Below are 54,619 nucleotides of genomic sequence, written 5' to 3'. Positions count from 1 at the left end.
CCGCTTTGCCTATCGCGACGGCGACCTCGAGGCGTCCGGCAAGCCGGAGACCATCGTCGCAAAGATCCCCGCCAGCCATCACTGGACGCGCGACATCGCCTTCTCGCCCGACGGCAAGACGCTCTATCTGTCGGTTGGTTCGGGCTCCAACATCGCCGAGGACATGGGCGCCAAGCCGAAGGGCGGTGTCGAGGCGTGGGCGAGATCGCAGCCGCTGGGTGAGGCCTGGGGTCCTGAACAGGGCCGCGCCGACGTGCTGGCCTTCGATCCCGACGGCAACAACCGCAGGACCGTCGCCACCGGCCTGCGCAACTGCTCCGGCATGACCGTGCAACCGGCGACGGGCGCGCTCTGGTGCGTCGTCAACGAGAGCGACGAGCTTGGCGATAACATCCCCTTCGAATACGCGACCGCCGTGAAGGACGGTGCCTTCTACGGCTGGCCCTGGTATTACATCGGTGACAATGAGGACCCGCGCCACGAGGGCGCGCGCCCCGACCTCGCCGGCAAGGTCACGGTTCCGGATGTGCTGATGCAGGCGCATTCGGCGCCGCTCAACATCGCCTTCTACGACGGCGGCAATTTCCCGGCTGACTACAAGGGCGATGCCTTCGTCGCGCTGCACGGTTCGTGGAACCGCAATGTCCGCACCGGCTACAAGGTGGTGCGGCTGAGATTCAAGGACGGCAAGCCGACCGGCGAATACGAGGATTTCGCCACCGGCTTCGTCATTTCCGACGACGCGGTCTGGGGGCGGCCGGTCGGTGTCGCCGTGGCCAGGGACGGCGCGCTGATCCTCACCGAGGACGGCAACGGGACGATCTGGCGCATTACGCATGGCGGGTAGGTCCCCCAACCCCGTCATTCCAGGGTCTGCGCGCGTCGCTCCGCTCCTTGCTCCGCCCTGGAATGACGACAGGACTGATCGTTTCGGCCAATCTCCAAGGTATGCGGCGTCCCACAAAGGAACCAGCTCGCGGTCGAACTGGCGCAACGAATCCCATTGTGAGGGAATTACCGTCGAACTGGCATCCATGATAAAAGCCCGGCTCTCGACAGCGGTCCCCGCAGGACTATACGCCAGGCCAGAACCATGACACTCACCGGATTCCTCGCTTACAGCGCCGCCCTCGGCGTCGCCGCCGCCATTCCCGGCCCGGGCGTCACGGCGCTTGTCGCCCGCGCGCTCGGCTCCGGCTTCCGTTCGTCGCTCGCCATGTCGTTCGGCCTGATGCTCGGCGACCTCACCTATCTCACCGCCGTGGTGCTCGGGCTTGCTTTCGTCGCCCAGACCTTCGGCATGGTTTTCCTCGCCATCAAATGGGCCGGCGTCGCCTATCTCGCCTTCCTCGCCTGGCGCTTCTGGACCAGCGGCATCACGCCCGAGACCATCGAGGCGCGGAAGGCCAAGGGCGGTCTCGTGTCGAGCTTCATCGCCGGGCTGACCGTGACGCTCGGCAATCCCAAGACGATGATCTTCTATCTCGCCATCACGCCGACCATCGTTGACCTGAAGACGATCACGCTCGCCGACTACGCCATCCTTGCGATGCTCACCGTGGCGGTGCTGTTTGTGGTGCTGGTGCCCTACCTTGCGTTGGCCGCCAAGGCGCGCTGGTTCCTGAAATCGCCGCGCGCGCTGAAGGTTCTGAACCGCACCGCCGCCGGTTTCATGATGGGCGCGGCCGCGGCTATCGCGGCGAGGCAGTAGGCTCCAATCTCAACCCGTCCCGGATTCAGCCAAACCATTCCTGAAACCCGCCGCGGCGGAAAATGCTTTTCCGGTCGTGGGTGCTTTTGAGCAACCGCCCCACTCGGATATTTTCGGTCGCCGGCCTATCTTGCGCGTCTGAAAGCCCTATTCTGTTTTTGCCTATGCCATTGCCTTGGGAGCGAACCAATGAACAAGCCCGTCACCTCCGCGCGCGTGCCCGGCCGCGGCCGCGTCTTCAATTCGATCACGGAGACGATTGGCGACACGCCGCTGGTCAGGCTGGACAAGTTCGCCAGGGAGAGGGGCATCGTCGCCAATCTCATGGCCAAGCTCGAATTCTTCAACCCGATCGCTTCGGTCAAGGACCGCATCGGCGTCGCCATGATCGAGGCGCTGGAGGAGGCTGGCAAGATCGCGCCCGGCAAGACCACGCTGATCGAGCCGACCTCCGGCAACACCGGCATCGCGCTCGCCTTCGCCGCCGCCGCCAAGGGCTACAAGCTGATCCTGACCATGCCGGAGACCATGTCGGTCGAGCGCCGCAAGATGCTGGCGCTGCTCGGCGCGGAACTGGTGCTGACCGAAGGCCCGAAAGGCATGAAGGGCGCCATCGCCAAGGCCGACGAGCTCGCCGCCACGCTGCCCAACGCCATCATCCCGCAGCAATTCGAGAATCCGGCCAATCCCGAAATCCACCGCCGCACCACGGCCGAGGAAATCTGGAACGACACCAATGGCGAAGTCGACATTTTCGTTTCCGCCATCGGCACCGGCGGCACCATCACCGGTGTCGGCCAGGTGTTGAAGAAGCGCAAGCCTTCGCTGCAGGTCGTGGCTGTCGAGCCGGAAGCCTCGCCGGTGCTGTCGGGCGGCCAGCCCGGTCCGCACAAGATCCAGGGCATCGGCGCCGGCTTCGCTCCGAAAATCCTCGACACCTCGATCTATGACGAGGTCGTCAGGGTTTCGAACGAGGATTCGGTCGCCAATGCCCGTCTCGTCGCCCGCCTCGAGGGCGTGCCGGTCGGCATCTCGTCGGGCGCAGCACTCCAGGCGGCCATCGTCGTCGGCTCGCGCCCAGAGAACAAGGGTAAGAACCTCGTCGTCGTCATCCCCTCCTTCGCCGAGCGCTATCTCTCGACCATCCTGTTCGACGGGCTGGGGGCTTAGGGCGCGCAAAAGCCCCAGCGCCGAGATCCTTCGCGCCCCCCTCTGCCCTGCCGGGCATCTCCCCCACATGGGGGGAGATTAGCAGCTTCGGCGCCTGGTTCGATTTTACAACGTCGGAGATTGGCGAAAGCCGGCGTGGCGGCCAATCTCCCCCCTCGTGGGGGAGATGTCCGGCAGGACAGAGGGGGGCGCTGTCCCTCCGGCCTCAACAGATTGCCTAACCCCCGATAAGCTTCGCCTTCTCGCCCTGCAGGAAACGCCGCAGCGCCGGGTCGCGCTCGAGGCCGATCGCCCGGTCGTAGGACTGGGCCGCCTGCTTGATATTGCCGAGCCTGGCCAACAGCCCGGCGCGGGCGGCCCAATAGGGCTGGTAGTCCTGCAGCCGCTTGTCCTCGCCAAGCACGTAAAGCGCCGCCAATCCAGCCGTCGCGCCCTCGGTTTCGGCGATCGCCACCGCGCGGTTGATCGCCACCACCGGCGAGCCGGCCACGGCCTGCAGCGCTTCGTAAAGTTGGCGGATCGCCGTCCAGTCCGTGCCGCCGCCGCGCCGCCGCGCCGTATGGGCGGACTGCACGGCGGCCTCGAGCTGGTAGCGGCCGATGATGCTCCTTTGCGCGGCGCGCACCAGCAAGGCTTCCGCCTCGTCGATCAGGCCGTCGTCCCAGAGCGCGATATCCTGCTCGGCCAAAGGCACGAAATCGCCTTGCGGGCCGCGCCTCGCCGAGCGGCGCGCCTCGGCGAACAGCATCAGCGCCAGCAACCCGAGCGCTTCCGGCTCGTCCGGCATCAGCGAGGCGACCAGCCGACCGAGCCAGATGCCTTCGGTGGCGAGGTTGCGCCGCCGGCTATCGGTGCCGGTCGGGTCCGACCAGCCTTCGGCGAAAGTGGCGTAGATCGCCTCCAGCACGGCGCCCAGCCGCTCGCCCAGCTCCGCCTGCTCCGGCACGCGGAACGGAATCCCGGTTTCGCGGATGCGCGCCTTGGCCCGCACCAGCCGCTGTCCCATCGTCGCCGGCGAAACCAGGAAGGCCGAGGCGATCGTCGCGGCGTCGAAACCGAGGATCGCCTGCAGGATCAGCGGCGCGCGCACGCTTGATTCGATCGCCGGATGGGCGCAGGCAAACATCAGCCGCAGCCGGTCGTCGGGCAGCTCCTCGCCGCGCATGCGCGCCTCCATTTCCTCGGCCATCAGCTGCAGATGATCGCGGGCCGCCTCGCCGGTCAGCCGCCGCCGCACCGCGTCCACGTCGCGCCGGCGTGCCACCGCGAGCAGCCAGGCTTCCGGCTCCGCCGGGACGCCGGTTCGCGGCCAGCGTTCGAGCGCGGCCGCGAAGGCGTCGGCCAGCGCGTCCTCGGCGCCGGCGACGTCGCGCGTGCGGGCCGCGAGCCAGGCGACCAGCTTGCCGTAGCTGCGCCGGGCGGCCGCCTCGGCCGCCGCCCGCGCGATCTCCGAGCGATCATCCATCACAGGGTTCGCTATGCGGCGGCTATGTACTCGGCCATTTCCCAGATCGGCCGCACCTCGACCGTGCCGCTGCTGGACGCGGGGCAACGCGCGCCCCACTCGATGGCCGTGTCGATGTCGGCCGCCTCGATCATGTAGAAACCCGCCAACTGCTCCTTGGTGTCGGCATAGGGGCCGTCGAGCACGTTGGTCTTGCCGTTCGCCAGCCGCACCGCGGTGGCCGCCTGGGTCGGGCGCAGCCGCTCGCCGGCGATATAAGCGCCGGATTTCTTCAGCGCCTCGGTATAGGCGCCGTAGGCGGCGAGGGTCTGCTGGGTCTGCTCTTTTGGCGCATTCGCCATCGCGGCTTCGTCATTGTAGATCAAAAGCATGTATCGCATGGTCTTCTCCCGTTTTGTTGAAGGCCGCATCGTCGCGTGCCGACCTATGTCGTGCGGCCGCGGCCGATTTCGACAGGCGCCTCGAAAATCTTTTCGTCCCCAAAGCAAGCGAGCGCAAGCCGGCGCTTTTCGCCGCCACTCAACCGTTCGTCCAGACCATGATCCCGAAAAGTGGATTCCGGTTTTTGGAAAAGATCATGGTCAAGCAGAAAGGTCTGCAATTGCGGGTTGGCATTTGGCTCCTCCCGTTTAAACTCACGAGCTTCGCGCCGGGGAGGCGACGCGGCCGTTTCAGGAGGAGGAAACCATATGCTCGATTTCAGGACGAAATTTGTTGCCGCCGGCGCGCTGGCGCTGTCGCTTGGTCTCGGGGTCGCGACGGCCGGGGCGCAGGAATTCATCAATGTGCTCACCGGCGGAACGTCGGGCGTCTACTATCCGCTCGGGGTCGCGCTGTCGGAGATTTACGGCAAGGGCATAGAGGGCGCGCGCACCCAGGTTCAGGCGACAAAGGCATCGGTCGAGAATCTCAACCTGCTGCAGCAGGGCAAGGGCGAGATCGCCTTTGCGCTCGGCGATTCCGTCAAGATGGCCGCCGAGGGCAACACGGAGGCCGGCTTCCCGGGCAAGCTCGACAAGCTGCGCGGCATTGCCGCGATCTATCCCAATTACATCCAGATCGTCGCCAGCCAGGAATCCGGCATCAAGACGCTCGCCGACCTCAAGGGCAAAAGCCTGTCGGTCGGCGCGCCTGCCTCCGGCACCGAACTCAACGCGCGCGCCATCTTCGCCGCCGCCGGTCTCAAATACGAGGATCTCGGGCGGGTCGAATATCTGCCCTTCGCCGAGTCGGTCGAGCTGATCAAGAACCGCCAGCTCGACGCCACCTTGCAGTCGGCCGGCCTCGGCGTCGCCTCCATCCGCGATCTCGCGACCTCGCTTCCCATCAACGTCGTCGCCGTGCCGGCCGAGGACGTCGCCAAGATCGGGGCGCCCTATCTTTCCGTGGTTATCCCGAAAGGCACCTATGAGGGCCAGACGGAAGATGTCGCGACCGCCGCGGTCGGCAATTTCCTCATTACCCGCGCCGACGTCTCCGACGAGACCGCCTACCAGATGACCAAGCTGCTGTTCGAGCATCTCGACCAGCTGGCTGCCGCGCATGCCGCCGCCAAGGCGATCGATCCGGCCAAGGCGCTGGACGGTATGCCTGTGGCGCTGCATCCCGGCGCGGAGAAATATTACAGGGAAAAAGGATTGCTGAAGTAGGAGGAGTGGCGCGACTAGCTGAGATGTCTTCGCCAGGCACCCCCCTCTGGCCTACCGGCCATCTCCCCCGCAAGGGGGGAGATTGGCTGTCATCGCGGCTTTCGCCAATCGCCAACGTCGCAGGTGGAGCGCTGGCGCCGAAGCTGCCGATCTCCCCCCTTGCGGGGGAGATGCCCGGCAGGGCAGAGGGGGGTGCCTCGCGCTGCCATTTGTTCATCCTGGACTGCACCCAATGAGCGAAGCGAAGTCCGCAACAACAAGCGACGGCAACCCGCTCACTTTCCATCTTGCCGTCGCCGAGGAACAGGTCGAAGGCCTGCCGCCTGGCTTCGGCGAAGGCCTCGCCGGCAAGGCGGCTTTCGCCATCGCCGTCGCCTTTTCCGTCTTCCAGATCTACATCGCCGCCTATGGCAGCCTGCCCAGCCAGGTGGTGCGGGCCATGCATGTCGGCTTCCTGCTGCTGCTGGGTTTCGGCCTCATCGCCAACCTGCGCGCCAGCAGCGCCGCGGCGAAGGCGGGCTTCTGGGTGCTCGGCCTGCTCGGCTTCGGCACCGGCCTCTACAACTGGGTCTTCTACGCCGACCTCATCCGCCGCTCCGGCTTCCTCACCACGCCGGACCTGATCGTCGGCACGCTGCTGGTGGTGCTGGTCTTCGAAGCCGCCAGACGGCTGATGGGCCTGCCGCTCGCGGCCATCGCCTTCATCTTCCTCGCCTATTGCTTCGTCGGCAACCACCTGCCGCCACCCTTCATCCATCGCGGCTATGATTTCGCGCAGCTGGTCGACACCTTCGCCTATGGCACCGAAGGCATATACGGCACGCCGGTCTATGTCTCGGCCGCCTACATCTTCATCTTCGTCGTCTTTGCCGCCTTCCTCGAACGGGCCGGCATGATCGCGCTGTTCAACGACTTCGCGCTCGGCCTCGTCGGCTCGTGGCGTGGCGGCCCGGCCCAGGTCTGCGTGCTGTCCTCCGCGCTGATGGGCACCATCTCCGGTTCGGGCGTCGCCAATGTCGTCGCCAGCGGCCAGTTCACCATCCCGCTGATGAAGCGCTTCGGTTTCCGCTCCGCCTTTGCCGGCGCGGTCGAGGCGACCTCCTCGATGGGCGGCCAGATCATGCCGCCGGTGATGGGCGCCGTCGCCTTCATCATGGCCGAGACGCTGAACATCCCTTATGCCGAGGTGGTCAAGGCGGCGATCATCCCGGCGCTGCTCTATTTCGGCGCCTGCTTCTGGCAGGTGCATCTGGAGGCCGGCAAGGCCGGCCTGCACGGCATGGCCAAGGCGGAATTGCCCAATCCGTGGGAAGCGGTCAGGAAGCACTGGCCGCTGGTGCTGCCGCTCGCCGTGCTGGTCTATCTGCTGTTTGCCGGCTACACGCCGATCTTCGCCGGCACGATGGGCCTGGCGCTGACCATCGTGCTCATCCTCGGCACGCCGCTGGCTGCCTTGATCGGGCCGCTCGCCTTCCGCTTCGTCTTCTGGCTGGCGCTCGGGCTGGCCGCGGCGTCTTTCATGCGCTTCGGCGTCAATGTGCTGAGCCTCGTCATCGCGGCGCTCGTCATCGCCTGCTTCGCCTTCAGAGGCGGGCGCGAGACGCTGCGCATTTGCGTCGACTCGCTTGCCGAAGGAGCGAAGAACGCCCTGCCCGTCGGCATCGCCTGCGCCATCGTCGGCATCGTCATCGGCACGCTGACGCTCACCGGCATCGCTTCCACCTTCATCGGCTGGATCATCTCCATCGGCGAGAACAATCTGTTCCTGTCGCTGGTGTTGACCATGCTCACCTGCCTGGTTCTCGGCATGGGCATTCCGACCATCCCCAATTACATCATCACCTCCTCGCTCGCCGGCCCGGCGCTGCTGTCGCTCGGCGTGCCGCTGGTGGTCAGCCACATGTTCGTCTTCTATTTCGGCATCATGGCGGATCTCACCCCGCCGGTGGCGCTCGCCGCCTTTGCCGCAGCACCCATGGCCAAGGAAAGCGGCCTCAAGATCGGCATCCAGGCGTCCAAGCTCGCCATCGCCGGCTTCGTCGTGCCGTTCATGGCCGTCTACACGCCGGCGCTGATGCTGCAGGACGCGGGCCCGATCGCGGCTTCGTTCGGCTATCCCGTCGAGGTCGCCTACATCGTCGTCAAAGCCTGCATGGGCATCGTGCTCTGGGGCGCCGCCGCCGTCGGCTTCCTCGCCCGCCGCATGGCTTGGTGGGAGCGTCTCGTCGCGTTCTGCGCCGGCCTGCTCCTGGTGGCCGCATTGCCGCTCACCGACGAGATCGGCTGGGTGCTGGCGCTGGCCTGGATCGGCTGGCACTGCTGGCGCGCCCGCCGGCTGTCCGCCGCCGGCACCGCATGAGCCTGTGTGTCCTCGCCGCCGGCAAGACGGTGACGCTCGCCGTCGCCGCCTTCACGCTGTCCTGGACGCATTCGGTGGAACGGACGCGCTGGCAGGAGGATTGGACGGTGTCGCCGGCCGGGCTGCAGGTGGTGCAGGCGCAGGTCAAGGGCTCCGGCGCCGGCATGGAGCCGCCGGAGGGCTCGGTGCTGCGGAGCGGCTGGTGGGTCTATGCGCCGCGGATCGGACCCCAGCCGCGCCTGGTGCTCGCGGCGTCCGGCGCCACCGGGGAAGGCTGGACGCTGTGCACGGCCGCCGGCTGCCGGGAACTGGACGAGACGGCCGGCGAACCCACCGTGCTCGAACCGTGCGCCGGCTCGAGCCAGCCACGGTAGCGCACGATCAGCCCGACGACCGGGTGCGATATCCCGACATGGAAGCAGAAGCGGCCGTCCTCGACGGTTTCGTACGCGTTCGACCGTGGGCAAAGCCACATCGGCAATGGCAGGCCGAGAAAGCTCCAGCGGCGCAGCACGAGCGACAGGCGGTCCTCGCCGGCCACCAGCGCCATGGCGAAGGTGAGGGGGCCGAAGCGCTCGCAAAGCAGCCGCTCCGAGCGGCTACGTCCGGCAAATTGCCGGCTCGAAAAACCGTGAGTTCCGAAAGTCCGCGTCCAGGTCTCGCCTTGCCAGTCGATAACGAAACGCACCTTGACGGGGACATCGGCTGCAGCAGGTGGGAAGCCGGCCATGCGCGCGGCAAGCCGGCTAAGAATACCGCCGCCGCGCTCCACGCTCGCACTTCCTTCCGCCATAGTCGCTCCGTCATGCATGGCGCGGATTTCAGCTGGAAGGCTTTTCCACGCATCGCCGAGCAGGTCGGGATAGAGAGCCTTTCCCTTGTCGGTGTCGCCCCTGAAGCCGGTGTGGATCGACTTGCCGGCAAACAGCGCTTCATAGTCCGCGAGCTCGACGTCGCGCACCGCCGCCCGGGCGCCTGGTGCTGGCATGCGGCCGTCGAGCGCCTTGCGGACGATCGCCTCGACCGCCATGGACGGGATCAGCGGGCCGTCATCGCCCTCGGCCAACAGGTGCCAGGATCGTTTGCTTGGTCTGCCCTCTGCATCCACGCAGTCGACCTCGACGAACATGCCGCCGCGATGCTCGCCCCATGACAGCCGGTTGGTCGCCCAGTGCATCAGCGGCGCCAGCGGCGACAGCGATCGCGCCAGGCCGGCGCGGACCATCCAGGCCAGGCCGATCAGCGCGCGGTGCAGCACCTCGGGCACCGGCCCGGCGCCCATCCAGATCGTGCTCGCTTCCGGCCACAGCGCTTGCAGCGCGCGCAGGTCCGGCACGTCGACCAGCGAGAACAAGGTGTTCCTCACCGGCACGCGCCCGGGCGGCGCGATCGTGTACCGCATCTGCTCCGTGAGCGGGTAACCCTCGGCCGGCCTGCCGCCGCGCTGCAGCCGCACCGCCCGGCCGGCATAGCTCGCGATGGCGCGGATGACGTTCTCGCCGACGCCGGCGAAAGGCGATGGCGCGATGCCGCCACGGATGGTGTCGACGCGCGCCATGCCGGCCGAAAGATGCCGCACCACGGCGGCAGTCAGCACCGGGAAGCTCGACACCCCGGACAGCACGACGACGCCGGCCGCCCTGGCTGCCGCGTCGAAAGCGGATACCCCGGCGACGAAGTCCGAACCGTCGGCAAGGTCGAGATAGTGGATGCGCGCGGCGATACAGGCCTCGACCAGCCGGTAGCGCCCCTCGCCATAGGCCTGAAACGGACCGCTGGCATCGACGACGATGTCGGGCAGCATGCCGGCGAGTTGCGCGCCAAGGTCGCCGTCGCGGTCGAACGTCGCCGGCACCAGCCGAGCCTTGGTGTTGCCTCGATCCCTGCAATAGGCAGCTGCCTTGGCGAGCGACCGGCCGGCGATGATGAGCTCGAGGCGCGGCTCGTTCTCCAGCAATTGGACGATGCGTCCGCCGAAGGTGCCATAGCCGCCGACGATGAGAAGCTTCATGCCATGCCCCCAAGCCAATCGCCGTCAGCCGATCAACCGCTCCCGCAACTCGGCCGACGGAATGTCGCAACTGTCCTTGCGGCCGAACAGCGCGTAGCGGTTCTTGGCGACGCGGTCGTAGAGCCAGTCGCGCAGCGGCCGCGGCAGGATGAGCAGCGCCTTCGCAATGCGCCATGGCCAGCCGAGCGCGGCCATGACGGCGATGAAGCTGTCGAGGCGCGTGAAGGCCGCGCCGTCGATGATGGCGAGGTTGCTGTCGTAATCGTCGGTCGGCAGGCCGTGCTCACGAAACAGTGCCTCGCCGAGCGGCGACTGCGCCGTGGCGAAGCGGAAGCGTTTTTTCCGGTCGAGCTTGAGGATGAGCTGGACGAAGCCCGAGCAGAACACGCAGACGCCGTCGAAGACGATCAGCGGCTGGCTGGCGTCATAGGCCTGGCGCGGCAAGGTGGGACGTTCGGGCAGGTCGGTCATGGCGGCCCCGGCTGCTTGTGGCCCCCTTACGCTATGCCAAGGGGACGCTGAGCTGGGGAGACACTAAGCCAGCCGGCGGCGGCGTCAAAGCCGCGGCGTTGTCGCACGCCATGTGGCGGCGAGCGCAAGGCGTTCGGCGCGATAGGTGGTAGTCCGCTGGTCGGCGGCCGGCCGGCAGATGCGGCTGTGGTGGGCGCGTTCGCGGGTCATGATCAGTTCGCGCTGACGCCTAGCGAATTGCCGCGGCGCGCGCAGGCAGGGCCCGGGCCGCGCATGTAATAGCGCTCCGGCCGATAGGTCGGCGCGACGAATTCGCGAATGGCGGCGGCGTAGCCGGCGATGTGGTTCCAGAAGTTCATTTTACGTGGTCCCTGTCCCGCTTTCGGATGTCCGTCCGAATTGTTCGAGAGCATAGCGTCGAGGCGTGAATAGTCGGTGAACGTGATGTTAATTTCTGGTCCGAAACACGTTGCATCGTGGCTGGATTGCGGCTGATTCGCGGTCTTTCGGTGCTTTTCGTCGCCTTTCCAGGCCGTGTGACTTTTGCATCACATATGTTTCGTTCCGATGTCGCTTGCGCGCGCTTCTGTTTCACGCTCGGGTGGCGCCGGGAAATATCATTGCTTGCCGCAAGCGGCACCGGCCAGGTCCCTCTCGGAACCCGAGCAAGCCTCCGCCCGTTGCGGTAAAGTTGCATCGCAGGAGTTCGCCGCAGGAGTTCGCCATGGCGCCACGCCCGGCCTGGAAGGGCTATCTCAAACTGTCGCTGGTCACCTGCGCCATCGAGCTGACCAACGTCGTCACCCATGCCGAGAAAGTCTCGTTCCGCATCCTCAACCGCAAGACCGGCAACACCGTCAAACGCATCTATGTCGATGCCGGGACCGGCAAGCCGCTTGAAGAGGGCGACGAGATCAAGGGCTATGAGGTGAGCGACGGCGATTTCGTCCATATCGAGGAGGACGAGATCGAGGCGGTGCAGATCGAATCCTCGCACACGATGAGCCTCGACGGCTTCGTCGAGAAATCCTCGATCGAGCAGATCTACCTCGACACGCCCTATTATGTCTCACCGGCCGACAAGGTCTCGGAAGAAGCCTTTGCCGTCATCCGGGACGCCATGGCGGCCCGGAAGATGGCTGGCCTGGCGCGCATCGTGCTTTATCAGCGAGAGCGCCCGGTGGTGATCGAGCCGCTCGGCAAGGGCATGGTGCTGACCACCTTGCGCTATGACGACACGGTGCGCCGGCCGGCGACGGTGTTCGAGGACATCGCGGCGGCGAAGACCGACAAGGAGATGATCGACCTCGCCCAGCACATCATTGACGGCAAGAAGACGAAGTTCGATCCGTCGAAATTCGACGACCGCTACGAGGACGCGCTGCTCGAGCTGATCCGCGCCAAGAAGGCGGGCAAGAAGGCGCCCAAGGCCAAGGCGCCGCCGAAGCCGTCCAATGTGGTCAACCTGTTCGATGCGTTGAAGAAGAGCCTCAACGCGGAAGGCGGCGGCAAAGCGGGCAAGTCTTCAAAGACTTCGGCGCGGCGGCCGAAAGCCAAAGCGTCCGCGCCAAAACGCAAATCCGCATAGGAGGATGGCGGCATGGCCGGCCTCGAGCAGTATCACGCCAAGCGCGACTTCAGGAAGACCGCCGAGCCGGCCGGCAAGGTCGGCAGGCAAAAGCAAGGCGGCGGCATCTTCGTCGTCCAGAAGCATGCCGCGACGCGGCTCCACTATGATTTCCGGCTGGAGCATGACGGCGTGCTGTGGAGCTGGGCGGTGACGCGCGGCCCGAGCCTCGATCCGCATGAGAAGCGGCTGGCCGTGCATGTCGAGGATCATCCGATCGACTACGCGTCCTTCGAAGGCACCATTCCGAAGGGCCAATATGGCGGCGGCTCGGTCATCGTCTGGGACGAAGGCAAGTGGATGCCGGATGGCGATCCGGCCAAGGGCATGAAGAAGGGCCATATCGACTTCGAGCTCGAGGGCCACAAGCTCAACGGCCGCTGGCATCTGGTCAGGCTGCGGCCCCGCCCGGGCGAGAAGCGCGACAACTGGCTGCTGATCAAATCCGACGATGCCGCCGCCCGGCCCGGCGAGGATGTTCTCGAGGAAGAACCGAAATCGGTGAAGTCGGGCCTGACCATCGAGGAGGTCGGCGAAGGCAAGGCCGCCAGGGGCGAGAAGCCGAAAGTCTGGCAATCCAACAGGCCGGCTGCCGCCAAGACCAAGGCCGGGCCTGGCAAGCGTCTCGACTTCATCGAGCCGCAGCTGGCGACGCTGGAAAGGGATGCGCCCGCCGGCGAGGACTGGCTGCACGAGGTGAAATTCGACGGTTACCGCATGCAGGCGCAGATCGCCGGCAGCGAGGTCAGGCTGCTCACCCGCGCCGGCCTCGACTGGACGGAAAAATTCGACGGTCCTGTCACCGCCGCGCTCGCCAAGCTGAAATGCCGCGACGCCATCATCGACGGCGAGATCGTGGTGTTGGCCGACAGCGGCGTGTCGTCCTTCCCCTTGCTGCAGGCGGATTTGTCGGCCCGACGCGCCGACCGCTTCGTCTACTATGTCTTCGACCTGATGCGGCTCGACGGCAGGGATCTGCGCCGCGAACCCTTGGTCGAACGCAAGCAGGCGCTGGCGGAGCTGCTCGGCGAGCAGCCCGAACATTCGGGGCTGCGCTTCAGCGACCATTTCCACGAGCCCGGCAAGGTCATGCTGCAGCATGTCTGCCGCATGGGCCTGGAAGGCGTGGTGTCGAAACGCGCCGACGCGCCCTACCGCAGCGGACGGGGGCTCTCCTGGATCAAGTCCAAATGCACGCTGCGCCAGGAATTCGTCATCGGCGGCTATCTGCCCTCGGACAAGACCGGACGCGGCCTGCGCTCGCTGCTGGTCGGGTTCAACGAAGGCGGCAAGCTGCACTATGCCGGCCGTGTCGGCACCGGCTTTTCCGGCAAGGTGATGACCGATTTGAAGAAAAAGCTCGATGGCCTCAAGGCGAAGGGCTCGCCGTTCTCGGCCGCCGTGCCCAAGGGCAAGGGCCTCACCTTCGTCAAGCCGGAACTTGTCGGCGAGGTGGAGTTCCGCAGCTGGACATCCGACCGTATAATCCGCCACGCCTCGTTCCAGGGGCTTCGCGAGGACAAGCCGGCGGAGGAAGTCGTGCAGGAAAAGCCGAAAAAGGCCGAAACCGGAGCGAAGCCGGGTACAAAGACCGCGCCGAAAGCCTCGGCCGGAACGGTGAAGACCTCGATAAAGCTCTCGCATCCCGACAAGCTGCTATGGCCGGACGAGAAGGTGTCCAAGCGGGACCTGCTCGATCACTACGCGCTGGTCTGGCCGCGGATGGAGCAATTCGTCGTCAACCGGCCGCTGAGCCTGGTGCGCGCGCCGGACGGCATCGACGGCCAGCGCTTCTTCCAGAAGCACGCCTCGCCCGGCATGAGCGACAAGATCGCCAGGATGAAGGATCCGACTGACGGCGAGGAGATCCTGTTCATCAAGGATTTCGATGGGCTGGCCGCGCTTGTCCAATACGGCGTGGTCGAGGTCCATATCTGGGGCTGCACTCTCGACGCGCTGGAGAAACCGGACCAGATCATCTTCGATCTCGATCCGGACGAAGGCGTAGATGTCGGCAAAGTGCGCGAGGCGGCGCTCGACATCCACAAGCAGCTCGACGAATTGTCGCTGCCCAACCTGGTAAAGACTTCCGGCGGCAAGGGCTATCACGTCCTGGTGCCGCTGAAACCCTCGGCGGAGTGGGACGCGGTCAAGGATTTCGCCCATGATTTCGCCCGTGCGCTGGAGCAGGCCGCGCCGGATCGTTACACGGCGACGCTGTCGAAGAAGGCGCGCACCGGCAAGATCTTCGTCGACTATCTGCGCAACGGCAGGGGCTCGACCACGGTCGCGCCCTATTCCTCGCGTGCCAAGAAGGGCGCGACGATATCGATGCCGGTGACGTGGCCTGAGATCGAAAAGGGCTTGGCGCCGAATGCCTTCCCGCTGGGGGACGAGACGACGCTGAAGCAATTGAAGAAGGCGGATCCGTGGGCGGAGTTCTTCAAGCTGGGGAAGCCACTGAAGCGGGGGTGATCGCGGGCAAGACGCAAAGTAGCCTATGCCGAGATCCTTCGCCCCCCTCTCTGTCCTGCCGGACATCTCCCCCTCAAGGGGGGAGATTGGATGTCGTCTCGGCTTTCGCCAATCTCCAACGTTAAGAGAATGGCGGAGCGCCAGAACTGCCAATCTCCCCCCATGCGGGGGAGATGCCCGGCAGGGCAGAGGGGGGTGCTGTCCCGCCAGCATCGTGAGATTGTCCGCCTAGGAGAGAAACACCCTCTCGAATTCCTGCCTGCCCGTCGGCGAGAACACCACGGCGCGGCTGTCCTTTTCGCGCCGGGCCCATTTCTCGGCGATGATCTTGTCGAGGATGGCGGCGCCCAGCGTGCCGGCGAGATGCGAGCGCCGCACGCTCCAGTCGAGGCAGGCGCGGCACACCGGCCGCCGTGCCTTGGCATGGGTCTCGATGCCGAGCGCGGAAAAATGCGAGACGCCGGATGACGAGAGCCTGATCTCGTTGTCCTCGCGCAGCAAAAGTTTCCTGTCGAAGAGCCGGTCGAGCATCGCCACCGCCTGCTCGCCGGCGAGGTGATCGTAACAAACGCGCGCCACGCGCATGGCCGCGTCGCGCGGGCCGGGCCGCACACGCTTCGGGCCGACCGCCTCGGCGACGCCGCTGATCGCCTCGATCATGCCGGCCACCTGCGCGCTGGCCAGGCCGTAATAGCGGTGGCGCCCCTGGCTGGCCAAGGTCAGCAGCCCGCCTTCCATCAGCTTGGACAGATGCGAGGAAGCGGTGGGCAGCGATACGCCGGCCTCGAGCGCCAGTTCCGACGCCGTCAGCGCCGTGCCGCCCATCAACGCGTTCAGCATGTTGGCCCGGGCCGGATCGCCGACCAGGCTGGCGATGCGGGCGATGTCCGGTCCTTCACGCATGGTTCGATCCTTATCGAAGCATTCCCGTCAGGGAAGCACTATTGTCGGGTCAGCTCAAGCAGCCCGGCAAACTCTCCTGACAGGAAGATGCCTAGCACAATGACGCAAGCGATGTTTCGACCGGGATCGAACCGTCGTCGTCGAAAAACCAACCATACGAGGAGAACCGACATGGCCATCACCTGCTTCATCCGCTACGAGATCGATCCGTTCGGCAAGGCGGCGTTCGAGCAATATGCGCGCGCCTGGGGTCAGGCCATTCCGCGTTGCGGCGCCGACCTGATCGGCTACTACGCCCCGCACGAAGGCTCGGCCACCACGGCCTATGCCGCCTACAACATCGAGAGCCTCGCGGCCTATGAAGCCTATCGCGCGCGGCTTGCCGCCGACCCGGCCGGCAAGGCAAACTACGAATTCGCGCGGCGCGAGAAATTCATCCTCAAGGAGGACCGCGTCTTCCTGAAGCTGGTGTCCGGCCCGCATGGTCCGCGGCAGGTCTTTCGCACCGACGTGACGGTCAGGGAAGGGATGGAGGCATGATCGCAGTCATCTTCGAAGTGGAGCCGGCGGAAGGCAAGCGCGATGCCTATCTCGGCATCGCCGCGGAGCTTAAGCCCCTGCTCGACGGCATAGACGGTTTCATCTCGGTCGAGCGCTTCCAGAGCCTTGCCGATCCCAGGCGGGTGCTGTCGCTGTCCTTCTGGCGCGACGAGGAAGCGGTGAAAGCCTGGCGCAACACCGAGGAGCACCGGCAGGCGCAAAAGGCGGGGCGGGGCGGAATCTTTGCCGGCTACCGTCTGCGCATCGCCCATGTCGTGCGCGACTACGGGATGACCGAAAGGGCGGAAGCGCCAAGGGACAGCCGCGCGGTGAATGGGTGAACCGCGCCTTCCCTTATCCCCTTGCGGGAGAAGGGAAAAACCTAAGCGTTCCCGATCAGCACGCCCGCCCCGAACACCAGAGCGCCGCCCAGCACCACCTGAAAGGCGGCGCGCCAGAACGGGGTCTGCATGTAGCGGTTCTGGACGAAAGCGATCGCCCAGAGCTCGAAGAACACCACCACCGCCGCCACGGCGGTGGCCGTCCAGAAATGCGGGATCAGATAGGGCAGCGCGTGGCCGAGGCCGCCCAGCGAAGTCATCAGGCCGACCGTCAGCCCGCGCTTGATCGGCGAGCCGCGCCCCGACAGCTTGCCGTCGTCGGAGGCGACCTCGGTGAAACCCATCGAAATGCCGGCGCCGATCGAGGCGGCGAGGCCGACCAGAAGCGTCTGCCAGGTGTCGTGCGTGGCGAATGCCGCGGCGAAGATCGGCGCCAGCGTCGACACCGAGCCGTCCATCAGCCCGGCCAGCCCGGGCTGCACATAGGTGAGGATGAACTGGCGCTGCTCGGCGCTCGCCTCCTCGACCTTGACCGTGCCCGGCACATGCTCCTGCTCCAATTCATGCGCCGAGCTCTCATGGCCCTGCTCGGCCACGGCGAGATCGTCGAGCAGCTTTCGCGTCGAGGCGTCGGTGGTGCGCTTGGCCGCCTCTACATAGAAGCGATAGGCCTGCCGCTCCATTTCCTCGGCTTGCCGCCGCACATGCTCGATCCCGAGCGGCTTCACCAGCCAGTCGGGCTTGCGCTCGAAATAGCCTTTCACATGCTCGCGCCGGATCAGCGGGATGCGCTCGCCGAAGCGCTTGCGGTAAAGCTCGATGAGCGAATCGCGATGGCCGTCCTCTTCCTCGGCCATCGCCTCGAACACTTTTGCCGATTGCGGAAAGTCCTGTGCCAGGCCATCGGCATAAGCGCGGTAGATGCGTCCGTCATCCTCCTCGGAAGAGATCGCCAGCGCCAGGATTTCCTGCTCCGACAGCGAATCGAACGAACGGCGGCCGAAGCCGAAAACACGAGAAAGCATGATGGGATCACTCTAGTTTAGAATAATTCTAAACTAGGATCTTGCTTGCCGGACGTCAATTGCGAACGGCACGGGCCGCGACGCGAATGGGTGATCCAGCGGAACCCGGCCCAACTCTTCATTATTGCCGAATGTTCGCCTATATAGCGTGCAACTACCGAAATTGAAGGAATCCCCGGCATGACGAACAAAAAGCCCCCGCACGCATTCGATGCCAAACCGGTTCTCGATCTCATCGCCAGCATCGAGGCCGACCTGCAGCGCCTGAAGGGCCTCGTCGAGGAGCAGCTCGAAAAATTCGACCCCGCCAACCCGCACAACAAGACGCCGGATGGCAAGCTGACCGAGGAAGGCGCCGAGTGCTGCTATCGCATGTTCGACGAAGGCAAGTCGCGCTACACGGTTTCCCAGCAGATGAAGATATCCTTCGCCGCCGCCACCCACCGCTTCAACTCCTGGCGCAAGCTCGGCGGCAGCAAAAGGACAAAGACACTGCTGGGATGAGCGGTCGCCGACAGGGCGAAATGTCGGCGGGACAGCCTCCCTCTGGCTTGCCGGCCATCTGGCGAGGGGAAAGATTAGCTGTTTCGGCGCTCCGCCCATTCTTGCGACCTAGGAGATTGGCGAAAGCCGGCGTGCCGTCTGATCTCCCCCCTTGTGGAGGAGATGTCCGGCAGGCCAGAGGGGGCGCGCGAAGAAACGCCAACTTCCAAAACTGCCAAATCAACCTTGTCTCCGTCACATTTTTTCGTTGGCGCGCCGGGATGATTTCCGTGCACCATGGCGGGACTCATCCTGCGAGGCCCTCCATGACCACCCTCCCCGGCATCTCCGACATCCGCGCCGCCGCGGCGCGGCTTTCCGGCCTGACCGTCGAAACGCCGCTGATCGAGTCGCCCGAGCTCAACAAGCGCTATGGCGGCCGCATCCTGTTCAAGCCCGAGACGCTGCAGCGCACCGGCTCCTTCAAGATCCGCGGCGCCTACAACAAGCTGTCGAGCCTGAGCGAGGAGGAGCGCGGCCGTGGCGTCGTGGCCTTCTCTTCCGGCAACCATGCGCAAGGGGTGGCGGCCTCCGCCGCCATGTTCGGCGTCAAGGCGGTGATCGCCATGCCCGCCGACGCGCCGGCGCTCAAGATTGGCAATGTCCGCAAGATGGGCGCGGAGGTGGTGCCGTTCGACCGCTTCAAGGATGACCGCATGGCCGTTGTCCGCCCCTATATCGAGAAGGGCATGGTGCTGGTACCGCCCTTCGACGATCCGGCCATCATTGCCGGCCAGGGCACGATCGGCCTGGAGCTGATGAAGCAGGCGAAAGCGCTCGGCGCAGCGCTCGACGCCGTCGTCGTGCCTTGCGGCGGCGGCGGCCTGTCGAGCGGTATCTCGGTCGCCGTCAAGGACGCTTCACCGCGAACCGCCGTCTGGGCGGTCGAGCCCGAGCATTTCGACGACACGCGCCGCTCGCTGGCCAAGGGCGAGCGGGTCGCGAACGATCCCGGCCATAGCTCGATCTGCGATGCGCTGCTGACCGCCGAGCCCGGCGCCATCACCTTCGAGATCAACCGCCGGAATCTCGCCGGCGGCATTGCCGTCTCCGAAGACGCGGTCAGACAGGCGATGCGCGACGCCATGGCCCATCTCAAGCTGGTGGTCGAGCCCGGCGGCTGCGTCGCGTTTGCCGCGCTCTCCTCCGGCGAGATCGACCTCGCCGGCAAATGCGTTGCCGTCGTGCTCTCCGGCGGCAATGTCGATCTCGTCACCTATGCCGGGATCATGGCGGCTGCATAAAGCGCCGCGCCGCGATCATCCGCTCGCCAGCGCCTGTTCGAGATAGTCGCTGAAGGCGCGCGCCTTTTGCGAAGGGCGCCGTCCAGCCGGGAACACGACGTAAGCCGCTACAGGGTCGAGACGGTAGTCTGCCAGGAGCTCCACCAGTGCACCGGAGACAAGCTCCTCCGCGCACATCCATGTCGAGGCGATTGCGATGCCGAGGCCCGCGTTCGCGCAAGCGAGGACGCCTACGGTCGAACGGGTCCGCACGCGGGGATTGACGGGTTGGATCTCGGCGATGCCGTCCCGATGCGCGTTCCAGTTCTGCTCGTTCATGTCGCTAGGCCCGCTGATGAGATGGTGCCGGCTGAGCTCGGCGAGGGTCTTCGGAATACCGCGCCGGGCGAGGTAGGTGGGCGAGGCGACGAATAGCCGCCGGGCGGTGGCGAGCTTGCGCGCCACGAAGCTGGAATCCGGCTGTTCGCCAAGGCGAAGCGCCATGTCGGCGCCTTCCGCGATGAGGTTCTCGTAACGGTCGGACATCATGAGATCGATCTTCAGCAAGGGATGGTTGTCGAGGAAGGCAAGCAGCCGCGGCACTATCTGCCGCGCTCCGAAACCTTGCGACAGCGCCACGCGCAGTGTGCCGGACAGCCTGTCGGCGCTACGGGCGGCGTTTTCCGCCTCTTCGACCCCGGCAAGCGCTTCTCGGGCGCGAGACAACAGAGCCTCGCCCGCGTCGGTAAGCGAGAGTTGGCGAGTGGTCCGGGTAAGCAGCTTGACGCCCAGCCGGTCCTCAAGCGCGGCCACTGTCCGCGAGACGGAAGGTTGCGACAGCCCGAACTCCCTGGCCACCTTGGAAAAACTGCCCGTCTCGACGGTGCGGACAAAGATCGCCAGTTGCTGAAATCGGTCATTCATACGAGAGACGTATATATCATATGAACCCGGCGGCGCTACCGGTCGCACGACGCATGATTTACCTCCTCAGCAACACGCCGCGTGGCGGCGATGAGCGAAGGAGAAAGATCATGAACGAGCTGAAGGACAAGGTAGCGATCGTGACCGGCGCGTCAAAGGGCATCGGTGCGGCGATAGCGCGTCGGTTTGCCAAGGCGGGCGCCGCCGTGATGGTCAATTACGCTTCGAGCAAGGAGGATGCGGACCGGGTGGTCGCAGACATCCTGCGCGAAGGTGGCAAGGCCGTGGCGGTCCAGGCGGATGTCAGCAACAGCGCCGACGTGAAGCGACTCTTTGCCGAGACCAAGGCGACGTTCGGGACGCCCAGCATCCTCGTCAACAATGCCGGCGTGTACCGCTTCGGGCCGCTGGAGGACGTGACGGAAGCCGAGTTCCATCGTCAGTTCAACACCAATGTGCTGAGCACGATCCTGACGACACAGGAAGCGGCAAGGGCCTTTGACGGCCATGGCGGCAGCGTCATCAATCTCAGCACCATTTCGAGCACCAATCCGGTGCCGAACTCCGTCGTCTATTCGGCCTCCAAGAGCGCCGTGGACACGATCACCAGGGCGCTCGCCAACGAGTTGGCCACCCGCAGGATCCGCGTCAACGCGATCGCACCGGGCATGACGGAAACCGAAGGCCTCGCAGTCGTGGGCATCGATGACGAAACCGCCAAGAACATCGGAGCGACTTTGCCGATGGGCCGGGTGGGGCAGCCCGACGACATCGCCCGCGTCGCCGTCTTCCTGGCTTCCGACCAGTCAGCCTGGCTGACGGGTGAGCGCATCACTGCCTCCGGCGGCCAGCGTTAGCCGTTCGTCCGGAGTGAACTCGGCATCGATCTTGCAAAGTGTTGCGGCAATGGAATGGGCACGTCCGCCTGCCTCGACATCTTCATTGTTGTTCCGGAATGCAGCGAAGAACGCTCATCGCCGGCACCTCTTGCAGAAGGTCGGCATCCGAAGCCCTCACGACAGCGGACGTGCCCGTCCCGACGAACGATGCCGGCTTGTCAGCTGGAGCGGACATCCGCGGTCCTGAGACCATTCGAACTGCGCGGCGACCGTCCCGTCACCCGGCTGAACACGCGAGAGAAAGCGGCGCCGCTCTGGTAGCCGACCTGCAAGGCCACGCTCTTGACCGACTTACCCCTGGCAAGAAGCTGACGTGCGACCGTCATGCGCCAGACCGTCAGATAGTCGATAGGCGTCTGGCCGATCCGTGTCCGGAAATGCTCGGCGAACCGCGTGCGTGACATGCCGGCGATCCCGGCGAGATCTTCCAGGGTCCACGGCTTCCCGGGCGCATCGTGCATTGCCGTCAGCACCCTGGCAAGGCGCGGATCGCCGAGTCCGGCGAGCACGCCGGTCGCTACCCGGCCGCTGTCGGTGACGTGTCGCACGATCAGGATCAGGAGGTAGTCCAACAGCTGGTCGAGCGCCACCTGGCGGCCACTCAGTTCGGAGAATGCTTCGCCGATCAGCAGATCGCAGACCGGCGCCAGCGCGGGATGCGACGCGAGCGGCAGAACCACGAGTTCGGGCAGGCCCTGTCCGATCGGGTTGCCCTCGGCGCCGCCGAGCTCGACGGTCGCGCAAACGAGATCGGCGCCGCGGTCCGGATCAACCGTGAAACTGTGGACGCGGCCACGAGGAAAAAACAGGAGGGATGGCTCATCAAGCTGGAGGTCGACCTGGCCGGCCCGGGCGAGCGTGAGCACGCCTCCCTTGAGAAGGTGCAAGTGGCCTTCATCGGTGAAGTGCCTCGTCTCGCAAAGGTTACCGGTGAAGAAGGTCCGGGCTCTCGGCGTGACGTGGTCGAACAGGGCAGCGAAGGGATCCATTGGGACGATCGGCAACGTATTTGGCACCAACCATCACCTTTAATCCGACATATAGGGCAGTGCAAGCCCGCATGTTACAGAAAAGGACCCCTCACATGCCCCGTATCGCTCCCATCGAAACTGCCCATGCCGATCCCGGCGTCAAGGCCACGTTGTCGGCCGTCAAGACCAAGATCGGCATGGTGCCGAACCTGTTCTCGACTTTTGCGCGATCGCCCGCGGTGCTCAACGGCTATGTTGCCTTCTCCGATGCGCTCGGCAAAGGCGTGCTGACCGCCAAGCAGCGGGAGATCGTTGCGCTCGCCATTGGGCAGGCGAACGAGTGCGAGTACTGCCTCTCGGCGCACACGCTGATGGGCAAGGGCGCCGGCCTGTCGCCGGAAGGCATCCGCAGGGCCCGCGAGGGCAAGGCGGAAACCGCCATCGACGCCGTCATCGCATCGTTCGCGCGTCGCGTGCTTGAGAAGCGCGGGCAGGTCACGGACGCCGAAGTTGCCGCCGTGCGTTCGGCTGGTCTTGACGACGCCCGCATCATCGAGGTGATCGCGAACGTCGCGATCAACGTGCTGACCAACTACACCAACAACGTGGCGCTGACCGATATCGACTTTCCCAAGGTCGATGTCGCGCTGCGACCCGCCGCCTGATCCCGAAGGGCGTGGCGCTCGATCCTTGGGCGCCGCGCTCCCCGCAATCACACGGTCCACGGCCTGTGCAGGCCCTCCTCAATGGCAGCGTGTCATGAATATTCGTTTCGTCACCAACACCGCTCAGGCCTTGCTCGACTACCTCGTCGCGCTGAGCCTGATTGCCATGCCGTTTCTCGTTGGGCTCCGCCATCCGGAACGCCACGGGATTGCAATCTTCGTCCTGCCCTGTTGGCTGCAGGTTGTCGTCGACCGCCTCGTCAGCGGCGTATTCATCGTTGTTCCGTTCGTGCTCGGCTTCCAGGGTCTCGAAGTCTGGTACTACTGGGCGAAAGTGAGATCCGGTCCGCGCTTGAGCCAGCCTGGGGATTGTGCCGGCCGAGGATCAACGAATGGCGGCGCAGCTTGAATCGGTGGCGGCCGACGTCCCGCCCGCAATCGGTTGCTTCGGCCTGAGACAAAACAGCGGTGTATGGAGATGCGTCTCAAGGATGAAGTCGGTGTCCTGCGACAGGTGCCGCTGTTTGCCTGCATCGCACCGGCCAGGCTCAAATTGCTCGCCTTCACTTCGGATCGGCCACGTGGTGCAGTGGTTGCACACTCAAGATAAGGACCTCTCACATGACCCGTATCGCCCTCGTCCACACATCCCATGCCGACGCCGCCTCAAGCGGGCAGCACTAGCCGCTCGCCCAGGAGCGAGTTCGGCATCGAAGTGTTGCGGCAAGCAGGCGGCCAGATCCGTCGGCCCCGATATGTCTAGTGTCAATTTCCATAACTATAGCGGAGAACCCTCATGCCCCAACCAGAACATTTTGATTTTCTGATCCTCGGCAGCGGCCAGGGCGGCAAGGCGCTTGCCTGGCATCTGGGCCGATCCGGCCAGCGCGTCGCGGTCGTCGAGCGCCGCTGGGTCGGCGGCTCCTGTCCTGCGGTGGCCTGCATGCCCAGCAAGAATGAGGTGTGGAGCGCGCGGGTCGCCTACCTGTCCCGCAACGCCGGCCAGTTCGGCACGTCGACCGATCCCGTCTCGACCGACATGGCGAAGGTTCGCCGGCGCAAGCAGGAGATGGTCGATCGCGAGATCGCCTTCCACCTCGATGCCTATAAGACCAGCGGCGCGGAGCTGATCATGGGCAGCGGCCGCTTCGTTGGACAAAAGACGATCGAAGTTGCGCTGAACGACGGCGGCACGCGGGTGCTCACCGGCGACAAGGTCGTCATCAATGTCGGCACGCATGCGGCGATTCCCGGTATTCCCGGTCTCGAGCAAGCCCAGCCGCTCACCCATATCAGCGCCCTCGAGCTCGACATCCTGCCGCCGCATCTCATCGTGCTCGGCGGCGGCTATGTCGGCCTCGAATTGGCGCAGGCCTATCGCCGCTTCGGCAGCCGGGTGACGGTGATCGAAGCCGGGCCTCAGCTTATCGGCCGGGAGGACCGCGACGTCGCCGACGAGATGCGGAAACTTCTCGAGGACGAAGGCATCGAGTTCTTTGTCGGCACCGAGCCGCTTGGCGTGCATGGTCGCTCCGGCGAACAGGTCAGCGTGACCATACGCACGGCTTCGGGCAAGCGGACGATCGAGGGCAGCCATCTGCTCGCTGCCGTCGGGCGCGTGCCGAACACCGCCGGCATTGGCCTCGAAGAGGCCGGCGTGGCGCTGGACAGCCGTGGCTTCATCCGGGTCAACGAGCGGCTGGAGACCGTCACGCCCGATGTCTGGGCGCTCGGCGAATGCGCCGGCAGTCCGCAATTCACGCATGTCTCGGTCGACGATTTCCGCATCATCCGGGACAATCTGGCCGGCGGCCATCGCACGACACGCGACCGGCTGGTGCCCTACACCATGTTCACCGATCCGCCGCTCGCCCGCGTCGGCTTGAGCGAGGGCGAAGCGCAGCGCCAGGGCGTCATCGTGCGCGTCGCCAAGCTGCCGATGAGCGCCGTGCTGCGCACCGAAGCGACGGACGAAAAGCAGGGTTTTATGAAGGTGATCGTGGCCGGCGATGACGACAATATCCTCGGCTTCACGATGATCGGCTCCGAGGCAGGCGAGGTGCTGGCGGCGGTGCAGACGGCGATGCTGGCGAACCTGCCTTATCCGAAGCTGCGCGACGCCGTCATCACGCATTTGACGATCGCGGAGGGACTTGGGCCCCTGCTGGCGAACCTGCCGCCGAGATCCGGACAATAGGTTGGAAGCTTCATCCCGGGGAGCCACCGGAGAGACAAATAACCGAGGAGGAAATTATCATGAAGGCAATCGTGGTGACGGACCAGGCCGCGGGAACGGCCGGGATGACGCTGGTGGAGCGGCCCGAGCCGCAGGCAGCGATAAACGACGTCGTGGTTCAGGTTCATGCTTCGGGATTCGTCCCGACCGAGCTGGCGTGGCCCTCGACCTGGACCGATCGCCGCGACCGTGACCGAACACCGTCGATCCCCGGGCACGAGCTGGCCGGCGTGGTCACCGCCCTCGGCTATGGCACGACGGGGCTGTCGGTGGGACAGCGGGTGTTCGGCCTCGCCGACTGGTATCGCGACGGCACCCTGGCGCAGTATATCGCCATCGAGGCGCGCAACCTCGCGCCGCTGCCGGGCGACGTCGACTTCACGGTGGGCGCGAGCCTGCCGATCTCGGGCCTGACCGCGTGGCAGGGACTGTTCGAGCACGGCCGCCTTCGGGCCGGGCAGAGCGTTCTTGCGCATGGCGCGGCCGGCGCCGTCGGGTCGATGGTGACGCAACTCGCGCGAGAGGCCGGCGCCTACGTCATCGGCACCGGACGCGCCGCCGACCGCCAGACGGTGCTCGACTTCGGCGCGAAGGAGTTCATCGACCTCGACAACGACGCCCTGGAAGACGCCGGCGAAGTCGATCTGGTGTTCGACGTCATCGGCGGCGACATCGGCAAGCGGTCCGCAGGCATGATTCGGGCCGGAGGAACGCTGGTGTCCGTCGTCGGGCCGGTCGAGGCGCGGCCCGCCGACGGCCTTGCGGTCGACTTCGTTGTCGAGTCCGATCGTGCCCAGTTGAGCGAGATCGTCCAGCGGGTGCGGGACGGACGTCTGCGGACGAACATCGGCAACGTCTCGACCCTCGACGATGCCGTCGCCGCCTTCAACCCGACCGAGCGACGCAAGGGCAAGACGATCATCCGCGTTCGTCCGTGAGGACTTGCGGACTGCGAACGATTTCTGCCTCCTCGTGGATAGAACATGCCGTTCATCGATGTCCGGTTCTGACCACAACAAAGGACCGTCTCGACCCACTCCCGCTCGCCCCGCGTTGTCCTCCGCCCCTAATCCAGCGTCCGCCTGAACCGCACCAGGGCCACGCCGGCAAACAGCGCCACGAACACCACCAGCCAGCCGATCTCGGTCGCCACCGCCGGCAGTTGGGCGCCCTTCAGCATGACCGCGCGGGTGATGCGCAGAAAATGCGTCAGCGGGAAGATCTCGCCAAAAGTCTGCGCCCAGCCCGGCATGCCGCGATAGGGGAACATGAAGCCCGACAGCATGATCGAGGGCAGGAAGAAGAAGAAGGTGAGCTGCAGCGCCTGCATCTGCGTGCGGGCGATGGTGGAGATCGAATAGCCGAGCAGCACCAGCGACAGCACGAACACCAGCACCGCTGACAACAACAGAGAAAGCGAGCCGGTGAAGGGGATGGCAAACAGAAGCTTCGCCGCGGCCAGCACCACCACCACTTGCACCGCGCCCACCACCAGATAGGGCAGCACCTTGCCGAGCATGATCTCCAGCGGGCTCGACGGCATGGCCAGAAGGTTTTCCATCGTGCCGCGCTCGGTCTCGCGCGTCAGCGCGATCGAGGTCATCATCACCATCGTCATCTGCAGGATGACGCCGAGCAGGCCGGGCACGATGTTGTATTGCGAGATGCCCTCGGGATTGTAGCGCCGGTGCACGACGACATCGAGCTGGCCGCGCGCCGCCTCCTTGGCCGTCTCCTGCGTGCCCTGCGCCCTGAGCAGCCCCTGGCCGGCCACGGTGCTCAGCGTCGAGATCGCGCCGCTGGCCACCGCCGGATCGGTGGCGTCGGCCTCGATCAGGATCTGCGGATTGTCGCCGCGCTCCACCCGTCGGGCGAAATCGGCGGGAATGGTGACGACGAAGGAGACATCGCCGCGCGACATCAGGAATTCGGCCTCGTCCGCGCTTTGCGCGACATGGTCGAAGCGGTAGTAGTCCGTCGTCTGCAGCGCCGAGACCATGGCGCGCGTATAGGGATCGCTGCTGGTCGCCACAAGAGCTGCCGGCAGGCTCTTCGGGTCGTTGTTGATCGCATAGCCGAACAGCACCAGCTGGATCAGCGGCACGCCCAGCATCATGGCGAAGGTGATGCGGTCGCGCCGCATCTGGATGAATTCCTTGATCAGCAGCGCGCCGAGCCTGGCGAAGGAGAAGACCGCGTTCATGCCATGTTGTCCTTCGAGCCGGCCATGAACTGGATGAACACATCCTCGAGGCTTGTCTCGCCGGGCTTCACCGTGACGCCCTTATGCTCCTTCTCGACATCGGCGAGCGCCTTTTCCAGCGCCGCCTTGTCGGAACCGACGACATGCAGCGTCGCGCCGAACGGCGCCACCTGGTCGACGCCGGGACGGCCCTGCAGCGCCTCGGCCACCTGGTCGAGCCGCGGCCCCTGCAGCACGAAGGTGGTCAGCCCGGCATTCTTCACCACCTCGTCCACCGTGCCGGTGGCGAGCATCTTGCCGTAGGAGATGTAGCTGATGCGGTGGCAGCGCTCGGCCTCGTCCATATAGTGGGTGGAAACGAGCACGGTCAGCCCGCCGCCGGCCAGCCGATGGATCTCGTCCCAGAACTCGCGCCGCGCCTTCGGGTCGACGCCCGCCGTCGGCTCGTCGAGCAGGAGCAGCTTCGGCTTGTGCATGATGCAGGCGGCCAAGGCCAGCCGTTGCTTCCAACCGCCGGAAAGCGTGCCGGCCAGCTGGTCGCGACGGCTCGCCAGGCCGAGCTCCTGAAGCGTGCGCGCGACATATTCCTCCACCGGCCTCAGCCGGTAGAGCCGCGCAACGAATTCGAGGTTCTCGCCGATCGTCAAATCCTCGTAGAACGAGAACTTCTGCGTCATGTAGCCGACTTCGCGCTTGATCTTGAGCGCGTCGGTGCGGATGTCGAAGCCCAGCACCGTGCCGTCGCCTTCGTCCGGCGTGAGCAGCCCGCACATGATGCGGATGGTCGTCGTCTTGCCCGAGCCGTTCGGCCCCAGGAAGCCGACGATCTCGCCCTCGGCCACCGTCATCGTCACATGGTCGACGACGGTCTTGTCGCCGAAGCGCTTGACCAGGCCGCGAACGTCGATTGCGTTCATTGCCCGAGATCCGCGAGATCGACATCGACGATCTGGCCGGGCTGCAAGGGCCCGGCATTGCCGTCCGGCCGCGCTTCGACCAGATAGACCAGCTTCTGCCGGTTCTCGAGCGAATAGATCACCGGCGGCGTGAACTCCGGATCGGGCGAGACATAGCTGACACGTGCCTTCAGCCCCGTCCCGCAGCCGTCGCAATGGACGTTGAGCTCGGTGCCGACCTTGACCGACGAAAAAGCGCTTTCCGGCACATAGACGCTGAGCTTCACGGCACCGTCCGGCAGCACCGAGATCACCGGAGCGGTCGGCCCTGCGGTGTCGCCGGGATTGCGGATGACGTCGTTGACGTGCCCGGGCGAGGGTGCCGTCAGCACCCGCTTCGACAGCCGCCACTCGGCCTGCTCCAGGGTCGACTGCGCCTGCTTGACCTGGTTGTCGGCGGCCTTGATGGTCTCGGCCCGCGCCGGCAGGTTGCCGACGGCGAGATTGGCTTCCGCCTGGCCGACCTGGGCCGTGGCGGTCTCCAGCGAAGCCGAGGCGGTGTCGTAGTCGGCCTGGGTGCCGGTGCCGCGCTTGTAGAGGTCGCTCGCCCGGTCGTATTTGCGCTTGGCGTCGGCGGCCTGGGCTTTTGCCATGTCGACCTCGGCCTTGAGCACCGCGATTTCCTCGGGGCGCTTGCCGACCTGCAGGTCGGCAAGCTGGGCCTGCGCCTGCGCCAACGCCGCCTGCGCTTGCGCGACCTCGATCTTGGCGTCGGCGTCCTCGAGCGTCGCCACCGGCGTGCCGCTCTCGACGCGGTCGCCGCGCCTGACCGTCACCGTCGCCACCTGGGCCACTTCGATCGGCGCCATCAGCACATATTCGCCTTCGACATAGCCGACGGCCAGGGGCGCCGCCGGCGCGCAGGCGCCGAACAATTGGGCCGCGAGCGGCAGCGAACAGAGAAAGCTCATGATTTGCCCTTCTTGCCGGCGCGCGCATCGCGTGCCGCCAGCATCGCCCTGAGGTTGTCGGTTGCGACCGCCACCACCTTGGCGGCCTCTTCATTGCCGATCCCGCGCCAGCCCATCCGGCGCATCACCGCCTCGCGGCCGATGCGGAAATAGATGACCTGGCCGATCATGGTGAAGACGGTGAGCTTGGTCGTCTCGCTCTCGGCCGGTTCGCCGGTCGCCTGCTCCCAGATCTGGCACAGCCGCCGGTGCGTCGGCTCGAACACGCCGGCATAGATGCGGTCGAGCGCGGCGGTCGGATGCGAGAGCTCGCGAAGTACGAATTGTACGATCTCGCCGGCCTGCGGACTGGCCACGACGAAGCCCACCATCCGCTCGAGCGCTGCGAAAAGCTGGGCACGGGCGGCTTCCGGTTCCGGCGGCGCGGCGGCCTGATCGCCGCCCAGCGCCTGGCCGGCGATCCCCTGGATGGTGTCGACGATAAAATCGGCGGCGGCGGCGCGCAGGCCTTCCTTGCCGCCGAAATGATAGGCGATCGAGCCGATATTGGCCTTGGCCTCGGCCGCGATCTCGCGCGTCGAGGTGCCGTCGAAACCTTGCCGCCCGAACAGCTTGAGCGCCGCGTGCACCAGCGCAGTGCGCGTCTGCTCGGCGGTGGTGGCCTCGCGCGGCTGCCTTTTTATGCTTGGCTGCTTGTTCATATTCAGACTTTAATCATTCGATTGATTAAAGTCAAGTTTGACTCCGACTCGGCTTGCCTTCTCGACCCTCACAGGCTTTAGTGCCCGGCCATGGGCAAGGAAGTCGAGCGCAAATTCCTGGTCTCCGGTCCGGCTTGGCGCGACAGGGTCGAGGCGGAAATCCGCATTCGCCAGTTCTATGTCGCCGCCCAGCCCGGCCGCACGGTGCGCGTGCGCATCTCAGACGGGCGCTCCGCCAGGCTGACGCTGAAGTTCGGCGACAGGGCGCGCGAGCGCGACGAGTTCGAATATTCGATCCCGCTTGCCGAGGCCGAGGAACTGATGGCGTTTGCGCTGGGGCGTGTCATCGAGAAGACACGCCACCATGTTAGACACTGCGGCTATCTCTATGAAGTCGATGTTTTCGGCGGAAAGCTCGCGGGGTTGGTGATCGCGGAGCTGGAGACGCCGGAGGACGTATCTGACGAAATGCTGCCCGACTGGCTCGGTCGCGAGGTCACCGGCGAGTCGAGATTCTACAACGCGTCGCTGGCCCTCGGGGGGATTCCGGAGATCGCCGCATGAGCTTCCGCATCGATCCGCGCTTGCCGCTGACCGGCGAGGTCAGGCGCATATTGGCCGACGAGATCGGCAAGGCAATCGCCCATCTCGAGATGGCGCGCGAGAAGCCGGAGCAGGGTCTGCACAAATGCCGCAAGCGGCTGAAGAGCGTGCGCGCCTTGCTGCGCCTGGTTCGTTCCGGGGACGAACCGTTCTGCCAGACCGAGAACGAATGCTATAAGCAGGTATCGGCGCTGCTGGCCGGGCCGCGCGAGGCAACCGCCTTGATCGAAACCGTCGATCGCCTGGCCGATGCCTTTCCGGAACAATCCGCCGGCGGCGGTCTCGATCCCGTGCGCGAGCGGCTGGTGCTGCGCCAGCATGAGCTCCATGCCGGTCCCGGCCTCGACGCCGCCATCAATGCGGCGATAGCCGCTTGCCGGGAGGGCCTGGAGCGCATCGACAGGCTGGCCCTGCCCGACCAGCCGGAACAGGCCGCCGACATCCTCGCCGACGGCGCCCGCGCCACCTTGCGGCGGGCGAAGAAGGCGCTGGACAAGGCGGAGTCGCGCGGCGAGGACGAGGACTTTCACGACCTGCGCAAGGCGGTCAAGACGCATTCCATGCATCTGTCGCTGCTCGGCCGCCTGTGGCCGACGCCGATCAAGGCGCGCCGCAAGGCGGTCGACAGGTTCGGCGAGCAACTCGGCGAATTGCACGACGTCTTCGTCATGCGCGCCCTGCTCGCCGCCGAAGGCGAGCCGCTCGGCTCCGCCGACGACACGAAGCTGCTGCGCAAGCTGCTGAAGCGCTCCGAAAAGAGCCTGACCAAGGCCTGCCTCGCCGATGCCGCCGACCTGTTCGGCGACAGCCCGAAACGCTCGGCCAAAAAACTCGCCCGCAAGGCGCGCGACGATCTCGCCGGACCCCAGGAAGAAGCGAAAGCGGCGTGACGCCCTTTCCTTCTCCCACAAGGGGTCCCAAAAGGGAGAAGGGGCAGAGCTACGCCGGCAGCGCCCGTTTCTCCTTCTCCGCCCGCGCGCCCGCATCCCTCGGATGCGGGCCGATCGGCATGATCGCGGGAAACGGCGTCGCGCCGAAAGCAAAGGTCCATTTGTAGCCGGTGAGCTGGTCCTCCGGCGTGGTGTGCTGGTCGTGATGGGCAAGCAGCTTGGCGCGCTCGGCGAGCTCCTCGGCCTCGCGCCGCAGCATCTCCGCCGTTTGCGGCCGCATGCGCCTGGAAAAGCTGATGAAGGTCGCGCCCTGCTCCATATGGCCGAGCGCCCAGCCGACAAAATTCTTGTTGGTCATCTCGAAATGCGGCTTCAGCGGTCCCTCGAAATCCCACTGGATCGGCGTGTCGAGGAGCAGCCTTGCCGACAGGCCGCGCCCCAGCGCCACCAGCCCGAGCTCCTCGAGATCGCGCAGGTAGAGGAACATCGAAGCTTCGCTCAGGCCCTGCGAGCGCATGATGCCTTCGGCCGTGAATTTCTCCGACAGCATGATGAAGACGAAGAGCAGCGCCGGCCGCGCCGCCAGGCGGCGCTCGATCTCCGGCCCGACGCGGTTGGCCGGGCCCGGTCCCCGGTTCATCGCGCCGAGCACGTTCTCCAGCTCGACATCGGCCGCGGCGCAGATCTCCATCAGCCGGTCGAGCTTGCAGTTCCGCTCATGGAAGATGCGCTTCACCGTCGGCTCGGAAACGCCCATGCGTTCGGCCAACGTCCGGTAGGTCAGGCCCTTGGCCCTCAGCGTCCGTTTCAGCGCCTCGAAGATCGGACCGTTCATGGAATGCGCCTCGTTCATTCGATTTGGTATCGAAGAACGATACTAGTCTTGTTCCGGCTTCCAGGAAAGTATCGAAAATACTAGCTCTCCGCCGTCATTGCAGGAGAGCACCCATGAAACGTCTCATCGCCTCAACCGTCGTCGCAACGGTCGCCGTGTCTGTCGCGCAGGCCGGCGAACTCTGGCGCGCCACCGGCTTCGAGCAGCCGGAATCCGCGCTTGTCGATGCCGCCCACAACCGTATCGTCGTCTCCAACATCGCCGGCAATCCCGGCGACGCGGACGGCAATGGCTACTTGTCGCTTCTGTCGATGGACGGCAAGGTCATCGCCCGCCACTGGGTGGACGGCATGGACGCGCCCAAGGGCATGGCGATCGCCGGTGGCAGGCTCTACGCCGCCGACATCACCAAGGTGCGCGTCGTCGACCTCGCCAGCGGCAAACTGGTCGAGACCATCGATGTGCCGGGCGCCGTGTTCCTCAACGACATGACGCAGGACAGCGCCGGCAAGGTCTATGTCAGCGACATGTTGGCCGACACGGTCTATCGCATCGACGGCGACAGGCCGGAGTTGTTCGTCAAGGATGCGCTGCTCGCCTCGCCCAATGGCGTGTTCGCCGATGGCGGCAGGCTGATCGTCGCGTCCTGGGGCAAGGGCATCAACAAGACCGATTTCAGCACGGCCGAGCCGGGTGGCTTGCTGTCGGTCGACCTCGCCACGAAGGAGATCACGCCGCTGCCGGGCGCGCAAAAATTCGCCGACCTCGACGGTGTCATCGCCATGGGCGACACCATCTACGCCACCGCCTACATGACCGGCACGCTTTACAGCTACGAAACAGGCGGCGCGCCGGAAGCGGTGGCGCACTTCAAGCCCGGCAGCGCCGACATCGGCACCGACGGCAAAAAGATCTTCGTGCCGCTGATGGGCGAAGGCGAGGTCGTGGCGCTGTCACTGGATTGAGCACGTCGCGGCGGAGAAGCATTGCAACGCCGGCGGGACAGCGTTTCGCATCTCGGCACTGCAGCGGCGAGGCGAGTTTTTCGCCTCGCCGATCGGGATTGGACCGTCATATCGACGGCGCTGCCATCTGGTTTGGCCGCTTGCTCCGTACTATCCGGCTCCCATCCGTCACATGAGCGAAGCCGTGAAGACATCCAGCCTGACCGGCGCCGTTTCGCCGATGATCCCCGTGCTCATATGCGCGCTGGCGATCTTCCTGCTCTCCGGCATGGATGCGGCAATGAAGTCCCTGGCCCTCGCGGTCGGCGTCTATAACACGCTGCTGTGGCGCAGCCTGGTTGCCACGTTGGTCGCGGGCGCCGCCTGGTCGGCGGGGTCGCGCTCGAAGCCGAGCCTTCCGGTGCTGGGCCTGCATGCGCTGCGCGCCGCGATTGTCGGCATCGTCCTGGTCTTGTTCTTCTGGGGTCTGGCGAGGCTGCCGCTCGCCGAGGCGATCGGGCTCAGCTTCGTCGCGCCGCTGTTTGCGCTTTTGCTTGCGGCATTGTTGCTGGGCGAACGCATAAGGCGGCAGGCGGTCTGGGCATCGCTGGCCGGCATGGCGGGCGTCGTGATCATGCTGGCCGGCAAATTCGGGGCGGCGAGCCATTCGCAAGATGCCCTGCTTGGCACGGCCGCGGTGCTCGCATCGACGGTGTTCTACGCCTACAATCTGATCCTCTCGAGGCAACAGGCGCTGCTGGCCAGGCCGGTCGAGATCATGCTGTTCCAGAACCTCTTCGTCGCGATCATCCTCGGTCTCGCGGCACCCTGGCTCGCGGTTGCGCTGCCGAGCGATCTCTGGCTTCCCTTGGGCGCGGTGGCGCTGCTGTCGCTCGCCGGGCAATTTTTGATGAGCTGGTCCTACGCCCGTGCCGAGGCGCAATATCTGATTCCGACCGAATACTCGGCCTTCATCTGGGCGATCGCGCTTGGCTGGTTCTTCTTCGGCGAGACGGTGGCCTGGACCACGCTGACAGGAGCATGCCTCATCGTGGGCGGCTGCCTGATCGCCGCGCGCGCCAATCCGAAGCTTGCCGAGCCGATCGAAGCGGCGATGTGAGAGAGTGCGGCATTGGTCGGTAAATCCGGCCGCAACGGCGCCGATTCTTCCGCACCGCCGCGGTGGCGGCTCAGCCCTGCGGGTTCTGCGCCGCGGTAGTCTTGAGGCGCACGCCCCTGCCGCCGCGCTCGCTGGGCTGGTTCTCGCCGATCAGCTCCACGCCGACCTCGTCGAGCGCCTGGATGACCTTCATCAGCGTGTCGACCACGCCCCGGACGACGCCGTCGCTCGCTTCCATGCGCTGGATCGTCGGCAGCGAGACGCCGGCGCGCTCGGCGAGCGTCTTCTGGTCAATGCCGGTCAACGCCCGCGCGGCGCGCATCTGTGCGGCAGTGATCATCGGCCGGAACCCGTCTTTTGAAGCTGTAGGAGATGTATATTGTAAATATTACAATGTTTCAAGCATCATTTTATATGCTTCAGCCATCGGTCAGTCACTGTCGGCCACTACTTTGCGTCGCTGCAGCAGGCGCGCCGCAAGCCAGCACAGCATGGCCCATGCGAAGCCCGCGCACCAGCCGGCAAGCACGTCGGACGGCCAGTGCACGCCAAGATAGACGCGGCTGGCGCCGATCAGCACCGTGGTGAGCACGGCAAGGCCGAGCACGAAGACTTTCGTCCTGCGGTCCGGCAGGAAGCGGGCCGCCAGCGAGCCGAGGGTCAGATAGGTCACCGCCGACAGCATCGCGTGGCCGCTGGGGAACGAGAGCGAAGTCTCGGTGACGAGATGCGAGACGAGATCGGGGCGCGGCCGGTCGACCTCGAATTTGAGCAGGCTGGAAAGCACTTGCCCGCCCGCCACGGCCGCGAACATGAACAGAGCGGTCAAGGGTCTGCGGAGCAAGAGCAGATAGACGATCGTCGCCGTCGTGATCAGCGCCAGCACGGCGGTGCTGCCCAGCGCCGTGACGTCGCGCACCGCGCCTTCGAGCCAGGGTGGACCGATCGGACTGTCCGGCTGCCCGGCATGGCGGAAGGCAAGCAGGATTTCCGTATCGAAGGCATGTGGCGAGGTGGCGCGCGCCACCTCGATGAGCTCCACCAGGCCCCATAGACCGCCGGCGATCGCCAGCCCGGCCAGCAGCACCGGGAATTCCAACTTGTTGAGCAGCGCGTTGGCGGTCGATTTCATTCGGGCCCTTGGGTCCAGCTACAGCCGTTGCATATAGGGCCCGAGCGTGATCAGCGCGACGGCGGCGACCGCCAGCACCATGCCGGTCGCTTGCAAGGCGTTTAGCCGTTCGCCGAAGAAGGCGAGCGCCACGGCGTTGACCGAAACGAGCTGGATGACCGCCGACAGGCTGAACGACACCGACATGCCGAACTCGCGCACCAGCCGCAGCATGATCAGATTGCCGGCCGTGTAGAGCGCCAGGGTCAAAAGGAGCTTGGCCAGGCTCGGCGCCATCCCCCAATGCTTGGCCGCCATCGCCGCCAGCAGGAACATCACCGTCGAAATGCCGAGCTGCGCCAGTCCCCAGAAACTCACCTTGTCGTCCCCTTCTTGAAGCGCCGTCGCCACGTCGGCCGCAGCCTTTGTTTCCGAAGCGGGCGAAACCGTCAAGCTGGGTGGTGGAGGATAGGGCGAAGGCCGCGGCAAGCCCCTTCTCACCGTCACTATACGGGGTGAAAGGGGCCGACATCGACGACTTCGCCAATCACCGGGGGGTATGTCGAAGCCGTGTCACGAAAATGTGATCGGCGCGCTTTAGGGGTCGAAAGGTCAAAATGCCAGCCACCTCAAGAAGCCAGAGGAATCCCATGACCGTGACCCCTGAGACCCGCTTCCGCACCAGCCTGCTCGAGGAAAATGACGGCCCGCCCGTCAATCCGACCGACAACCGCACCATGGGCGAGATCATCGCCGCGCGTTTCTCGCGCCGCGGCTTTCTTATGGGCTCGCTGGCCGTCTCGGCCATTGCCGCCACCGTCAGCCCGCTGGCGCTGATCGCCGCCGACGAGGCGCGCGCCGCAGAGGCTTCGGCTTTCAAGTTCGACGAGCTCGAGGCCGGCATCGACGACAAGCACCATGTCGCGCCGGGCTATGACGCCGACGTGCTGTTGCGCTGGGGCGATCCGCTGTTCGCCGACTCGCCGGCGTTCGATCCGGCAAAACAGTCGGCCGAAGCCCAGGCCAGGCAGTTCGGCTACAACAACGACTATGTCGGCTATATCCCGATCGACGGCTCCGCCGAGCACGGCTTGCTGGTGGTCAATCACGAATACACCAACCCGCATCTGATGTTCCCCGGCATCGTCTCGATCGTCGAGAAGGACGGCAAGAAGGCCGCCGAGGTGGCGCCGCTCTCGAAGGAGCAGGTCGATGTCGAGATGGCCGCGCATGGCGGAACGATCGTCGAAATCCGCAAGCAGGGCGGCAAGTGGCAGGTCGTGCGCGACGGCAAGCTCAACCGCCGCATCATGTCCACCACCGAGATGGCGCTGTCCGGCCCGGTCGCCGGCCATGATCGCGTCAAGACCAATGCCGATCCGTCCGGCGCCAAGGTCATCGGCACCGTCAACAACTGCGCCGGCGGCGTCACGCCCTGGGGCACCTATGTGATGGCCGAGGAGAACATCCACGGCTATTTCTCGGGCGAATTGCCGGAAGGCCACGGGGAGGCCGCCAACTACAAGCGCCTCGGCATTCCGGAAGGCGCCTATGAGTGGGGCGCGCATTACGACCGCTTCAACCTCGCCAAGGAGCCGAACGAGCCCAACCGGTTCGGCTGGATCGTCGAGGTCGATGTCAACGATCCGGCCTCGGTGCCGAGGAAGCGCACCGCCATGGGCCGTTTCAAGCATGAGGGCGCCGAATCGATCGTCGCCAGGGATGGCCGCGTCGTCTTCTATCTCGGCGACGACGAACGCTTCGACTACGTCTACAAATTCGTCACCGCCGGCAAGTTCAATCCCGATGACCGCGCGGCCAACATGAACCTGCTCGACGACGGCACGCTGCATGTGGCGAAGTTCGCCGAGGACGGCTCGGTCGAATGGATGCCGATCGTGTTCGGGCAGGGCCCGCTGACTGCCGAGAACGGTTTTGCGTCCCAGGCCGACGTGCTCATCGAGACGCGGCGCGCCGCCGACCTGCTCGGCGCCACCAAGATGGACCGGCCGGAGGACATCCAGCCGAATGCCGGCAACGGCAAGGTCTATGTCATGCTGACCAACAACACCAAGCGCAAGGCCGAGCAAGTCGACGCCGCCAATCCGCGCGCCGGCAACGCCTTCGGCCACATCATCGAGATCGTCGAGGACGGCGGCGACTTCGCCGCCACCAAGGGCAAATGGGAAGTGCTGCTGAAATGCGGCGATCCGTCGGTGGCCGATGTCGGCGCCACCTTCTCCACCGCGACCACCGCCCATGGTTGGTTCGGCATGCCGGACAATTGCGCCGTCGATTCGGCCGGGCGCCTGTGGGTCGCCACCGACGGCCAGGGCCCGAAGGCCACCGGCCGCACCGATGGCCTGTGGGCGGTCGACACCGAAGGCCCGGCGCGGGCGACGTCGAAACTGTTCTTCCGCGTGCCGATCGGCGCCGAAATGTGCGGCCCGCTCTTCGCGCCGGACGACCAGACCGCTTTCGTCGCCGTCCAGCATCCGGGCGACGGCGGCGAGGACTGGGAAGGCTTTGGCCGCCCGTCCTATTACGAGGACCCGTCGACCCGCTGGCCGGACTTCAAGCCGGACATGCCGGTGCGGCCGTCCGTCGTTGCGATTACGAAGCAGGGCGGCGGCAAGATCGCGGTGTGATGCGCTGAGGGTAGCACAAACGTTGGGGATTGGCGGAAGCCTCCCCAACGTCGTCATTCTAGGGCGAAGCAGGAGCGAAGCTACGTCGCGGAAACCCTGGAATCCATGCCGTGACCGCGATCACAGGGCGCAGCGGAGCAGAATTCTGCACCGTTGCAACGCTCGCATGTCACGGAATGGATCCGCGGGTCTACGCTGCGTCGCTGCGCTCCTCGCTCCGCACGTGGATGACGAAGCCGAGCAGTCACTTCGCGCGTTGAAGCATCGCCATGTTCATCCTGTTCCTCAGGCGGAAGCCGATCGACTCGTAAAGCCCGATCGCCGCGGCATTGCTGTCATAGGCGTGGAGGTACGCGACCTCGCCGCGTGCCGCGATCCTGCCCGCCATGAACACCGACAGCAGGCGGCCGCCGCTGCGGAAATCCGGATGCCTGCACGCCGCTGAATTCCGAGCAACCGGGCTGCTTCATGCGCTCGCCGGCCATCGCCGCCAGCCTGCCGTCGACCCTGATGCCCCAGAAATCGCCGAGGCTCGGCGCCTCCGGCGTGAAGGGGCCGGCTTGGTGAGAGACGCGAGCAAGCAGCGCCACGCTGCGCCTCACGCCCGGTTGCGCGACGCCGAGGGATTGCGCCAAAGCCGACGCGCGCATGGCGCGTTTCGCGCGGCCGATGGACGATACTGGACGCTTTCGGACGTTTGCCCTTCATTCGTCGCCAATTGCATCCTATATCGCGCTGGCGCGACGTGGCCGGCAGCGGTCGCCAGCGATTCGCGACCTGAGGGCGGCAGGTCATCCATTCTTGGCACGCGGAGCTCATGGCGCCCCTGCGCATCTATTTCGACAGGCTTCTCGACGCCGTGGCGCCCAAGGTCCCGCGGCGCGAGTTGACGGATGCCGAACGCCTGGCGCTGGTGCGCCGCCACGGCGATTTCTCGCTCGCCTATTCCACGGCCGTGCAGCAGAAACTGTCCTATTTCAGCGATGGCGACGGCTATATCGCCTTTGGCACCAAGATGAGCCGTCATTTCGCGCTGGGCGATCCGGTCGCCGACCCGGCCGACCGCCCGGCCTATATCAAGCGCTTCGTCGAGGCCGCCGGCGGCCCGTGGTTCGTCCAGGTCGGCGCCGACACCGCCAAGGTGCTGGCCGGCCTCGGCTACCAGGTCAATCGCCTCGGCATCGACACCAGGCTGCTTTTGCCGGCGCATGATTTTTCCGGCAAGCGCAACGAGACCGTGCGCTATTCCGAACGCTGGCTGATGAAGAAGGGTTTTATCCTCGCCGAGGACAGGGGCGACGGGCTGCAGGAGGAGATCATTCAGCTTTCCGCCGACTGGCGCAAGGAGCGCATCATCAAGCGCTGGGAGATGGGTTTCCTCAACCGCCGCTTCTCCGAAGAGCTCGGCGCTGACATGCGCCGCTTCCTTCTGCACGGCCCCGAAGGCCGGCTTCTCGCCATTCTCGATTTCGACCCGCTGTTCCGCGACGGCAAGGTCATCGGCTACACCACCTCCTTCAAGCGCAAGCAGGTCGACGCGACGCCGCATGCCGAAATCGGCTTGACCAAATTCGCCGTCGATCGCTTTCGCGAGGAAGGCATCTCTGAGGTGACGCTCGGCCTCTCGCCGCTGCTCGACATCGAGCCGAGCGGCTTCGCCGAATCGAGCTTCTGGCGCGGCGCCTTCCAGCGCGCCTACAACTCGCCCTGGGTCAACCGCTCACGCTTCAACCTGCAGGGCCAGGCCGCGTTCAAACGCCGTTTCCATGGCGTCGAGGAGCCGACCTACATCGCCTTCCGCAAAGGGACTTTCGTGGAAATGCTGGGGCTGCTGCGCCTGCTGAAGGCGATTTGAAGGAGGCTCTGTTTTCCTCTCCCCACTTCGTGGGGCGAGGAACTGAAAGTCCGTCAGTTCCTCAACCGGTAGCCCGTCTTGAAGATCCACGCCACGATCGCGATGCAGATGGCCAGGAACATCAGCGTCATGCCGAGGCTGACGCCGACCGAGACATCAGCCTTGCCGTAGAAACTCCAGCGGAACCCGCTGATCAGGTAGACGACCGGATTGAACAGGGTGATCGTCTTCCAGATGCCCGGCAGCATATGGATCGAATAGAAGCTGCCGCCGAGGAAGGTGAGCGGCGTGACGATAAGCAGCGGCACCAGCTGCAGCTGCTCGAAGGTCTTTGCCCAGATGCCGATGATGAAGCCGAACAGGCTGAAGGTCACCGCCGTCAGCACCAGGAAGGCGATCATCCAGAACGGATGCTCGATCCTGAGCGGCACGAACAGTGCCGCGGTGGCCAGGATGATCAGGCCGAGGATGATCGACTTGGTCGCGGCGCCCCCGACATAGGCGATGATGATCTCCAGATAGGACACCGGGGCCGACAAAAGCTCGTAGATCGAGCCGACGAATTTCGGGAAATAGATGGCGAAGGAGGCGTTGGAGATCGACTGCGTCAACAGCGACAGCATCATCAGGCCCGGCACGATGAAGGCGCCGTAGGCGATGCCGTCGATCTCGTTGATGCGCGAGCCGATGGCCGAGCCGAAGACGACGAAATAGAGCGATGTCGAGATGACCGGCGAGATGATGCTCTGCAGCACCGTGCGGAAGGCGCGCGCCATCTCGACCCGGTAGATCGCCCATACCGCACGCAGGTTCATGGCTCTTGCCTCAGAAGATTGACGAAGATCTCTTCGAGCGAGCTGTTCTTGGTGTCGAGGTCGCGGAACTGGATGCCGGCCGCCTCGAGGTCGCGGATCAGCGAGGCGACGCCCGGACGGTCGCTCTGGTTGTCATAGGTGTAGGTGAGCTGGTTGCCGTCGTCCGACAGCTCCAATGAATAGTGGGAAAGCCCGTCCGGAACGGCGGCAAGTGGCGCGCGCAGCTCCAGTTTCATCTGCTTGCGACCGAGCTTGCGCATCAGCTCGGCCTTGCCTTCGACCAGGATGATCTCGCCCTTGTTGATGACGCCGACCCGGTCGGCCATCGCCTCGGCCTCTTCGATGTAATGCGTGGTGAGGATGATGGTGACGCCGTCTTCGCGCAGGCGCCTGACCATCGCCCACATGTCCTGGCGCAGTTCGACGTCGACGCCGGCGGTCGGCTCGTCGAGGAACAGCACGCGCGGCTCGTGCGACAGCGCCTTGGCGATCATCAGCCGGCGCTTCATGCCGCCGGACAGCGTGATCGCTTTCGAATCCTTCTTGTCCCACAGCGAGAGGTCGCGCAGCACTTTCTCGACGAAGGCCGCGTTGGGCGCCTTGCCGAACAGGCCGCGGCTGTAGTTCACCGTCGCCCAGACCGTCTCGAAGGCGTCGATGGTCAGTTCCTGCGGCACCAGCCCGATCAGGCTGCGCGCCGCGCGATAATCCTTGCCGATATCGTGGCCGTCGACGCTGACGCTGCCCGACGAGCGGTTGACGATGCCGCAGACGATCGAGATCAGCGTCGTCTTGCCGGCGCCGTTCGGCCCGAGCAGCGCGAAGATCTCGCCGCGCTCGATGTCGAGATTGATTTCCTTCAGCGCCTTGAAGCCGGTGGCATAGGTTTTCGTGACACCGGAGATCGAGATGATGGATGACATGCTGAAATACGGCCGGCTGGAAAAGGTGACCTGATATAGGTCGGATGCCGCCCGGTGCAACCGTGAATCGACGCCGTTCCTGACAGTTCTGGACAGGGAGCGCCCAACTGGCCGCCCTTGCCAGACCAGGTATACCGGCCGCGGCGACGGGAGCGCCGGCGCTCACGACAGCTTCTTTCTACCCGGTTACGCTACGGCATGCACAATTTCCAAGCGGCTGGTCTTTGGCGATAGCGTGCATGGCAGCTTGGCGCATGCATTGCCTTATGTAGCGCTGGTCGACCCCCACTCCGTCTCGGCTTCGCCGAGACACCTCTCCCCCGATCGACGGGGTAGAGGAAAAGCGTCAAGCTTTTTGCCGTCAACGCCCGTCCAGCAACGCTCCCTTCCTTTCCCTCCGGAGGGGGGAAAGGTGGCGCTGCGAAGCAGCGACGGATTGGGGGAACCACCTGGCAATCAAGCCTCAGGTCGATCAGTCACGCCAGGAAGAAATGCCCGGCAGGGCAATGAGGGGCGGCGCTGACCTTGTCAGGCAAAGCGATGGGGCGCCAAATTCCTACGCCGGCGCTGCCCCTCATCCGCCCTTCGGGCACCTTCTCCCCGTGAAACGGGGAGAAGGGACTAACCCTGCGTCCAGAACGCGATTTCCTGCGCCTTGGTCCTGAGCTCGGTCTTCAGCCATTGATCGTCGTCGTCGAGGTAGCTCCACGGCGTCCTGCCCTGCGCCCGCATCTCGCGGATGTAGGAGCGGTAGCGGTAGTGGCTGTAGACGGACATTGCGTATGTGGCATAGGCGGCGGCAAGCTTCCCGTGGCCGCGCACGATCACCAGGTTCTCGTCGTTCTTCTGGCTCGCCGGCGCCGAGAAATTGTGACTGCCGGTCACCACCACGCAGTCGTCTGAATGCGGGTCGGTCACCAGGATCTTCGAATGCACGATGGCGTGGCCGATCTGCGACAGGAAGCTGCGCCGGTTGACCTCGGCGATCCATGGCCCGAGCGGCGCGTCGAGGCCTTGCGGCTGCGCCACCGCGTAGCGGTCGGGCGTGAATTTCCGGTCGCTGCTGACCAGATCGATGTCGAGGAAATTCTGTTCGGTGCCGCCCTCGTCCGCGCTCAGCGTCGAGACCACGCCGCGCACATACATGCCCTTTTCCTTGGCGCGCTGGCCAGCCAGCGTGTGCAGCCCCTGCTTGCCCGGCGTGAACATCAGGAACAGCACGGCCTGCCTGGCCGATGTGATCACATCGCGCAGCGCCGCCATGTCGGCCCCGTCGGAGGTGCGGGTGAACCAGACGGTCGCCTTGGCGGTACCCACCGTGAAGGTCTTCGGCGCGTTGTTGTCCGCCATCAGCGCCGGCGTGAAATTGGCCGGGTCGGTCTTCGGCGGCGAGGCATCCTTGAGCAGGTCCCAATGCTTGCGGAAATGCTCCGCCACCGCCCCGTCCTCGATCAGCAGGCCGTTGTTGACCTGCGTGCACAGGCCGGTCGTGCTCCAGTTGGTGCTGCCCGTCCACACCTTCTTCGGCTCGCCGTCTTGCGACACGACGACGAATTTGTTGTGGCCGAGGCCTTTCGATTTCAGCATCCGGTCGATGGTCGCGATGCCGTGGTCGTTGAGGTTTTTGCGCGCGTCCTTGTTGCCGTCGCCGCTTTTGTCGGAGCCGTTGGCGAGGATGAGATTGAGCCGCGGCCCCAGCCCGATCAGCGCCGTCTCCAGCGTCGCGTCGCCGAGCTCGTAGAGTGCCGCATGCAGTTCGTCGCCGGCGCCTTGCGTCAGCCCGACCATGCGCAGCCCGAGATCGCCTTCCAGGAAAGCGCGGAACTTTGCGTCGCCATTGGTCTGCAGGCTCTTCTTGAAGGCCGCCGGCGAGAGCTTGTTCTTGGCCATGTAGCGGGCGACGAATTGCGACAGCACCAGGCCGCGGTTGAAGTAGCAGGAAAAGCCGCCACCGGCGTCGGTGGCGAGCGTATGCCAGTCCGTCCAGTCGCTCGACACGCCCTTGGTCAGCGGCTTGCCAGGGCCGGCGCTCATCATCGCGGTCACCCGGTAGCGCACCACATTGCCGACATCGGCCGCGTGGTCGGTCCAGTTGAAGCGCTGGAACGGCCACACGTCCGACGGCCGGTGGTCGCCCGATTTCGGCTTGTCCTTGGTGAAGCCGACACGGTTCTCCACCGGCTCGATTCTCTCGCTCGCGCCGGCCTTGCGGCCGCGCTCGAGCAGAAAACCCCGGCACCCCGCGATGAAACCGCTGGGCGCCCAGGCGACGAAGGCGTCGTCGCCATTGGTGTAGACGGAGACTTTTATGTCGATGGCCATCTGTCGTTCCTCCCCATCCGTCGTTGTTCCCGAAGCGCGGCCGGCATGTCCGGCCCATCAAGCAGCCAACAAGAATCCGCCCCGGAAGCACGGCCCCGGATCAGCTGAAACAGAGTTTTCGAAAGAGTGACGGCGATGATTATGTGGCGGCAGAAGATCGGATGTCAATGTTTTGCAGCGTCAAGTATAATTCTATGAACTGCTTCACATTGTGTTCTGTTTGCCAGCAAAACAAAGGGCGGATGGTTTTGTTACCATCCGCCCAGACCGGCTTGGGGTAGTTCCAGGAAAAGCGCGAGCGGCCAGGTTGCCGTTTGTCGGCGCGCAGGATTTTCACCGTTCCTTTCCGTGAAATCGACGCAAACGCTGGGGATTGGCGGAAGCCTCCCAGCCTCGTCATTCCAGAGCGGAGCAGAATTCTGCACCGTAGCAGCGCTCGGACGTCACGGAATGGATCCTCGGGTCTGCGCGCGTCGCTTCGCTCCTTGCTCCGCCCGTGGATGACGATCGCGATGGGCGTTTCGGCCAATCGCCAAGGCATGTCACCTGCCGACGCAGGCATACCTGACGGTCGAGATTCCCCTGTGTCAGGAAACCGGCCGGCCGTCCTCAGCTCTTGCTGGAGGCCAACACCAGCACCGGCTTCTCGCTGTAGAGCTGCGGGAACAGCGCCTTCAGATTCTCGATCTTGGGCAGGTCGTTGTAGACGATATAGGGATAGGTCGGGTTCAGCGTCAGGAAGTCCTGATGGTAATCCTCGGCCGGGTAGAAGGTCTTGCCGGTTTCCAGCGTGGTGACGATCGGCTTGCCGAACACCTTGGCCTTGTCGAGCTGGGCGATGTAGCTCTCGGCGACCTTCTTCTGCTCGTCATTCTCGGCGAAGATCGTCGAACGGTACTGCGTGCCTGAATCCGGCCCCTGGTAGTTCAACTGCGTCGGATTGTGCGCGACCGAGAAATACACCTGCAGCAGCTGGCCGTAGGTGACCTTCGCCGGGTCGTAGGTGATCTCGACGGATTCGGCGTGGCCCGTGCGGCCGGTGCCGACCACTTCATAGATGGCGTTTTCGGCGCTGCCGCCGGTATAGCCGGATACTGCCTTGCTCACGCCCTTGACGTGCTGGAACACGCCCTGCACGCCCCAGAAGCAGCCGCCGGCGAAGATCGCCTTCTCGGTGCCGCTCGCCGCTTTTTCGTCCATCGCCGGCGGCGGGATCACCACCGCGTCCTCGGCCGAGCGGGCCGGGCTTTGCCAGAAGGTCGCGGCAGCCGCCGTCAGGATGATCGCCGCGAACGCGCTCTTGACGAAGTTCGCCGGTCGGCTCCCGGCCGTTTTCCGAATGTCGGTCATGTCAAATCTCCCATGCCTGTTGGTACGACTATACGATATATGGTGCCGCCGGCGGCGCACATTGCCGTGCGCCGGTCAAATCCAATCATCCGACATGCCGGGCGGCAGCCTCGATGAGGTTGGCGATCTCATGCGGATGAGAAATCAGCGACAAATGGCTAGCCTTCACTTCTATGGTCTTTGCGTTCATGCGCTTGGCCATGAAGCGCTCGAGATCCGGGTTGATCGTGCGATCCTCGGTCGAGACGGCGTACCAGCTCGGCTTCGAGCGCCAGGCCGCTTGCGTCGTCTTTCCGGAGAATAGCTTGTCCGAGATCGGTGCCTGCACGGCATAAAGGATGCGCGCCTTCTCGCTAGGAAGATCGCCGGCGAAATCTCGCAGGAAAGCCTCTTCTCCGAGCTTGCCATAGCCTCCGGACCAGACAAGGCCGGCGGAGGCGGGCGGTGCCGCAAAAGTCTTGGCGAGCGCCGTATAGTCTTCGCCGGCATCCGGCGCACGCGCCGCGACATAGACCAGCGACGTAACCTTCGAATCCACGCCTGCCTCGGTGATGATCATGCCGGCAAAGGAGTGCGCGACAAGGACGGTCGGTCCATCCTGGAGCGCGATGGCGCGGCGCGTTGCCTCGACGCCCGCCTCCAGGGTGGTCAGCGGGTGTTGGACGGCGGTTGCGTTGAAGCCGGCCTTCTGAAGAACTCCGATCACCTCCGACCAGCACGAGCCATCTGCATAGGCGCCGTGGACCAGGATGACATTGCGAACCTTGGAGCCCGTTTGCGCTCGCGCCTTGTCGGCGCCGGCCAACAGCGTCGTTGCCATTCCAGCGGCGAGTGCGGCGGAGAAAGTACGTCTGTTCAACATGATAGTGGGCTCCTTGCGAGGGTCGCAAACTCGGCATTCCAGAAAAGCGTGCAGCGGCTTTCCGTCCGGAATTGTGTACAAAACAACTGGCTCTCGCGCCGCGAGAGACCAACCTTGGCGCGCCCTCGTCTGCCGACGCGCCGAGGCTGCAAAGACCGGACCTATTGAGCCGGAGCCATGGCGTCCGCCGGCTTCATCGCATCCGCCGGCTTCATGGCATCCGTGGCCGGCTTCATCGCGTCGGTGGTAGCCGGCTTCGTCGCCTCGGTGCTCATCGCGTCGGGCTTCATGGCGTCGGCGGGCTTCATGGCGTCAGCCGGCTTCATCGCGTCCGTCGCCGGCTTCATGGCGTCGGTCGCCATCGCATTGGCGGGCTTCATCGCATTGGTCGTGTCGTCGGCGCGGGCGCCGGCGACGAAGACGGCAGCGGAAAGCGCGAGGGCCAGCGCCGGCAGCGTCAGGTATTTGGTCATGATAGTCTCCTTGGTTTTGGCGCGCGGAAGCGGGCCCTGGTGAAGCGTTGCCGCTGTCATGCGGCCCCGCGCGAGGGGAAAAAGATCAGTTGGAGGCCGCGGCCAGGATCGGGCCGCCGCCTGGCGCCTGCACCAGCACCGCGGTGTTCAAGCCCCCGGCGGCTGCCGGCAGCGGCAGCGTCGTCGCCGCGCCGTTCCAGCTGCCGAGTTTCGTCAGCGCATGCACGACATTGGCGTGCGGCAGGGTGCGTCCGGTGTTCTCGCCGCGCGCCACCGGCACCTCGACGACGCCTCTTGTGTAGCGCACCAGCCAGATGTCGGCGCCGCCGTCCGGCGCCTTGCCGGCGCCGATGCTGACCTTGCCCTGCCCAAGCGAAAGCTCCGGCCCCTGGGTGCGGCCGCCTTTGGCGATCAGGCTCTGGATCTCGCCCGGCGCCGCGCCCACGCCGTCGCGTCTGCCGTTCACCACCACTTGCGGCGTGAACGGTCCGTCCCGGCCGAGCGACGGCTCGTAGGTCACCTGGCGATCGGTGAATTCCTTGCGGCCGAACGTGTCCTTCCAGCCGAGATAGTCCCAGTAGGTGACGTTGAACGACAGCGCCAGCACGCCCGGCTGGTCCTTGACCTTGATCAGGTTGGCGTTGGCCGGCGGGCAGGACGAGCAGCCCTGGCTGGTGAACAGCTCGACCACGGTCAGCGGCTGCGCGGTCGCGGCGCCCATCGTGGCCGCGACCATCGCGCCGGCGAGCAGGGCCATCCTTGTTGTCGATCCGGTCATGGGAAGCAGTCTCCGTTGCGGGGTCATGCTTCAATTCGTCGTGGTGGAGAGGTTCGTTACAGCTTCACCGGTTTGTGATGTGGAGCATTTCCCTTCTCCCCTTGTGGGAGAAGGTGGATCGGCGCGCAGCGCCGAGACGGATGAGGGGTGCTCCAGCGGAGTGAGACCTCCACCCGCTCACCGCCAGGGCTGCAGGCTAGTGTCCTTCACATAGGCGATGATCGTATCGCAGACGCCGTCCAGATCCTTCAGCACATCATCATTCCAAAAGCGCAAGATCCGAAATCCTCTCGCCTTCAATTCAGCTCCGCGGGCCAAATCCGATTCCGAGTCCGCGTGCTGGCTACCATCCAGCTCGACGATGAGCCGCGCCTCGAGACAAGCGAAATCGGCGACGTATTTTCCAATGGGCACCTGCCGGCGAAACTTGATCCGATCGAGCCTGCGGTCGCGCAATTCCTGCCACAGCTTGTGCTCAGCCTCCGTCATCTCACGGCGGAGCGTTCGGGCAAAACTGCGCTTGGCTTGGGTGACAGGCTGGTGCGGCATTTGCGCCACATTAGCTGGCCGCTGAGTTCCGTCCAACACCCCTCATCCGTCTCGGCGCTGCGCGCCGATCCACCTTCTCCCGCAAGGGGAGAAGGGAAAAAGGCGTTCCGCTTGCCCCTCAACCCCGCCCCTGCTAAAGCCCGCCGCATGACGACGCCCCTCGACCACATCCGCAATTTCTCCATCGTCGCCCATATCGACCATGGCAAATCCACGCTTGCCGACCGGCTGATCCAGCTGACCGGCACGCTGGAGGAGCGCGACATGAAGGAGCAGGTGCTGGACTCGATGGATATCGAGCGCGAGCGCGGCATCACCATCAAGGCCCAGACCGTTCGGCTGAACTACCGCGCCAAGAACGGCGAGGATTATGTGCTGAACCTCATCGACACCCCCGGCCATGTCGACTTCGCCTATGAGGTATCGCGCTCCTTGGCCGCCTGCGAGGGCTCGCTGCTGGTGGTGGACGCCTCCCAGGGCGTTGAGGCGCAGACCTTGGCCAATGTCTACCAGGCGATCGACAACAACCACGAGATCGTCGTGGTGCTGAACAAGGTCGACCTGCCGGCGGCCGAGCCCGAGCGCATCCGCGAGCAGGTGGAGGAAGTGATCGGTCTCGACGCCTCCAATGCGGTGCTGATCTCGGCCAAGACCGGGCTTGGCGTGCCCGACGTGCTGGAGGCGATCGTCCACCAGCTGCCGCCGCCGCGCGAGGGCGACATCTCGGCCCCCCTGAAGGCGATGCTGGTCGACAGCTGGTACGACGCCTATCTCGGCGTCATCGTTCTGGTGCGCATCATCGACGGCGTCATGAAGAAGGGCCAGACCATCCGCATGATGGGCACCGGCGCCAAATATCTCGTCGAGCGCACCGGCGTGTTCAAGCCGGCCCGCGTCAATGTCGACGAGCTCGGCCCGGGCGAGTTCGGCTTCTTCACCGGCTCGATCAAGGAAGTGGCCGACACCCGCGTCGGCGACACCATCACCGAGGACCGCCGCCCGACGCAAAAGGCCCTGCCCGGTTTCAAGCCGGCGCAGCCGGTGGTTTTCTGCGGCCTGTTCCCGGTCGACGCCGCCGATTTCGAGGATTTGCGCGCCGCCGTCGGCAAATTGCGCCTTAACGACGCAAGCTTCTCATACGAGATGGAAACCAGCGCCGCGCTCGGCTTCGGCTATCGCTGCGGCTTCCTTGGCCTGCTGCATCTGGAGATCATCCAGGAGCGGCTGGAGCGTGAGTTCAACCTCGACCTCATCGCCACGGCGCCGAGCGTCGTTTATCGCCTGAACCTCAATGACGGCTCGGTGAAGGAACTGCACAATCCGGCCGATATGCCCGACGTGGTCAAGATCGCCTCGATCGAGGAGCCGTGGATCCGCGCCACCATCCTGACGCCCGACGACTATCTCGGCGGCATCCTGAAACTCTGCCAGGACAGACGCGGCATCCAGGCCGATCTTTCCTATGTCGGCAAACGCGCCATGCTCACCTACGACCTGCCGCTCAACGAGGTGGTGTTTGATTTCTACGACCGGCTGAAGTCGATCTCCAAGGGCTACGCCTCCTTCGACTATCACCTGACCGACTATCGCGAGGGCGACCTGGTGAAGATGTCGATCCTGGTCAATGAGGAGCCGGTCGACGCGCTGTCCATGCTGGTGCACCGCACGGCGGCGGAAAAGCGCGGCCGCGCCATGTGCGAGAAGCTGAAGGAGCTGATCCCGCACCATCTGTTCAAGATCCCGATCCAGGCCGCGATCGGCGGCAAGGTCATCGCCCGCGAAACCATCTCGGCGCTGCGCAAGGACGTCACCGCCAAATGCTACGGCGGCGACGTGACCCGCAAGCGCAAGCTGCTCGACAAGCAGAAAGAGGGCAAGAAGCGGATGCGCCAGTTCGGCAAGGTGGATATTCCCCAGGAGGCGTTTATCCAGGCGCTGAAGATGGGGGATTAAGCCTGTTGTAGATCGGGAGCTGCGATCCGAAATCGCTGTCGATCTGGAACCGCCAAATCATCATGGTACTGAATCGCGGCAGGCAGGATCGCGGAAAAGGCTGTCAAGAACTCAGGGTAGAAGTTTTCAACGACAAAATGCATGAATTCTGCCACGCCCAATCTTGAGGTAACCGGAATTCGGCAATTTGGTGCGTTTATGTGTACATGCGACGCCGGATGGAGGTCAGCTGCCTCTTCGGGGGCATACTCAAAACGCAATGAGGCTCGACGAGGGGTTGAAATATATGTATCCGGTGGAGGTAAGTCTCCGGGGCCTTCCCCCGCACCGACATCAAGTTTTACGACAGCAGGCATGTACCCAAATCGATGCCATGCTATCTGGGATCCCGCCTGTGTGAAATGATATTTTAGAAATATCAGGCCGCCGTCGAGCATAAGTAAAGAGTATTTCCCCTCGTTAAATAAGTCCACGTAATGTTGAAGAGAGTTTTCGTACTCTGGAACATGGTTGGCCGTCTGTCCCGTATCGCCTACCTCAATTAGCAAGCGGCCATCACCAATAGGACTCGTTTTCATCCCATAAGATTGAGACACAAGCCCGATCTCAAATAAACTTCCTATAAAACTATTCAGAGTCGTCGGCTTCATTGACCAAAAACCTCAATGCTCCGGCAACCTCCTCCGGCAGATCGGCTAGCGAAATCCGTCCGTTCCTTATTAGGGGCAGCAAGCGACTCAAACTCTCAAGGTCGGCCTCTATAGTCTTCGCCTCTATCTCAGAGACGTCTCGATAGCGAGTCTTTATGCGCCCCAATTCCTTCTTGGTTGGATAACGAAAGTCCAAGGAATATTCATCTGCGCGTATTTCACTAAACTCCTGTATTAAGCGATCCATCTGCGTGCCGCATCCACTGATTCTAACCCAAGCCTTCGAGCGGGTAATCGCGGTAAAAAGAACGTTTCTCAGTGTGCCGATGTTAAATCCATCAAAACAGTAGTCAGCGCCAACTACATAGATCATCGGCGCTTCATTGCCCTTCGCGCGATGTATGTGCGTTATGGCGACTGACGATTTTGAAAAAACCTCATCTGTGGATTGCGTAACTCCTACGATGTGGGATGGTATCTTCGCCTGCGCTAACGCCCGCATAACAGCGCCGCCCTTAGTACGTATCTTTTGAATCTCGCTGACGATTACAAGGATATCATCGGGCTCAAGTTCATCTTCCTCCAGATTCTTTTTAATAGAGGCAACAAGCGCTTCGTACTCGTGGCCCTCAGTCGGGAAAGAGGAGAACGTAACTGCATCCTGCTCGTTCAGTATCTCTGCGAAAAAGGATGGCGTCGCTGAAGCCGACCGTCTGAGACTGACCGGTCGACCAAGTTGGAGCTGCCCAGTGACGAGCTCATAGCCGATTTCTTCCCATGTCGATGGCTTTTCAAACATCTGTACCAGGCCTTTGCCACGCTTGACGCCGAAGCCAAGTCCGTGCGCGGTAGTCAGTGCCCATTGAGTGTTGCGATAGCATACAGGGAGAACGATATCTTGCTTAGGTCGGTCTTCCAGATTCGCTAATGTCACGCGTGGGCGATTGTTGGAGCGCTTCCCAAACAATTCCTGAGGAGACGGCATTTCTGTCTCGTTGAGGGTTTGGAGTTCATCATAAGCGTAGACGATGCGATGGGGCGGCTTAGTGAACATATAGATGAGTTCAAAGAATTTCTGAGGCAAATCCTGGGCTTCGTCTATCAGTACCGCATCGTAAATCGGTGACACTCTATTCGGGTTGTTTATAACAAACTCATAGAGCTCGTTGACGACACCTTCAAACTCACGACCGTATATATACTTGTCCCTAGCATATTGGTAGTTACGAACAGGTGCGCCAACTCGCTCTGCTATCTCAGCATATATTCCTTTCGTGTAGGAGCTACCCCATGCGTGTAGGATTGTTAGTTTATTCCAATCAGGTTCGTCTTTTACAAACTCAAATGAGAACCGCCTAGTCAATCCAGTCAGCTGTTGATAGAGGGACCGGGTATAGAATGTTAGCGCTATCCGCCATGACGGATTTTTTAGATGCAGGTAGGACGATTTCATGGCGAGGACGATGGTTTTCCCACTGCCTGCCAGACCACGTATCCGCTGAGGGCCATCAGGAAACTCGATGGCCGCACGTTTCTGGGCAGCATCTAAATTAGCGATCTTCCCTTCAATTAGTTTTATCTGATTCCCTTTGGAGTTCGCTTTGGATAGGTCACTCCGTTGCTTTCGAGGCCGCAACGTTGCAGTTCTCTCGATCACAGAGTTCAAGATTTGGAAATCAGTGTCGTTCAACGGTTGAAAGCTATCGATGAGATTTAGAACGTTGTCCGTTGTTGAGACGTAAGAGCCATCAGAGGCACCATTAAAATCTTCAGAAATCGTAACGATGTTTACGGGGACCCTCACTTGGCGCCGAGTGACAAGTCGCCCGTCTTCGGTCAATTTGGAGATTATTGCCGAAAATATCTGGTCCTGTTGATCAAGTACGTTTGAGGGCACTCCGTCTGGATAAGTTGCGTTCAAATTTGAAAGGTCGAATGCGACGATTCCCTTCTGGATAGTGGTTAGGAGAGCATCGATTTGAAATGCGCCGCTGGCGGACGTCAGGATAGGGTAGCCGATAAACAAGGTGCCGTCGTAATCCGCCTTTTTTATCTCTTTGGTAAGCTCCCTTTGAGTCTCGCTCAGGGTTTCATTGCCGTAGACAACATCGATCATCGGAAGCCTTACCTGTCTGCCATCCAAACCTAATTGCTATGATGTGATAGCTGACGGTGGTTTTGCAATGATGGTCCGTGCGCCTTAGATACTACACGGCCTAATTTTGCCAATGCAACCCAGAGTCGGGTAACGCGATTACAAGCAATCCGATAGTTGCGCTCGGCCTGAGAGTCAGCAGCAGGTTCGGACGGCGCGACACACCCTTTGAGAATCCCTTTCCCCGCAGTATCCTTCGATTTTGGGATACATTGGAATGCGCTCCACCTCTGACACCGTCGCCGCAATTGGCCTCGCCATCGGCGGCGCTTTTGGCTTGGCGGGCACTTTCGTTGCCAGCGACGCGCTGCGCGAAACGATCTGGACCATCGACGGCGTCGGCATCGTCGTCGCCACGGCGTTGCTGACGATGAAATACCAGCGGCTGGGAAATGATCTCGTCGCGGCGGGGTTCCTCACCTTCCTCGCGGGCGAGAGCCTGCTTCTGGCCGGCAATGCGGCGGGGCTGCAGGCCAGCGTGCCTTCCTATGCCGGCGGCATCGCGCTGTGGGCGGCGGGGCTGGTGCTGGTCAGCGCGCAAGCCAATTTCGCCCTGTGGATGCGGCTCACGGCTATCGTCGCCGCTTTGCTCTTCGCCGTCTCTGTCCTGATGATCCTGTGGGGCGCGCCGCTTTTGCCCACCTCCGCGCCGCTGCCGGCGATTGGCTATCCGTTCCTGGTGCTCACCTTCATCGGCTGGATCTGGACTTTGCTGAAACCGGAGCGTTGAGTGCGAAGGCGATGGCCGCGCCGCTCGAAATCCGCAACAGCCTGTCGGGAAAAATCCTGCCCGCCATTGGGCCGTTCCTGCTTGGCGGCATTTTCGGTTTCGGCGCGCTGCAGGGCGTGGCCTCCGGCGCCGATGGCGGGCATGTGCTGTGGATCGCGCTGCTCGGCGCCGCCTGCCTGGGGCTCGGCGTATTCATCGCGCGCGGCGCCTTCGACACCTCGGTCAAGGTGGTGCTGAACAGCCAGGGTTTCCGCGATGCCCGCGCAGGCGACGTGCTGGTGCCGTGGAGCAAGGTGCGGAGCGTGCGGCTCGCCGCCGGCGGCAAGGGCGCGGCGATGCTCAATTTCGAGCTCACCGAGGAGCCGCCCGACGCAGTCCGCTATTCCTCCGCCAACGCCTTCGGCCTGATGCCCTTCGGCCGGAACATCGTGCATATGGAGATTTCCTCGCTCGACGTGCGCGGGGAGGAGATGGTGGATGCCGTGAAGACATTCGCGCCGCATGTGGTGGTGAGGAGGTAGCGATCGCCTGCGTTTTAGAAGGAGCGGGGCGCCGAAGCTGCTGATCTCCCCCCTCGTGGGGGAGATGGCCGGCAGGCCAGAGGGGGGCGCTGTCCCGCCGGCATCTCAAAGGGTAAGCTTTCGCGGCCAGGTTCTCTTTGATTGACACAAACGCCGCGTTCCTTCGCGCCCCCCCTCTGCCCTGCCGGGCTTTCGTTGCTCGGAAAGCCAAGCAATTGGCTTCCCATCCGCTACGCGGACCGCTCCTCAACCCCCACAAGGGGCAGGGCTATCGCATATGAGTGATCGCATTGATGAGATAGTCGTCGTTCCAGGCGCATTTTTTGATGCGATGGCTGATGGGGACTTTGGCAGCATCGGCGGCCTGAAGGATGTTTCTAGCGAGGCGATTGAGAAGGGCTGTGTTGGCGGGAGCATTGTCCTTGCGGGCACGGCTGAGATCCTCATCAAGATGGACATCGAGCATCCAATGCAGACCGTTCTCGATCTGCCAATGAGCTCTAGTGAGGTCGAGCGCCTGCTGAGGCGACATGAGCGTGGAGGCCATGAACAG

General features: G+C 64.3%; 56 protein-coding genes and 2 pseudogenes (1 of these 58 cut by a window edge). 27 read left to right on the top strand and 31 right to left on the bottom strand.

Annotated features, from left to right (window positions below):
* The 3 genes from FJ424_RS27310 to cysK form a co-directional block, all read left to right on the top strand.
* On the top strand, positions 1 to 847 hold the 3' portion of the coding sequence (locus FJ424_RS27310) for a sorbosone dehydrogenase family protein (RefSeq protein WP_140658208.1). Its footprint begins 494 nt before the window's first position; the window shows 847 of its 1,341 coding nt (coding positions 495–1,341); the start codon falls outside the window, past its left edge; its stop codon occupies positions 845 to 847.
* Positions 848 to 1,093: 246 nt separating this feature from the next.
* Positions 1,094 to 1,711 (top strand): LysE family translocator, encoded by a 618-nt coding sequence (locus tag FJ424_RS27305; RefSeq protein ID WP_140658207.1) that lies wholly within the window; start codon positions 1,094 to 1,096, stop codon positions 1,709 to 1,711.
* Between the two features lie 189 nt (positions 1,712 to 1,900).
* Complete coding sequence (gene cysK / locus FJ424_RS27300; RefSeq protein WP_140658206.1) at positions 1,901 to 2,881, top strand: cysteine synthase A; 981 nt, start codon at positions 1,901 to 1,903, stop codon at positions 2,879 to 2,881.
* 217 nt (positions 2,882 to 3,098) lie between these two features.
* Here the strand turns inward: cysK and FJ424_RS27290 are convergent, their stop codons facing one another.
* The gene (locus tag FJ424_RS27290; RefSeq protein ID WP_140658204.1) at positions 3,099 to 4,346 is read right to left on the bottom strand and encodes an RNA polymerase sigma factor; all 1,248 of its coding nucleotides are present in this window, start codon (positions 4,344 to 4,346) and stop codon (positions 3,099 to 3,101) included.
* 11 nt (positions 4,347 to 4,357) lie between these two features.
* The gene (locus FJ424_RS27285) at positions 4,358 to 4,726 is read right to left on the bottom strand and encodes a YciI family protein (protein WP_140658202.1); all 369 of its coding nucleotides are present in this window, start codon (positions 4,724 to 4,726) and stop codon (positions 4,358 to 4,360) included.
* A 309-nt stretch (positions 4,727 to 5,035) separates the two neighbouring features.
* Here FJ424_RS27285 and FJ424_RS27280 point away from each other — a divergent pair, with 309 nt between their 5' ends.
* The 3 genes from FJ424_RS27280 (at position 5,036) to FJ424_RS27265 (ending at position 8,728) form a co-directional block, all read left to right on the top strand.
* Positions 5,036 to 5,995, top strand: coding sequence for a TAXI family TRAP transporter solute-binding subunit (locus tag FJ424_RS27280; protein ID WP_140658200.1), 960 nt, complete (start codon positions 5,036 to 5,038; stop codon positions 5,993 to 5,995).
* Between the two features lie 232 nt (positions 5,996 to 6,227).
* Complete coding sequence (locus tag FJ424_RS27270; RefSeq protein WP_140658199.1) at positions 6,228 to 8,354, top strand: TRAP transporter permease; 2,127 nt, start codon at positions 6,228 to 6,230, stop codon at positions 8,352 to 8,354.
* On the top strand, positions 8,351 to 8,728 hold the full coding sequence (locus FJ424_RS27265) for a DUF1850 domain-containing protein (RefSeq protein WP_140658197.1): 378 nt from the start codon (positions 8,351 to 8,353) through the stop codon (positions 8,726 to 8,728). The genes FJ424_RS27270 and FJ424_RS27265 overlap by 4 nt, the downstream gene beginning before the upstream one ends.
* A 44-nt stretch (positions 8,729 to 8,772) precedes the next feature.
* On the opposite strand, the pseudogene FJ424_RS27260 reads toward FJ424_RS27265, so the two are convergent.
* From FJ424_RS27260 to FJ424_RS27250, 3 genes and pseudogenes are all read right to left on the bottom strand, one after another.
* Positions 8,773 to 10,365: pseudogene (locus FJ424_RS27260) on the bottom strand (DUF4166 domain-containing protein); the annotation flags it as partial.
* 24 nt (positions 10,366 to 10,389) lie between these two features.
* Complete coding sequence (locus FJ424_RS27255; RefSeq protein WP_140658195.1) at positions 10,390 to 10,836, bottom strand: thiol-disulfide oxidoreductase DCC family protein; 447 nt, start codon at positions 10,834 to 10,836, stop codon at positions 10,390 to 10,392.
* 212 nt (positions 10,837 to 11,048) lie between these two features.
* On the bottom strand, positions 11,049 to 11,195 hold the full coding sequence (locus FJ424_RS27250) for a hypothetical protein (RefSeq protein WP_108702809.1): 147 nt from the start codon (positions 11,193 to 11,195) through the stop codon (positions 11,049 to 11,051).
* A gap of 365 nt (positions 11,196 to 11,560) precedes the next feature.
* Between FJ424_RS27250 and FJ424_RS27245 the strand changes: the two genes are divergently transcribed.
* Together FJ424_RS27245 and ligD are read left to right on the top strand one after the other, a co-directional pair.
* On the top strand, positions 11,561 to 12,424 hold the full coding sequence (locus tag FJ424_RS27245; protein WP_140658193.1) for a Ku protein: 864 nt from the start codon (positions 11,561 to 11,563) through the stop codon (positions 12,422 to 12,424).
* A 12-nt stretch (positions 12,425 to 12,436) separates the two neighbouring features.
* Positions 12,437 to 14,938, top strand: a complete 2,502-nt coding sequence (gene ligD, locus FJ424_RS27240) for a DNA ligase D (protein WP_140658191.1) — start codon at positions 12,437 to 12,439, stop codon at positions 14,936 to 14,938.
* A gap of 228 nt (positions 14,939 to 15,166) precedes the next feature.
* On the opposite strand, the gene FJ424_RS27230 is transcribed toward ligD, so the two are convergent.
* Entirely contained in the window at positions 15,167 to 15,841 is a 675-nt protein-coding gene (locus tag FJ424_RS27230) for a winged helix-turn-helix domain-containing protein (protein WP_140658189.1), read from the bottom strand.
* 171 nt (positions 15,842 to 16,012) lie between these two features.
* On the opposite strand from FJ424_RS27230, the gene FJ424_RS27225 reads away from it, so the two are divergent.
* Positions 16,013 to 16,381, top strand: a complete 369-nt coding sequence (locus FJ424_RS27225) for an NIPSNAP family protein (RefSeq protein ID WP_140658187.1) — start codon at positions 16,013 to 16,015, stop codon at positions 16,379 to 16,381.
* Positions 16,378 to 16,722, top strand: coding sequence for an antibiotic biosynthesis monooxygenase (locus FJ424_RS27220; RefSeq protein ID WP_140645922.1), 345 nt, complete (start codon positions 16,378 to 16,380; stop codon positions 16,720 to 16,722). The genes FJ424_RS27225 and FJ424_RS27220 overlap by 4 nt, the downstream gene beginning before the upstream one ends.
* 41 nt (positions 16,723 to 16,763) lie before the next feature.
* On the opposite strand, the gene mbfA is transcribed toward FJ424_RS27220, so the two are convergent.
* Complete coding sequence (gene mbfA, locus FJ424_RS27215; protein ID WP_140658185.1) at positions 16,764 to 17,747, bottom strand: iron exporter MbfA; 984 nt, start codon at positions 17,745 to 17,747, stop codon at positions 16,764 to 16,766.
* Positions 17,748 to 17,927: 180 nt separating this feature from the next.
* Here mbfA and FJ424_RS27210 point away from each other — a divergent pair, with 180 nt between their 5' ends.
* Complete coding sequence (locus tag FJ424_RS27210; protein WP_140658183.1) at positions 17,928 to 18,251, top strand: hypothetical protein; 324 nt, start codon at positions 17,928 to 17,930, stop codon at positions 18,249 to 18,251.
* A gap of 305 nt (positions 18,252 to 18,556) precedes the next feature.
* A complete protein-coding gene (locus FJ424_RS27200; RefSeq protein ID WP_140658181.1) occupies positions 18,557 to 19,534 on the top strand; it encodes a threonine/serine dehydratase in 978 nt (325 codons plus the stop codon).
* 15 nt (positions 19,535 to 19,549) lie between these two features.
* On the opposite strand, the gene FJ424_RS27195 is transcribed toward FJ424_RS27200, so the two are convergent.
* Positions 19,550 to 20,437, bottom strand: coding sequence for a LysR family transcriptional regulator (locus FJ424_RS27195; protein WP_140658179.1), 888 nt, complete (start codon positions 20,435 to 20,437; stop codon positions 19,550 to 19,552).
* A 110-nt stretch (positions 20,438 to 20,547) separates the two neighbouring features.
* Between FJ424_RS27195 and FJ424_RS27190 the strand changes: the two genes are divergently transcribed.
* Positions 20,548 to 21,294: a glucose 1-dehydrogenase gene (locus FJ424_RS27190; protein WP_140658177.1), complete on the top strand. Its 747-nt coding sequence runs from the start codon at positions 20,548 to 20,550 to the stop codon at positions 21,292 to 21,294.
* Between the two features lie 200 nt (positions 21,295 to 21,494).
* On the opposite strand, the gene FJ424_RS27185 is transcribed toward FJ424_RS27190, so the two are convergent.
* On the bottom strand, positions 21,495 to 22,325 hold the full coding sequence (locus FJ424_RS27185) for an AraC family transcriptional regulator (RefSeq protein ID WP_140658175.1): 831 nt from the start codon (positions 22,323 to 22,325) through the stop codon (positions 21,495 to 21,497).
* 95 nt (positions 22,326 to 22,420) lie between these two features.
* Here FJ424_RS27185 and FJ424_RS27180 point away from each other — a divergent pair, with 95 nt between their 5' ends.
* From FJ424_RS27180 to FJ424_RS27160, 5 genes and pseudogenes are all read left to right on the top strand, one after another.
* Positions 22,421 to 22,972 carry a carboxymuconolactone decarboxylase family protein gene (locus FJ424_RS27180; RefSeq protein WP_140645915.1) on the top strand — a complete coding sequence of 184 codons (552 nt, stop codon included), beginning with the start codon at positions 22,421 to 22,423 and terminating at the stop codon, positions 22,970 to 22,972.
* Positions 22,973 to 23,066: 94 nt separating this feature from the next.
* Positions 23,067 to 23,381: a hypothetical protein gene (locus tag FJ424_RS27175; protein ID WP_140658173.1), complete on the top strand. Its 315-nt coding sequence runs from the start codon at positions 23,067 to 23,069 to the stop codon at positions 23,379 to 23,381.
* Positions 23,382 to 23,450: 69 nt separating this feature from the next.
* Positions 23,451 to 23,549 (top strand): annotated as a pseudogene (locus FJ424_RS27170) (cyclic nucleotide-binding protein); the annotation flags it as partial.
* A gap of 219 nt (positions 23,550 to 23,768) precedes the next feature.
* A complete protein-coding gene (locus FJ424_RS27165; RefSeq protein WP_140658171.1) occupies positions 23,769 to 25,169 on the top strand; it encodes a mercuric reductase in 1,401 nt (466 codons plus the stop codon).
* Between the two features lie 59 nt (positions 25,170 to 25,228).
* Positions 25,229 to 26,146, top strand: coding sequence for an NADP-dependent oxidoreductase (locus FJ424_RS27160; protein WP_140658169.1), 918 nt, complete (start codon positions 25,229 to 25,231; stop codon positions 26,144 to 26,146).
* 128 nt (positions 26,147 to 26,274) lie between these two features.
* On the opposite strand, the gene FJ424_RS27155 is transcribed toward FJ424_RS27160, so the two are convergent.
* The 4 genes from FJ424_RS27155 to FJ424_RS27140 are packed head-to-tail and all read right to left on the bottom strand — an operon-like array spanning position 26,275 to position 29,979.
* On the bottom strand, positions 26,275 to 27,411 hold the full coding sequence (locus FJ424_RS27155; RefSeq protein ID WP_140658167.1) for an ABC transporter permease: 1,137 nt from the start codon (positions 27,409 to 27,411) through the stop codon (positions 26,275 to 26,277).
* Positions 27,408 to 28,328, bottom strand: coding sequence for an ABC transporter ATP-binding protein (locus FJ424_RS27150; RefSeq protein WP_140658165.1), 921 nt, complete (start codon positions 28,326 to 28,328; stop codon positions 27,408 to 27,410). Before FJ424_RS27150 ends, FJ424_RS27155 begins: the two co-directional genes overlap by 4 nt.
* Positions 28,325 to 29,278, bottom strand: coding sequence for an HlyD family efflux transporter periplasmic adaptor subunit (locus FJ424_RS27145; protein ID WP_140645906.1), 954 nt, complete (start codon positions 29,276 to 29,278; stop codon positions 28,325 to 28,327). The genes FJ424_RS27150 and FJ424_RS27145 overlap by 4 nt, the downstream gene beginning before the upstream one ends.
* Positions 29,275 to 29,979 (bottom strand): DUF1956 domain-containing protein, encoded by a 705-nt coding sequence (locus tag FJ424_RS27140; protein WP_140658164.1) that lies wholly within the window; start codon positions 29,977 to 29,979, stop codon positions 29,275 to 29,277. Before FJ424_RS27140 ends, FJ424_RS27145 begins: the two co-directional genes overlap by 4 nt.
* A gap of 90 nt (positions 29,980 to 30,069) precedes the next feature.
* Here FJ424_RS27140 and FJ424_RS27135 point away from each other — a divergent pair, with 90 nt between their 5' ends.
* Together FJ424_RS27135 and FJ424_RS27130 are read left to right on the top strand one after the other, a co-directional pair.
* The gene (locus FJ424_RS27135) at positions 30,070 to 30,543 is read left to right on the top strand and encodes a CYTH domain-containing protein (protein ID WP_140658162.1); all 474 of its coding nucleotides are present in this window, start codon (positions 30,070 to 30,072) and stop codon (positions 30,541 to 30,543) included.
* Complete coding sequence (locus FJ424_RS27130; RefSeq protein ID WP_140645903.1) at positions 30,540 to 31,472, top strand: CHAD domain-containing protein; 933 nt, start codon at positions 30,540 to 30,542, stop codon at positions 31,470 to 31,472. The genes FJ424_RS27135 and FJ424_RS27130 overlap by 4 nt, the downstream gene beginning before the upstream one ends.
* A gap of 49 nt (positions 31,473 to 31,521) precedes the next feature.
* Here the strand turns inward: FJ424_RS27130 and FJ424_RS27125 are convergent, their stop codons facing one another.
* Positions 31,522 to 32,307 carry a helix-turn-helix transcriptional regulator gene (locus FJ424_RS27125; RefSeq protein ID WP_140658160.1) on the bottom strand — a complete coding sequence of 262 codons (786 nt, stop codon included), beginning with the start codon at positions 32,305 to 32,307 and terminating at the stop codon, positions 31,522 to 31,524.
* A gap of 113 nt (positions 32,308 to 32,420) precedes the next feature.
* Here FJ424_RS27125 and FJ424_RS27120 point away from each other — a divergent pair, with 113 nt between their 5' ends.
* Together FJ424_RS27120 and FJ424_RS27115 are read left to right on the top strand one after the other, a co-directional pair.
* The gene (locus FJ424_RS27120) at positions 32,421 to 33,272 is read left to right on the top strand and encodes an ATP/GTP-binding protein (protein WP_140658158.1); all 852 of its coding nucleotides are present in this window, start codon (positions 32,421 to 32,423) and stop codon (positions 33,270 to 33,272) included.
* 172 nt (positions 33,273 to 33,444) lie between these two features.
* Positions 33,445 to 34,371, top strand: coding sequence for a DMT family transporter (locus FJ424_RS27115; protein ID WP_140658156.1), 927 nt, complete (start codon positions 33,445 to 33,447; stop codon positions 34,369 to 34,371).
* A 70-nt stretch (positions 34,372 to 34,441) separates the two neighbouring features.
* Here FJ424_RS27115 and FJ424_RS27110 read toward each other — a convergent pair whose 3' ends face one another.
* From FJ424_RS27110 to FJ424_RS27100, 3 genes are all read right to left on the bottom strand, one after another.
* A complete protein-coding gene (locus FJ424_RS27110) occupies positions 34,442 to 34,711 on the bottom strand; it encodes a helix-turn-helix transcriptional regulator (RefSeq protein WP_140658154.1) in 270 nt (89 codons plus the stop codon).
* A gap of 90 nt (positions 34,712 to 34,801) precedes the next feature.
* Complete coding sequence (locus tag FJ424_RS27105) at positions 34,802 to 35,503, bottom strand: phosphatase PAP2 family protein (RefSeq protein ID WP_140658152.1); 702 nt, start codon at positions 35,501 to 35,503, stop codon at positions 34,802 to 34,804.
* A gap of 18 nt (positions 35,504 to 35,521) precedes the next feature.
* Entirely contained in the window at positions 35,522 to 35,860 is a 339-nt protein-coding gene (locus FJ424_RS27100) for a hypothetical protein (RefSeq protein ID WP_140645897.1), read from the bottom strand.
* Positions 35,861 to 36,132: 272 nt separating this feature from the next.
* Between FJ424_RS27100 and FJ424_RS27095 the strand changes: the two genes are divergently transcribed.
* Positions 36,133 to 38,130 carry a PhoX family phosphatase gene (locus FJ424_RS27095; protein WP_140658150.1) on the top strand — a complete coding sequence of 666 codons (1,998 nt, stop codon included), beginning with the start codon at positions 36,133 to 36,135 and terminating at the stop codon, positions 38,128 to 38,130.
* A 244-nt stretch (positions 38,131 to 38,374) separates the two neighbouring features.
* Here FJ424_RS27095 and FJ424_RS34165 read toward each other — a convergent pair whose 3' ends face one another.
* Positions 38,375 to 38,518, bottom strand: coding sequence for a GNAT family N-acetyltransferase (locus tag FJ424_RS34165; RefSeq protein ID WP_246677358.1), 144 nt, complete (start codon positions 38,516 to 38,518; stop codon positions 38,375 to 38,377).
* Positions 38,466 to 38,780 (bottom strand): hypothetical protein, encoded by a 315-nt coding sequence (locus tag FJ424_RS27090; RefSeq protein ID WP_246677360.1) that lies wholly within the window; start codon positions 38,778 to 38,780, stop codon positions 38,466 to 38,468. Before FJ424_RS27090 ends, FJ424_RS34165 begins: the two co-directional genes overlap by 53 nt.
* Before the next feature lie 167 nt (positions 38,781 to 38,947).
* Between FJ424_RS27090 and FJ424_RS27085 the strand changes: the two genes are divergently transcribed.
* Complete coding sequence (locus tag FJ424_RS27085; protein ID WP_140658148.1) at positions 38,948 to 39,985, top strand: phosphatidylglycerol lysyltransferase domain-containing protein; 1,038 nt, start codon at positions 38,948 to 38,950, stop codon at positions 39,983 to 39,985.
* A 53-nt stretch (positions 39,986 to 40,038) separates the two neighbouring features.
* Here the strand turns inward: FJ424_RS27085 and FJ424_RS27080 are convergent, their stop codons facing one another.
* From FJ424_RS27080 to FJ424_RS27040, 9 genes are all read right to left on the bottom strand, one after another.
* Entirely contained in the window at positions 40,039 to 40,800 is a 762-nt protein-coding gene (locus FJ424_RS27080) for an ABC transporter permease (RefSeq protein WP_140658146.1), read from the bottom strand.
* Positions 40,797 to 41,723 carry an ABC transporter ATP-binding protein gene (locus tag FJ424_RS27075; protein ID WP_140645889.1) on the bottom strand — a complete coding sequence of 309 codons (927 nt, stop codon included), beginning with the start codon at positions 41,721 to 41,723 and terminating at the stop codon, positions 40,797 to 40,799. The genes FJ424_RS27080 and FJ424_RS27075 overlap by 4 nt, the downstream gene beginning before the upstream one ends.
* Before the next feature lie 621 nt (positions 41,724 to 42,344).
* Positions 42,345 to 44,045, bottom strand: coding sequence for a phospholipase D-like domain-containing protein (locus tag FJ424_RS27070; protein WP_140658144.1), 1,701 nt, complete (start codon positions 44,043 to 44,045; stop codon positions 42,345 to 42,347).
* 139 nt (positions 44,046 to 44,184) lie between these two features.
* The gene (locus FJ424_RS27065) at positions 44,185 to 44,382 is read right to left on the bottom strand and encodes a hypothetical protein (RefSeq protein WP_140658142.1); all 198 of its coding nucleotides are present in this window, start codon (positions 44,380 to 44,382) and stop codon (positions 44,185 to 44,187) included.
* A gap of 272 nt (positions 44,383 to 44,654) precedes the next feature.
* On the bottom strand, positions 44,655 to 45,395 hold the full coding sequence (msrA, locus tag FJ424_RS27060; RefSeq protein ID WP_140658140.1) for a peptide-methionine (S)-S-oxide reductase MsrA: 741 nt from the start codon (positions 45,393 to 45,395) through the stop codon (positions 44,655 to 44,657).
* 85 nt (positions 45,396 to 45,480) lie between these two features.
* Positions 45,481 to 46,260: an alpha/beta hydrolase gene (locus tag FJ424_RS27055; protein WP_140658251.1), complete on the bottom strand. Its 780-nt coding sequence runs from the start codon at positions 46,258 to 46,260 to the stop codon at positions 45,481 to 45,483.
* 158 nt (positions 46,261 to 46,418) lie between these two features.
* Positions 46,419 to 46,730 (bottom strand): hypothetical protein, encoded by a 312-nt coding sequence (locus FJ424_RS27050; protein WP_140658138.1) that lies wholly within the window; start codon positions 46,728 to 46,730, stop codon positions 46,419 to 46,421.
* Positions 46,731 to 46,815: 85 nt separating this feature from the next.
* On the bottom strand, positions 46,816 to 47,508 hold the full coding sequence (locus FJ424_RS27045) for a DUF1223 domain-containing protein (protein WP_140658136.1): 693 nt from the start codon (positions 47,506 to 47,508) through the stop codon (positions 46,816 to 46,818).
* Positions 47,509 to 47,685: 177 nt separating this feature from the next.
* Positions 47,686 to 48,057, bottom strand: coding sequence for a DUF559 domain-containing protein (locus FJ424_RS27040; protein ID WP_140658249.1), 372 nt, complete (start codon positions 48,055 to 48,057; stop codon positions 47,686 to 47,688).
* A gap of 147 nt (positions 48,058 to 48,204) precedes the next feature.
* Between FJ424_RS27040 and lepA the strand changes: the two genes are divergently transcribed.
* Complete coding sequence (gene lepA, locus FJ424_RS27035) at positions 48,205 to 50,010, top strand: translation elongation factor 4 (RefSeq protein WP_140658134.1); 1,806 nt, start codon at positions 48,205 to 48,207, stop codon at positions 50,008 to 50,010.
* Here the strand turns inward: lepA and FJ424_RS27030 are convergent.
* Both FJ424_RS27030 and FJ424_RS27025 read right to left on the bottom strand, forming a co-directional pair.
* Positions 50,007 to 50,660 carry a DUF2290 domain-containing protein gene (locus tag FJ424_RS27030; protein ID WP_140658132.1) on the bottom strand — a complete coding sequence of 218 codons (654 nt, stop codon included), beginning with the start codon at positions 50,658 to 50,660 and terminating at the stop codon, positions 50,007 to 50,009. The two genes, lepA and FJ424_RS27030, sit on opposite strands and share 4 nt — an antisense overlap.
* Entirely contained in the window at positions 50,638 to 52,776 is a 2,139-nt protein-coding gene (locus FJ424_RS27025) for an ATP-binding domain-containing protein (RefSeq protein WP_140658130.1), read from the bottom strand. The genes FJ424_RS27030 and FJ424_RS27025 overlap by 23 nt, the downstream gene beginning before the upstream one ends.
* A 256-nt stretch (positions 52,777 to 53,032) precedes the next feature.
* Between FJ424_RS27025 and FJ424_RS33720 the strand changes: the two genes are divergently transcribed.
* Both FJ424_RS33720 and FJ424_RS27015 read left to right on the top strand, forming a co-directional pair.
* A complete protein-coding gene (locus FJ424_RS33720; protein WP_181182145.1) occupies positions 53,033 to 53,545 on the top strand; it encodes a hypothetical protein in 513 nt (170 codons plus the stop codon).
* Positions 53,542 to 54,066, top strand: a complete 525-nt coding sequence (locus tag FJ424_RS27015; RefSeq protein ID WP_140658128.1) for a hypothetical protein — start codon at positions 53,542 to 53,544, stop codon at positions 54,064 to 54,066. The genes FJ424_RS33720 and FJ424_RS27015 overlap by 4 nt, the downstream gene beginning before the upstream one ends.
* A gap of 268 nt (positions 54,067 to 54,334) precedes the next feature.
* Here the strand turns inward: FJ424_RS27015 and FJ424_RS27010 are convergent.
* Positions 54,335 to 54,619: transposase (locus FJ424_RS27010; protein WP_140658126.1), on the bottom strand; the 285-nt coding region annotated here is incomplete at its 5' end.

Source organism: Mesorhizobium sp. B3-1-8 (assembly GCF_006439495.1).
Taxonomy (GTDB): Bacteria; Pseudomonadota; Alphaproteobacteria; order Rhizobiales; family Rhizobiaceae; genus Mesorhizobium.
Note: the sequence above shows the minus strand (reverse complement) of the source record. Positions and strands in the feature narration are given on the sequence as shown.

Bases quoted from the DNA above. Each gene is read 5' to 3' on its own strand.
- FJ424_RS27150 (WP_140658165.1), bottom strand. From the start codon at position 28,328: ATGAACGCAATCGACGTTCGCGGCCTGGTCAAGCGCTTCGGCGACAAG.
- FJ424_RS27155 (WP_140658167.1), bottom strand. From the start codon at position 27,411: ATGAACGCGGTCTTCTCCTTCGCCAGGCTCGGCGCGCTGCTGATCAAG.
- FJ424_RS27095 (WP_140658150.1), top strand. From the start codon at position 36,133: ATGACCGTGACCCCTGAGACCCGCTTCCGCACCAGCCTGCTCGAGGAA.
- FJ424_RS27105 (WP_140658152.1), bottom strand. From the start codon at position 35,503: ATGAAATCGACCGCCAACGCGCTGCTCAACAAGTTGGAATTCCCGGTG.
- FJ424_RS27195 (WP_140658179.1), bottom strand. From the start codon at position 20,437: ATGAATGACCGATTTCAGCAACTGGCGATCTTTGTCCGCACCGTCGAG.
- FJ424_RS27270 (WP_140658199.1), top strand. From the start codon at position 6,228: ATGAGCGAAGCGAAGTCCGCAACAACAAGCGACGGCAACCCGCTCACT.
- FJ424_RS27175 (WP_140658173.1), top strand. From the start codon at position 23,067: ATGAATATTCGTTTCGTCACCAACACCGCTCAGGCCTTGCTCGACTAC.
- FJ424_RS27045 (WP_140658136.1), bottom strand. From the start codon at position 47,508: ATGACCGGATCGACAACAAGGATGGCCCTGCTCGCCGGCGCGATGGTC.
- FJ424_RS27080 (WP_140658146.1), bottom strand. From the start codon at position 40,800: ATGAACCTGCGTGCGGTATGGGCGATCTACCGGGTCGAGATGGCGCGC.
- FJ424_RS34165 (WP_246677358.1), bottom strand. From the start codon at position 38,518: ATGGCGGGCAGGATCGCGGCACGCGGCGAGGTCGCGTACCTCCACGCC.
- lepA (WP_140658134.1), top strand. From the start codon at position 48,205: ATGACGACGCCCCTCGACCACATCCGCAATTTCTCCATCGTCGCCCAT.
- FJ424_RS27090 (WP_246677360.1), bottom strand. From the start codon at position 38,780: ATGCGCGCGTCGGCTTTGGCGCAATCCCTCGGCGTCGCGCAACCGGGC.
- FJ424_RS27190 (WP_140658177.1), top strand. From the start codon at position 20,548: ATGAACGAGCTGAAGGACAAGGTAGCGATCGTGACCGGCGCGTCAAAG.
- FJ424_RS27255 (WP_140658195.1), bottom strand. From the start codon at position 10,836: ATGACCGACCTGCCCGAACGTCCCACCTTGCCGCGCCAGGCCTATGAC.
- FJ424_RS27210 (WP_140658183.1), top strand. From the start codon at position 17,928: ATGACGAACAAAAAGCCCCCGCACGCATTCGATGCCAAACCGGTTCTC.
- FJ424_RS27140 (WP_140658164.1), bottom strand. From the start codon at position 29,979: ATGAACAAGCAGCCAAGCATAAAAAGGCAGCCGCGCGAGGCCACCACC.
- FJ424_RS27040 (WP_140658249.1), bottom strand. From the start codon at position 48,057: ATGCCGCACCAGCCTGTCACCCAAGCCAAGCGCAGTTTTGCCCGAACG.
- FJ424_RS27225 (WP_140658187.1), top strand. From the start codon at position 16,013: ATGGCCATCACCTGCTTCATCCGCTACGAGATCGATCCGTTCGGCAAG.
- FJ424_RS27180 (WP_140645915.1), top strand. From the start codon at position 22,421: ATGCCCCGTATCGCTCCCATCGAAACTGCCCATGCCGATCCCGGCGTC.
- FJ424_RS27030 (WP_140658132.1), bottom strand. From the start codon at position 50,660: ATGAAGCCGACGACTCTGAATAGTTTTATAGGAAGTTTATTTGAGATC.
- FJ424_RS27285 (WP_140658202.1), bottom strand. From the start codon at position 4,726: ATGCGATACATGCTTTTGATCTACAATGACGAAGCCGCGATGGCGAAT.
- FJ424_RS27220 (WP_140645922.1), top strand. From the start codon at position 16,378: ATGATCGCAGTCATCTTCGAAGTGGAGCCGGCGGAAGGCAAGCGCGAT.
- FJ424_RS27165 (WP_140658171.1), top strand. From the start codon at position 23,769: ATGCCCCAACCAGAACATTTTGATTTTCTGATCCTCGGCAGCGGCCAG.
- FJ424_RS33720 (WP_181182145.1), top strand. From the start codon at position 53,033: ATGCGCTCCACCTCTGACACCGTCGCCGCAATTGGCCTCGCCATCGGC.
- FJ424_RS27110 (WP_140658154.1), bottom strand. From the start codon at position 34,711: ATGATCACTGCCGCACAGATGCGCGCCGCGCGGGCGTTGACCGGCATT.
- FJ424_RS27115 (WP_140658156.1), top strand. From the start codon at position 33,445: ATGAGCGAAGCCGTGAAGACATCCAGCCTGACCGGCGCCGTTTCGCCG.
- FJ424_RS27280 (WP_140658200.1), top strand. From the start codon at position 5,036: ATGCTCGATTTCAGGACGAAATTTGTTGCCGCCGGCGCGCTGGCGCTG.
- FJ424_RS27245 (WP_140658193.1), top strand. From the start codon at position 11,561: ATGGCGCCACGCCCGGCCTGGAAGGGCTATCTCAAACTGTCGCTGGTC.
- FJ424_RS27085 (WP_140658148.1), top strand. From the start codon at position 38,948: ATGGCGCCCCTGCGCATCTATTTCGACAGGCTTCTCGACGCCGTGGCG.
- FJ424_RS27050 (WP_140658138.1), bottom strand. From the start codon at position 46,730: ATGACCAAATACCTGACGCTGCCGGCGCTGGCCCTCGCGCTTTCCGCT.
- FJ424_RS27130 (WP_140645903.1), top strand. From the start codon at position 30,540: ATGAGCTTCCGCATCGATCCGCGCTTGCCGCTGACCGGCGAGGTCAGG.
- FJ424_RS27135 (WP_140658162.1), top strand. From the start codon at position 30,070: ATGGGCAAGGAAGTCGAGCGCAAATTCCTGGTCTCCGGTCCGGCTTGG.
- FJ424_RS27230 (WP_140658189.1), bottom strand. From the start codon at position 15,841: ATGCGTGAAGGACCGGACATCGCCCGCATCGCCAGCCTGGTCGGCGAT.
- FJ424_RS27265 (WP_140658197.1), top strand. From the start codon at position 8,351: ATGAGCCTGTGTGTCCTCGCCGCCGGCAAGACGGTGACGCTCGCCGTC.
- FJ424_RS27070 (WP_140658144.1), bottom strand. From the start codon at position 44,045: ATGGCCATCGACATAAAAGTCTCCGTCTACACCAATGGCGACGACGCC.
- ligD (WP_140658191.1), top strand. From the start codon at position 12,437: ATGGCCGGCCTCGAGCAGTATCACGCCAAGCGCGACTTCAGGAAGACC.
- FJ424_RS27075 (WP_140645889.1), bottom strand. From the start codon at position 41,723: ATGTCATCCATCATCTCGATCTCCGGTGTCACGAAAACCTATGCCACC.
- FJ424_RS27125 (WP_140658160.1), bottom strand. From the start codon at position 32,307: ATGAACGGTCCGATCTTCGAGGCGCTGAAACGGACGCTGAGGGCCAAG.
- FJ424_RS27290 (WP_140658204.1), bottom strand. From the start codon at position 4,346: ATGGATGATCGCTCGGAGATCGCGCGGGCGGCGGCCGAGGCGGCCGCC.
- cysK (WP_140658206.1), top strand. From the start codon at position 1,901: ATGAACAAGCCCGTCACCTCCGCGCGCGTGCCCGGCCGCGGCCGCGTC.
- msrA (WP_140658140.1), bottom strand. From the start codon at position 45,395: ATGACCGACATTCGGAAAACGGCCGGGAGCCGACCGGCGAACTTCGTC.
- FJ424_RS27160 (WP_140658169.1), top strand. From the start codon at position 25,229: ATGAAGGCAATCGTGGTGACGGACCAGGCCGCGGGAACGGCCGGGATG.
- FJ424_RS27250 (WP_108702809.1), bottom strand. From the start codon at position 11,195: ATGAACTTCTGGAACCACATCGCCGGCTACGCCGCCGCCATTCGCGAA.
- FJ424_RS27305 (WP_140658207.1), top strand. From the start codon at position 1,094: ATGACACTCACCGGATTCCTCGCTTACAGCGCCGCCCTCGGCGTCGCC.
- FJ424_RS27185 (WP_140658175.1), bottom strand. From the start codon at position 22,325: ATGGATCCCTTCGCTGCCCTGTTCGACCACGTCACGCCGAGAGCCCGG.
- FJ424_RS27025 (WP_140658130.1), bottom strand. From the start codon at position 52,776: ATGATCGATGTTGTCTACGGCAATGAAACCCTGAGCGAGACTCAAAGG.
- FJ424_RS27200 (WP_140658181.1), top strand. From the start codon at position 18,557: ATGACCACCCTCCCCGGCATCTCCGACATCCGCGCCGCCGCGGCGCGG.
- FJ424_RS27120 (WP_140658158.1), top strand. From the start codon at position 32,421: ATGAAACGTCTCATCGCCTCAACCGTCGTCGCAACGGTCGCCGTGTCT.
- FJ424_RS27145 (WP_140645906.1), bottom strand. From the start codon at position 29,278: ATGAGCTTTCTCTGTTCGCTGCCGCTCGCGGCCCAATTGTTCGGCGCC.
- mbfA (WP_140658185.1), bottom strand. From the start codon at position 17,747: ATGCTTTCTCGTGTTTTCGGCTTCGGCCGCCGTTCGTTCGATTCGCTG.